Source organism: Streptococcus sp. HMSC10E12 (assembly GCF_001807855.1).
GTDB lineage: Bacteria > Bacillota > Bacilli > Lactobacillales > Streptococcaceae > Streptococcus > Streptococcus salivarius.
The window spans coordinates 63,691-121,361 of the sequence record NZ_KV791104.1; the positions used below are offsets into that span (position 1 = coordinate 63,691).

Here is a 57,671-nt window from a genome sequence, read left to right on the forward strand (position 1 = left end):
ATCTATCGTGATCTTGTCTTTGGAAACGAACATTTCTATGACTACTTCTTTGAAGCAAGCCCTATTAAAGAAGTGTCAAGCTTGAATATCGGTTCTCGTCCAGCAGCTCGTAAGACTATTACTGAGATTTCTGGTCTTCGTGCGATTCCTTGGGTATTCTCATGGTCACAAAACCGTATCATGTTCCCAGGTTGGTATGGTGTGGGTTCTGCCTTTAATCGCTTTATCCAAGCTGAAGAAGGCAACCTTGAGAAACTTCAACATATGTTTGAAACATGGCCATTCTTCCGTTCACTTTTGTCAAACGTGGACATGGTTCTTTCAAAATCAGACATGAATATCGCCTTCCACTATGCACAATTGGCAGAGAGTGAAGAAGTACGTAGTGTCTTCAATATTATTTTGGATGAGTGGCAGTTGACTAAGGATGTTATTCTTGCTATTGAAAAACATGATGGCTTCCTTGATGAAAGTCCATCGCTTAAAGCAAGTTTGGACTTCCGTTTACCATACTTCAATGTCTTGAACTACATCCAAATTGAATTGATTAAACGTCTTCGTAACAATGATTTGACCGATGACGAAATTAGCCTTATTCACATTACCATCAATGGTATTGCAACAGGTCTTCGTAACTCTGGTTAATAAAGTAAAGTTCATCACTTTGGTGGTGGGCTTTTTGTTATGGTGAAAAATCTGTTATAATAAAACCATGATTGCTATGGAAACGATTGAAAAGCTGTCCAAAGAAAAGCTCCCCATGATAACGGTCTTGGCGGGCGAGGATTTAGGGCAGTATAGTCAAGCAAAAGAAAAATTTTTAAAACAAATTGGTTTTGATCCCAGTGACTTAACCTATTCTTATTTTGATATGTCTGAGACTGATTATCAAGATGCTGAGCTCGATTTAGAAAGCATGCCTTTTTTTGCAGATGAGAAGGTGGTCATTTTTGACCATTTCACGGATATGACTACTGCTAAAAAATCGTATCTGGATGAGAAAGAGTTGAAGCGCCTTGAAAATTATTTTGAGTCTCCTGTTGAAACAACACGTCTTGTCTTAATGTCTGCAGGAAAGCTAGATGGAAAGCGTCGTTTAGTCAAACTACTCAAGCGTGATGCCATGGTGCTTGAAGCCAGTCCCTTAAAAGATGCAGAACTTAGAACCTATTTTCAAAAGCAGGCGCATCAAGAGGGGCTTACATTTGATACAGGAGTCTTTGAGGAACTTTTGATTAAGTCAAATTTTGACTTTTCAGATGTTCAAAAAAACTTAGCTTTTCTAAAGGGGTATAAAACGGAAGGAAATATCTCATCGCAAGATATTGCTGAGGCTATTCCGAAAAGTTTGCAAGATAACATTTTTGATATGACGCAACTTCTTTTGCGAGGACAGATTCAGAGTGTTCGTGAATTAGTGCATGATTTACGGCTTCAGGGTGAAGATGAGATTAAGTTGATTGCTGTGATGTTGGGACAATTTCGTACCTATTTACAGGTTAAACTCTTATCTGCTCAAGGCAAAAGTGAGCAGCAGATTGTTTCAAGTCTGTCAGATTATTTAGGGCGTAAAGTCAATCAATTTCAGGTTCGTTTTGCTCTGAGAGATAGTCGTCCCTTATCAGTAGCATTCTTAAAAAAGACGATTAAGATTTTAGTAGAGACAGATTACCAGATAAAGACAGGAACTTTAGATAAAGATTACTTGTTTGATTTAGCATTTTTAAAAATCGTATCAAACCGCTAGAGATTTGGAGTTTTCTTTGATTTTGTAAGCAAAATTTTTGAAAGCTCTACCACTTTATGGTAAATTGAAGAAAAAATGAAAAGAGGACCTTTACTATGGCAATTATCCTTCCAGACCTTCCTTACGCTTACGATGCTTTGGAACCATACATTGATGCTGAAACAATGACTCTTCACCACGATAAACACCACGCAACTTATGTAGCAAATGCTAATGCTGCTCTTGAAAAACACCCAGAAATTGGTGAAGATCTCGAAGCACTTTTGGCTGACGTGGAACAAATTCCAGCAGATATTCGTCAAGCACTTATTAACAATGGTGGTGGACACCTTAACCACGCACTTTTCTGGGAACTCTTGTCTCCTGAAAAACAAGAACCAACTGCAGAAGTAGCAGCTGCTATTAACGAAGCTCTCGGCTCATTTGAAGCCTTCCAAGAAGCTTTCACAGCAGCAGCAACAACTCGTTTTGGTTCAGGTTGGGCATGGCTTGTTGTTAACGCTGAAGGTAAGCTTGAAGTCGTTTCAACAGCTAACCAAGACACCCCTATCTCAGATGGTAAGAAACCAATCTTGGCACTTGATGTTTGGGAACATGCATATTACCTAAACTACCGTAACGTACGTCCAAACTACATCAAAGCTTTCTTTGAAATCATCAACTGGAATAAAGTTGCTGAGCTTTATTCAGCAGCTAAATAAGTTTAAAATTATCCTCACTATTGGGGATAATTTTTTTGTAATATGATTGTAAAATCTCCTTGCTTTTTAGTGAATTATAGCTTAAACTATTATTGTTATGAAAAAAAAGAAAAAACATTCAAGCAAAAAGTATAGTGGAAGCCGCCGAAAAACTAAAGATAAAAAGAAAGATTCGGTAAAACAAGACCTTCAAAAAGACGTCCAAAAAGACACTAAAGATACTAAAAAAGATGTCAAAAAAGGCGCCAAGAAAGACAAGAAAAAATCATCGAAAAAAGATGCTAAAAAGACTTCTAAAAAATCAGTAGAGAAGAAATCTGCTGAGGAATCAGTAGTACCAGTTGAGCACAAGGAAAATGAAGCAAAAACTGAAACCTTGGCACTTAGAAGTAAGCGCTCTAAGAAATCTAAAGCTAAATCAAAATCATCTCGTGATGATAAGAAAGCTTATATTATCTTAGCTTTCCTAGGTGTTTTGGTAATTCTTTTGTTTGTTGCCATGCTTGCTTTAGCAGGACGTGGTAAACAAGTTGGTCACACTGGTGGCCTTGGAAATATCTTCGGATCTAGTTCTAAAGTCACTAAAAAAGAAGACAAAGAAAAAGAGGAAAAGGTAACTCCAACAAATAAATCAGCCGAAGCTAAACAAGCAGTCATGGAAGCAGATGCAGATACTATGTATGGTAATGGCTTGTATTATGATTATGCTAACATGACATTGAACCAAGTAGTTGAAGCATTTATGGCTGACCAAGGTATTGAGTCAAGCCAAATTGCCTTTTCATATAAAAATACCAAGACAAATGAGCAATTCTCTATGAATGATACTCAGCCAATGACTGCAGGATCAACTTATAAATTGCCACTAAACATGCTCGTCATGGATGAGGTTAACAAGGGTAAACTTTCTTTAACTGAACGTTTTGATATTACTAATACTGAGTATGAATATCAGGCTGAGCACGATAGTTATGTTGCTGCTTTCGGTGGTTCGATGACTATTCCAGAGATGCAAGAGTATTCTCTTGTTTACTCTGAGAACACTCCTGCCTATGCTTTGGCGGAACGCCTTGGTGGTATGGAAAAATTCTATGGCATGCTCGATAAATACGGTAAATCAAAAGGTGAAGTGAAGACTATCCAAATGCATGGTAATAAGACGACAACGGATTATTATATCCAAGTTTTGGATTATCTTTGGAAACACCAAGAGGATTATAAAGACATTCTCAAATATTTAGGAGAGTCTTTCCCAGAATATTATTATAAAACATATAATCAAGGATTGACTATTTATCAGAAACCAGGTTATGTTCGTGAAGCACTTAACGTTGATGCTATTGTAATGGAAGATACACCGTATCTTATTGCAATTTATACACGTTACCTAGGAGGTTCTAACGAAGAAACTTCAGAGGTTAATAATGTGGGATTACAACAATTAGAGATGCTCTCTTATGTCATTAATGAGTGGCACCGTGTCAATATGAACTAACAAAGAAAAGCCGAGTTTATCGGCTTTTTTTCTATACAATTGAACAAAAAGTAAGAAGTACTATTCCTAGAAAAAGAAATGGGACAAATGCGATGCATTCTTTAAGATTTCTTCGTAGAAGGAAGTAAGCTAGTCCTAATAGGCAGGCAATTTCGATAATTAGTAGTATTTTTGAAAATGGGAAAATAAGTGAGGCACTTGCTAAGTAGAGAAAATCTCCTTCCCCAATATTTAGATGTTTCATATAAGAAAGGATAGCGAGGATTATACCTAAGGCAAATGTGATGTAGTAGTTGCCCATGAATAAGAGTGGGACTGTTCCAACTATCCAAATCAGAAGCGGATAGGATTTATGTTTCAAATCAAAAATCGACAGACAAAGGCTGAAGTAAAGAAAGTAGGTCACTTCAAGACTTAAAAAGTCATAGAAATATAGCAGGGATATTACTCCACAAAATAGTTCCATAAAGAGGTAACGAAAAGGGATAGGAGTCTGACATGAACGGCATCGAGATCTTAAGAAAAGTTGTGAGAGGATAGGGATCATCTCGAAAAAACGCAGCTGATGCTTGCAATGGCTACAGTGACTTCTAGGGAAAATAATCGACCTCTCAGGAAAACGATCACAAATTAGTCCGATGAATGAACCAAAAGAGGCTCCTAGAAAAAAATAAATAATACTTAACATACCTAATTATTCGAAAAAGAGTGAGAAAAAGCATTTTACTTGCATCTTATTTAGAAATATTCTAAAATAAAAGTATAAATAATAGTAATTCTAAATAAGGAGTATTAATATGGTAGATTCAATTAAAGAAACAATCAATGAAACAGTTAACCAACAAGCTGAAACACCTTCATATACAAAAACTAAAGCAGTTTTGAATCAAGCAGTCGCTGATTTGTCTGTAGCAGCTTCAATTGTTCACCAAGTTCATTGGTATATGCGTGGTCCTGGTTTCCTCTATCTTCATCCAAAAATGGATGAATTGATGGATAGTTTGAATGCTCACCTTGATGTTGTTAGTGAACGTTTGATTACTATTGGTGGGGAACCATACTCAACTTTGGTAGAATTTTCATCTAATTCAGGCTTGACTGAAACTACTGGTACATTTGATAAACCAATGTCTGATCAAATCCAATTATTGGTTGATACATACAAATATTTGTCAGTCTTGTTCCAAGTTGGTTTGGATATCACAGATGAAGAAGGAGATGCTCCTTCAAATGATATCTTCACTGCAGCTAAATCTGAAATTGATAAGACAATCTGGATGTTGACTGCAGAACTTGGACAAGCTCCAGGCTTGAGATAAGCATTTTTGAGTTAAGATGATTGTCAAGAGTTCCTCTAAAAGTGTATAATAGACATAAAATACTTTTAGACGAAGGGAGGCGGCGATATGTCTGAGCATCGACGTAGTCTAGGCGTTTATGAAGATGTCCTGAATCAGTTAAAAGCTAAAGGAATTCGGTTGACGGAATCTCGTAAAGCTGTTATTCGCTATTTGATGATGTCTGATCAACACCCTAGTGCAGATGTGATATATTATGACCTACTCCCTGACAATCCTGGGATGAGTTTGGCGACGGTCTATAACAACCTGAAGGTGTTGGTTGAAGAAGGGATTGTCTCTGAAATCAAGGTTAATAATGATAATACAACCTATTATGATTTTATGGGACATGACCACTTAAACATTGTTTGTGAAAAATGTGGTCACATTACTGACTTAGACTTACCGATTCCGTCTTTCAAGGAAGAGGTAGAATCACAAACTGGATTTCGCATTACTCGTGAACAGATGATTTTACATGGGATTTGCCCGAATTGTCAATAACCTGAGTCTAAATGACTTAGGTCTTTTTTGAAGTATACAATAATCTGTAAAGGTTTTCAAAACTATCTTGTCATGGCAGAAGCTTTTTGCTAAAATATTGCTATGAAAACTTTATATGACGTTCAACAGTTGTTGAAACAGTTTGGCATAGTGGTTTACCTAGGGAAAAGGCTCTATGATATCGAAATGATGAAGATTGAATTAGAAGCCCTCTACCAGAATGGTTTAGTGGACAAGGACAACTATCTTACTGCTGAAATGATTTTACGACGTGAACATCGCATTGAAATGGAGAAAGAAAATGGCAAAAAAACTCTTAGGAATTGACCTTGGTGGAACAACTGTTAAGTTTGGTATTTTGACTTCGGAAGGTGAAGTGCAAGAAAAATGGGCTATTGAGACAAATACGCTTGAAAATGGTCGCCACATCGTTCCTAACATTGTAGAATCTTTGAAACACCGTTTGGAAATGTATGGACTTACTGCTGAAGACTTCATTGGAATTGGTATGGGATCTCCAGGTGCAGTTGACCGTGAAAATAAAACAGTAACGGGTGCTTTTAACTTGAACTGGGCAGAAACTCAAGAAGTTGGCTCTGTCATTGAAAAAGAACTTGGTATTCCATTCGCTATTGATAATGATGCTAATGTGGCTGCACTGGGGGAACGTTGGGTTGGTGCTGGTGCTAACAATCCAGATGTTGTCTTTGTAACATTGGGTACAGGTGTTGGTGGCGGTGTTATCGCTGATGGTAATTTAATTCATGGTGTTGCCGGTGCTGGTGGTGAAATTGGTCACATTATTGTTGAACCTGAAACAGGATTTGAATGTACATGCGGAAACAAGGGGTGTTTGGAAACTGTAGCTTCAGCAACAGGTGTTGTACGTTTAGCACGTCATTTGGCAGAAGGATACGAAGGGAACTCTTCTATTAAAGCTGCTGTAGATAATGGTGAGCAAGTGACAAGTAAAGATATCTTCGTAGCTGCTGCTGAAGGTGATAAGTTTGCTAATAGCATTGTTGATAAAGTCTCTCAATACCTCGGACTTGCAACAGCAAACATTTCAAACATTCTTAACCCAGATTCAGTTGTAATCGGTGGTGGTGTTTCGGCAGCTGGTGAATTCTTGCGTAGCCGTGTTGAAGGATACTTTACACGTTATGCATTCCCACAAGTTCGCCGTACAACAAAAGTGAAATTAGCAGAGCTTGGAAATGATGCTGGTATTATTGGAGCTGCTAGTCTTGCACTTACAATTGATAACTAATGACAGAAGGTGTGTCTGACCAATTATAGGTGGACAGCACCTTTTTCTTGTTGAAAAACGTTTACAATCAGCTGAGCTCTGCCATTTTGTTGAAAATGTGGTATACTTTAAAAGTTGAAATAAAAATTAAAGAGGAAAAAATGACTAAACTTAGAGAAGATATCCGTAACGTAGCCATCATTGCCCACGTTGACCACGGTAAAACAACACTTGTTGATGAATTGTTGAAACAATCACACACTCTTGATGAGCGTAAAGAGCTTGATGAGCGTGCAATGGACTCAAACGATCTTGAAAAAGAACGTGGAATTACAATTCTTGCCAAAAATACAGCCGTTGCTTATAACGGTACACGTATCAACATCATGGATACACCAGGTCACGCGGACTTTGGTGGAGAAGTTGAACGTATCATGAAAATGGTTGATGGGGTTGTCCTTGTTGTCGATGCCTACGAAGGTACAATGCCTCAAACACGTTTTGTGCTGAAAAAAGCGCTTGAGCAAAACTTGACACCTATCGTTGTTGTTAACAAGATTGATAAACCATCAGCACGTCCTGAAGAAGTTGTTGATGAGGTTCTTGAACTCTTCATCGAGCTTGGTGCCGATGATGATCAGTTGGAATTCCCAGTTGTGTATGCGTCAGCGATTAACGGTACATCATCATTGTCAGATAACCCTGCTGATCAAGAGCACACTATGGCTCCAATCTTTGACACTATTATTGATCACATCCCAGCTCCTGTAGATAACTCAGATGAGCCTCTTCAATTCCAAGTGTCGCTTCTTGACTACAATGATTTCGTTGGTCGTATCGGTATTGGACGTATCTTCCGTGGAACTGTAAAAGTTGGTGACCAAGTTACCCTTTCAAAACTTGACGGAACAACAAAGAACTTCCGTGTTACTAAACTTTTCGGTTTCTTTGGTTTGGAACGTCGTGAAATTGAAGAAGCAAAAGCTGGTGATTTGATTGCCATCTCAGGTATGGAAGACATCTTCGTTGGTGAAACAATTACACCAACTGATGCTGTTGAACCATTGCCAGTTCTTCGTATTGACGAACCAACACTTCAAATGACTTTCTTGGCGAATAACTCACCATTTGCCGGCCGTGAAGGTAAACACGTGACATCACGTAAGGTTGAAGAGCGTCTTTTGGCAGAGTTGCAAACAGACGTTTCTCTTCGTGTTGATCCAACTGATTCTCCAGATAAATGGACTGTATCAGGTCGTGGTGAATTGCACTTGTCTATCCTTATTGAAACAATGCGTCGTGAAGGATACGAACTTCAAGTGTCTCGTCCAGAAGTTATCATCAAAGAAATTGATGGCGTGAAATGTGAGCCATTTGAACGTGTTCAAATTGATACTCCAGAAGAGTACCAAGGTTCTATCATCCAAGCCCTTTCAGAACGTAAAGGTGACATGCTTGATATGCAAATGGTTGGTAACGGTCAAACTCGCCTTATCTTCCTTGTACCAGCTCGTGGACTTATCGGATTCTCTACGGAATTCTTGTCTATGACACGTGGTTACGGTATCATGAACCATACCTTCGACCAATACTTGCCAGTTGTTGCTGGTGAAATTGGTGGACGTCACCGTGGTGCCCTCGTTTCTATCGATACAGGTAAAGCGACAACTTACTCAATTATGCGTATTGAAGAACGTGGTACAATCTTTGTTAACCCAGGTACTGAAGTTTATGAAGGTATGATTGTTGGTGAAAATGCTCGTGAAAATGACCTTGGTGTCAATATCACTACAGCAAAACAAATGACAAACGTGCGTTCAGCAACTAAGGATCAAACAGCTGTTATCAAGACTCCACGTATCTTGACTCTTGAAGAATCACTTGAATTCTTGGATGATGATGAATACATGGAAGTAACGCCTGAATCTATCCGCTTGCGTAAACAAATTTTGAATAAAGCAGAGCGTGATAAAGCCAATAAACGTAAGAAAAAAGCAGCAGAAGCTGAATAATATATAGAGAGGAGAAGAGATGTTTTATCTGATTGTTGCTGTATTGATTGCATCATTCTATTTCTTTATTGCACCAAAGTCGGTAAAAAACACCATGAATCTTCTCTTTGTCATGGCTACCTTAGCATTGCTCCTACTTTTAGCAGTGCTATCAATCATTAAATTCTTCAGCCTACCTGGTGAGTTCTTTGTTACAGTTGGAATGCTTGTATTGAGCTACTTCACCTTGAAAGATTTTTTCGCCATGTCGGAGCTTAATCATGAAAAAGCTGAGCATGAAGATAAATAAGTAGCATGAGATTAAAAGTCAGTCTGATAGATTGGCTTTTTCTTTTACCAAGAAGAGGTAACTCCTTGAAATAGCTTGGGATAAAGGGTAAAATGATTATGATACAATTTGAGAGAATGGACGAATTATGAAATCAGTAACACAATTTGAGAATAAAAAAGTTTTGGTCCTTGGCTTGGCTAAATCTGGTGAAGCAGCTGCCCGCCTATTGGCTAAGTTGGGTGCTATTGTCACAGTAAATGATGGTAAACCATTTGAGGAAAATCCATCGGCTCAAGCCCTTCTTGAAGAAGGCATTAAGGTTGTTTGCGGCGGACATCCTCTTGAACTTTTGGATGAAAATTTTGAATTAATGGTGAAAAATCCTGGAATTCGTTATGACAATCCAATGGTAGCTCGTGCTCTAGAAAAAGGTATTCCTGTTTGGACTGAAGTGGAATTGGCCTATCTAGTATCTGAAGCACCTATTATCGGTATTACAGGGTCAAATGGTAAGACAACAACGACAACTATGATTGCTGATGTCCTAAATCACGGTGGTAAATCAGGTGTCTTGTCTGGGAATATTGGTTTCCCTGCGTCAGAAGTTGCACAGTCAGTAACTAATCAAGATACCTTAGTTATGGAATTGTCTTCTTTCCAATTGATGGGGATTGACAGCTTCCATCCACATATTGCTGTGATTACTAACTTGATGCCGACACATATTGACTATCATGGTAGTTTTGAAGCATATGTGGCTGCCAAGTGGAATATTCAAAATCAAATGACTGTGGATGATTTTGTTATTTTGAACTTCAATCAAGATTTAGCTAAGGAATTAGCTACACAAACTAAGGCACGAGTAGTTCCATTCTCAACAGTGGAAAAAGTAGATGGTGCCTATCTTGAAAATGGTGGTCTCTACTTCAAAGGTGAATTAGTGATGCAAGCTGATGAAATTGGCGTTCCTGGTAGTCACAATGTTGAAAATGCCTTGGCAACTATAGCTGTAGCAAAATTGTCAGGTATTTCAAACCAAGCTATAAAGGAAACCCTCGCAAGTTTTGGTGGTGTTAAGCACCGTCTCCAATTCGTTGATACTATCGATGAAGTGAAATTCTATAATGATAGTAAGTCAACTAATATTTTAGCGACACAAAAAGCACTTTCTGGTTTTGATAATAGTAAAGTCATTTTGATTGCTGGTGGTTTGGACCGTGGTAATGAATTTGATGAACTCATTCCTGACATTACCGGTCTTAAGAAAATGGTGATTTTAGGGGGATCAGCTCCTCGTGTCAAGCGTGCTGCTGATAAAGCAGGAGTAACTTATCTTGATGCCAAAGATGTGGTAGATGCGACACGTATTGCTTTTGATCAAGCCAGTGCAGGAGATGTTGTCTTGTTGAGCCCTGCAAATGCAAGCTGGGATATGTACAAGAATTTCGAAGTGCGTGGTGACGAATTTATCACAACTGTTGAACAATTGAAGGGATAGGCTATGGCAAAAGCGAAAAAAATTGTTTTTACCGGTGGTGGAACTGTTGGACATGTGACTTTAAATCTTATCTTAATTCCAAAATTTCTAAAAGATGGATGGGAAGTGCACTATATTGGTGATAAGCACGGAATTGAACACGAGCAAATTGATAAATCTGGCTTGGATGTGACATTCCATAGTATTGCTACAGGTAAACTACGTCGTTATTTCTCATGGCAAAATATGTTGGATGTCTTTAAAGTTGGTTGGGGGATTCTACAGTCAATTGCAATTATTGCCAAGATTCGTCCTCAAGCACTCTTTTCAAAAGGTGGGTTTGTCTCAGTGCCACCGGTAATTGCTTCTAAGTTATTAGGCGTTCCTGTATATGTGCATGAGTCTGATCTTTCTATGGGCTTGGCCAATAAGATTGCCTATAAATTTGCGACTACTATGTTTACGACTTTTGAACAATCTAAAGGATTGGCGAAGACAAAACATATAGGTGCCATTACAAAGGTAGGGATGGCAACGTCCAATCAGTCTGATGCTCTGGATAAGATTAAAGTACAGTTTGATGACAAGTTAAAAACTGTCCTTTTCATAGGTGGATCAGCTGGTGCAAAGGTATTTAATGATTTTATTAGTAATACTCCACAACTGACTGAAAAATATAATGTCATTAATATTTCTGGGGACTCTTCATTGAATACCTTAGAACGTCATCTTTATAGAGTTGATTATGTGACAGATTTGTATCAACCTCTTATGGATACGGCAGATTTAGTTGTCACTCGTGGTGGTTCAAATACGATTTTTGAATTGTTAGCTATGAAAAAACTTCATTTAATTATTCCTTTAGGGAAAGAAGCTAGCCGAGGAGACCAACTTGAAAATGCTGCCTATTTTGAACGAAAAGGGTACGCACGTCAATTGCAGGAAGCAGAGTTAAGTTGGGAAACCTTAAATCATGAGCTTGAACAACTTGTTGAACATGCAGAGACTTACAAAGAAGCTATGGTTAAATCTGAGGAAATTACTTCTCCTGATGATTTTTATAACCTATTAGTGACTAGTATTTCAAAAAAATAAAGGAATTTCATGGCAAAAAAGGATCAAGAATCACAAGAAAAACAAGTTCTCACAGAGTGGCAGAAGAGAAACCTCGAATTTTTGAGAAAAAAAGAAACCGAAGGTTCTGAAGAATTTGCGAATGGAAAGGTCGTTCATTCAGAAGGAGCGACTTCAAATGAGAATCAACTACCAGTGAAAAAGAAGGTTAGAAAGAAAAAAAAGACCAAAAAGAAGAAACGAAAAAAAGGGAATACGAGCAGTAATATTCCAATTGCACAACAAAATCTTGCGGGATTAGTTATTTTTATCGCTGCACTCCTAATCGTATTTTCACTTTTCTTTATTTCACCTTGGTCAAAACAAAAGGTTCTCACTGTATCAGGAACAAAAAATGCTCTACCAGAAGATGTGAAAGTTGCAAGTGGAATTCTTGATACAGACTATATCACTCATGTCTTTTTCAACCAAGGAAAGGTTGCATCAACTGTTGAAAAAACCAATGTTTGGGTTAAAAAGGCTACAGTAACTTATAGTTTTCCAAATCAATTTAATATTGCAGTAAAAGAATACCCAATTGTTGCTTATCGTCAAACTACAAATGGTTATGTTTCTATTCTTGAAAGTGGTAAGACAGGAGGAACGGTTTCAACTAGCAATCTACCTGATAAATTCATCACTTTAAAGATGGATGACGAGAAGAAAATCGAAGATTTAGTAAAAGAATTAAATAAACTTGATTTAAAAATCAAGAATAATATTCAAATTATTAATCTTACGCCAACTAAAGCAACTTCAGATTTACTAACGATTGAGCTGTATGATGGCAATTCCATTCGTGTTCCTCTTTCTCAATTAACGGTTAAGCTCCCTTACTACGAGAAAATTAAGAGCCAACTTTCAGATGGAAGTATTGTTGATATGGAAGTTGGACTTTATACAACGACTCCTGAGGTTGAATCATCAAAAACTGATGGGGATAAAAAGAAAGACAAAGATAAGACTGATAAAAAGGAAGAAAATAAAACTTCTGAAGAAGATCAAGATACTACAACATCAACTGAACAGCATTCTGAGGAAGAGTCTAATTCTGAAAATCCGGGTATTCAAGGACAAGAAAATCCAACTGTTGGTCAAGAAACAACTCTTCGTCCTTCCCCTGCTCAAGGCTAATATTGAATAATAAAAAACGTAAAATGCTGACATTTTACGTTTTTTTATGGTACAATAGTATCCGAATAATTCTGTTTTTATACAGTTTACAAAGATATTGAATGGAAAGATTGAGAGGTCGAGTGAATGGCTAGAGATGGCTTTTTTACAGGATTAGATATAGGAACTAGCTCGATTAAGGTTCTTGTTGCTGAGTTTATTGATGGATCAATGAATGTCATCGGGGTAAGTAATGTTAAGAGTTCTGGTGTGAAAGATGGCATCATTGTTGACATTGACGCTGCAGCGAAAACAATCAAAACAGCTATTGAACAAGCAGAGGAAAAAGCTGGGATTGTTATTGAGCAAGTGAACGTTGGGCTTCCAGCTAATCTTCTTCAAATTGAGCCTACACAAGGTATGATTCCTGTAACAAGTGAATCAAAAGAAATCAAAGATGAAGATGTTGAAAGTGTTGTTCGCTCAGCCTTGACAAAGAGCATTACACCTGAGCGTGAGGTTATCTCACTAGTTCCTGAAGAGTTTATTGTTGATGGCTTCCAAGGAATTCGTGATCCTCGTGGAATGATGGGGATTCGTCTTGAAATGAGAGGTCTTATTTATACAGGACCAACGACAATTCTTCACAACCTTCGTAAGACAGTTGAACGTGCTGGTATTCAAGTAGAGAATATTATCATCTCTCCTCTTGCAATGACACGTGCTGTTCTGAATGAAGGTGAACGTGAGTTTGGTGCTACTGTTATTGATATGGGTGGCGGTCAAACAACTGTTGCAAGCATGCGTGCTCAAGAACTTCAATTTACCAATATTTATTCTGAAGGTGGCGAGTACATCACTAAGGATATTTCAAAAGTTTTGAAGACTTCAATGCAGATTGCTGAAGCGCTTAAATTCAATTTTGGTAATGCAGATATTGAAGAAGCAAGCGAAACAGAAACTGTCCAAGTAGAGGTTGTAGGTGAGAATTCACCTGTTGAAATTACAGAAAAATACCTTGCTGAGATTATCTCAGCTCGTGTGAAGCATATCCTTGATAGAGTTAAACAAGACTTGACTCGAGGACGTCTACTTGATTTGCCTGGTGGCATTGTCCTTGTAGGTGGAACAGCTATCATGCCAGGTGTGGTTGAAGTTGCTCAAGAGATTTTTGAAACAAATGTTAAACTTTACGTGCCAAACCAAGTTGGTATCCGTAATCCAATGTTTGCAAATGTGATTAGTCTTGTTGAGTATGTTGGTCTTCTTACAGAAGTTGATATCATCGCGCAACAAGCTGTGTCTGGTGAAGAGTATCTTCGTCGTAAACCAATCGACAATGAGGCTCCTGCCTTGAGTTTTGATAGAACTCCAGCTCCAGCACCTCGAGTGGCTCCTCAACCAAATCCTATTCCAGTTGAGAATACCATTGAGGTACCTCTGCCAGTTGAAGAAGAAAATCATGAACAAAAACAAAAACTTGGTGATCGTGTTCGTGGTATTTTCGGCAGTATGTTTGATTAATTGAATCTAGTAAAAGCGAGGAAATAAAATGAGTTTTTCATTTGATAGCGCATCAGTTCAAGGTGCGGTAATTAAAGTTATCGGTGTCGGTGGAGGTGGCGGAAACGCCATCAACCGAATGATTGAAGAAGGTCTTGCTGGTGTTGAATTTATTGCAGCTAATACTGATATTCAAGCACTCAGCTCTTCTAAAGCAGAAACAGTAATCCAATTGGGTCCTAAATTGACTCGTGGCCTTGGTGCCGGAGGTCAACCTGAAGTTGGTCGTAAGGCAGCTGAAGAAAGTGAAGAAACACTTACAGAAGCACTTACAGGAGCTGATATGGTCTTTATCACTGCTGGTATGGGTGGTGGCTCTGGTACAGGGGCAGCACCAGTTATTGCACGTATTGCGAAAAGCTTGGGTGCATTGACAGTTGCAGTTGTGACACGTCCATTTGGATTCGAAGGTAACAAACGTGGTGCCTTCGCTGTCGAAGGTATTCAAGAGTTGCGTGAGCAAGTTGATACCCTTCTTATTATCTCTAACAATAACCTTCTTGAAATCGTTGATAAGAAAACACCACTTCTTGAAGCTCTTAGTGAAGCAGATAATGTTCTTCGTCAAGGGGTCCAAGGTATTACGGACCTTATCACTAACCCAGGTTTGATCAACCTCGACTTTGCCGATGTGAAAACAGTTATGGCAAATAAAGGTAATGCACTTATGGGTATTGGTATTGGTTCAGGTGAAGAACGTATTGTTGAAGCTGCGCGCAAAGCAATCTATTCACCACTTCTTGAAACTACTATTGATGGTGCAGAAGATGTTATCGTTAACGTAACTGGTGGTCTTGATATGACGCTTACAGAAGCAGAAGAAGCATCTGAAATTGTTGGTCAAGCAGCTGGTAGCGGTGTTAACATTTGGCTTGGTACATCAATCGATGATACATTGAAAGATGAAATCCGTGTAACTGTTGTTGCAACTGGAGTTCGTCAAGATCGTGCTGAAAAAGTATCTGGTATGAAAGCTCAGCCACGTAAAGTGACTACAGCTCCTTCACAACCATCAGCTCCTGCTCAACAAGTTGTTCAAGAAGAGCAACGTCCAGTTTCTCAACCTTCATTTGAACGTCAACCAAATTTTGACTATAATGAAACACCTTCAATGCCTCAAGCAGGAGTTCGTCCTGCAGCGGCAGCTCCTCAACAAGAGCAGTCAGCTTTTGGTAATTGGGATTTGAGACGTGATAATATTTCTCGTCCTGAAACTGGTCAACTAGATAGTCAATTGACTATGTCTACATTCTCAAGTGATGTTGAAGATGATGATGAATTGGAGACACCACCATTCTTTAAAAATCGTTAATAATGACTATAGAAGAGAATAAAAATAATGTTTATCAAGCGGTAAAAAAAGCTTGTGATAAGGCTAATCGCTCTAGTGATGATGTCAATATTATTGCTGTAACCAAATATGTTTCAAGTGATGTCGCTGAAGAATTAGTTAAAACGGGAATCAAGCACATTGCTGAAAATCGCGTTGATAAATTCTTAGATAAGTATCAAGCTTTAAAAAATTATGATTTGACTTGGCACCTTATTGGTACCCTGCAACGTCGTAAAGTAAAGGATGTTATTAATTTAGTTGATTATTTTCATGCTTTGGATTCTGTTAAATTGGCAGAGGAAATTCAAAAGCGTGCCGACCACACCATTAATTGCTTCCTACAAGTTAACGTTTCAGGTGAAGAGTCAAAACATGGTTTTTCACCTGAAGAACTTGATACTGTTCTAAAACAAATTGAAAATCTTGATAAGATTTGTATAGTTGGACTCATGACTATGGCTCCAATTGATGCAGATGCTCAAGAACTTGATAAGATTTTTGCTGAGACAAATGAACTTAGACAATCAATTCAAGAGAAAAAACTAAAGAATGTTCCTTGTGATCAGTTAAGCATGGGGATGAGTCGAGACTATGACATGGCTATTCAGAATGGATCAACCTTTGTCAGAATAGGCAGTGCATTCTTTAAAGAGAACGGAGAATAACCTTATGGCATTAAAAGACGCAATTGATAAAATTGTTTCATATTTTGATACCGACGAAGTAACAGATTATGAAGATGCTGCTAAAGAAGAGGCTAAAGAACGTCCAGTGAAAGCACAGAAACCTGTGCAGACACCACCTCCTCGTCAGCAACGTCAACCTGAGCGTTCTCAGGCAACAGTCCCTCCTCGTCGCCAACATGTTCATTCAGACTTACAGGAAACTCAAGTCCTTCGTAGTTTACCTCTGAGTCGTTCACAAGCAAACCAGGGACCACAACAAATGAATACAACTAAAACAACAATTGCAATTAAATATCCTAAAAAGTATGAAGATGCTCAGGAAATTGTAGAACTATTGATTGAAAACGAATGTGTTTTAATCGATTTTCAATATATGTTGGAAGCGCAAGCTCGTCGTTGTCTTGACTTTATTGATGGTGCTAGCAAGGTACTTACAGGCAACTTGCAAAAAGTTGGCTCTTCAATGTATTTGCTTACGCCAATTAATGTCGTTGTTGACATCGAAGAGATTGGGTTGGCACATGGCAATCAAGAAGCTAATTTTGACTTCGACATGAAGAGACGTTAAGCGATGTCTGTATTACTTTATGTTATTTGGGCACGTGTTGTTAACGTGATAGAGATTCTTCTTGTAGTCTATGCGTTCTTATCCTGGTTTCCAGGAGCTTATGACACTAGCCTTGGAAGAATCATTAGACAAATTGTTCAACCGATTCTCGCACCATTTCGTCGCTTGAATTTAGCTTTTGCTGGTATTGATTTTTCAATATTGGTAATTGTACTTCTACTAAACTTTTCACTTAGAATTCTTAGATTTATTCTACTCTGATGTCAGATATTAAAAATATTGAACAGCATTACTCGTTAGATGAACGGCCTTTTCTAGAGAAGGTTAGGGGATTTTGTCAATTAGTTGATGATAGGTACAGTCCTTACTTAACTGATTTCTTGAATCCTCGTGAAATTCAGATTGTTGAAGAGTTAGCTCATTACTACAATTTAAAATTTTTTGTGAGTTCTACTCCTGAATCTGAAGAATATGGAAGAGTTATTCTTGCTCCCGAATATTACGAGCTTGATGACGAAGACTTTGAAATTAAACGCCTAGAAATCTCTTATGCGAGACAGTTCAATAAATTGACACACCCAAAAGTTTTGGGAGCACTGATTAATCAACTTGGTCTTGACCGTCAAGTATTTGGAGATATTATTCTTGATGAAGAAGGACGCGTTCAATTTTCCATTGCTTCTCATTTAGCAAGTTATGCGATAATGACTATTACTAAGATTGGTAATGTTTCGGTTACTCTAAAAGAAGTAAGTAAAGACGATTGGATTTCAAATCAAGAAAATTATTCACAATCTTTTGTTTTACTTTCCAGTATGCGTCTTGATAATGTGTTGGCGACGGTACTAAACCTATCCCGTTCTAACGCCTTAAAACTTATTGCTTCTGGAAAAGTTAAATTAAATTATAGACAAATTGAGAAGGCTAATCAGACGGTTATGATTGGTGATATGATTTCGGTTAGAGGTTATGGTCGATTTCGACTAGCTCAACGAGACGGATTTTCAAAGTCCGGGAAAGCTAAAATCGTTATTGAAAGTCTGTTAAGACGGAGAAAAAAGTAGTTATTTAATTTAAACCATCAGATATGGTAATGAAAAATAAAGGAGGCCTGTAATGGCTATTACAGCACTTGATATTAAAGATAAACAGTTTACAACTAAATTTCGTGGATATAATGAGCAAGAAGTTGATGAATTTCTTGATATTATTGTAGATGATTATGAAGATTTGGTTCGTGATAATCGTGAACTTGCTGCTCGTGTAAAAGAGCTTGAAGAAAAATTGGCTTATTTTGATGAAATGAAAGAATCATTGAGTCAATCAGTTATTTTGGCTCAAGAAACAGCTGAAAAAGTTAAAGCTTCAGCGGCTGATGAATCAGCTAACTTGATTAATAAGGCTAACTTCAATGCTACTCATTTGGTTGAAGAAGCTAAATCTAAGGCATCTGAAATTCTTCGTGATGCAACAGATGAAGCCAAACGAGTTGCCATCGAAACAGAAGAACTTAAGCGTCAAAGTCGTGTCTTCCACCAACGCCTATTGGCTGCAGTTGAAGGTCAACTTAGCTTAGCAAGTGCTCCAGAATGGGGTGAATTGTTGCAACCAACAGCTATTTATCTTCAAAATTCAGATGCTGCCTTTAAAGAAGTTGTTGAAAAAGTTTTGGATGAGCATGTACCTGATTCAAATGACGCAGCTTCATTTGATGCAACTCGTCAATTCACTCCTGATGAAATGGCTGAACTTCAACGTCGCGTTGCTGAAAGTAATAAGCAAGTTGAAGATTTCTCTAGTCCAGAAGTTGATGAAACAAACGAAGTTGTCTCAACTCCAGTTGATTTTGGTATTCCAGATACTTTCGAGAGTGAAGTGGCAGATTTCCCAACTTCAGCACCAGTAGATGAAGATTTTGATTTGCAACCTGAGTCAACAGGTGAAATTAATCTTAACGAAACACAAACGTTTAAATTGAATATTAGCGAATAAGAAAAATACAACTTACCAAGTATATTAACAGCGAGTGGGAGATGGTGTGAGTCCCACATTCCCTATTTGGATAGTTATCATTTTCAAGCATTCTAACTGAACTAAGTAAGTTAGAAGGATGGTCCTCCTTACGGACATATGAGGGAGCAAATGTTTTTTGCTCTGAATTAAGGTGGTACCACGAGCTTTCGTCCTTTTTGATGAAGGCTCTTTTTATTTAGTAAATTAATTTAAAGAGGAGATATAATGAAACTCAAAGAAACCTTAAATCTAGGTAAGACAGCTTTTCCAATGCGAGCTGGACTTCCTAACAAAGAACCAATCTGGCAAAAAGAGTGGGAAGATGCTAAGATGTATCAACGTCGTCAAGAGTTGAACCAAGGTAAACCTCACTTCACTCTTCATGATGGTCCTCCGTATGCCAATGGTAATATTCACGTTGGACATGCGATGAATAAAATTTCTAAGGATATCATTGTTCGTTCAAAATCAATGTCTGGTTTCTATGCTCCTTACGTTCCTGGTTGGGATACGCATGGTCTTCCAATTGAGCAAGTGTTGGCAAAACAAGGTGTGAAACGTAAAGAACTTGATCGTGCTGAATATCTTAAGATGTGTCGTGATTATGCACTTTCACAAGTTGACAAACAACGTGAAGATTTCAAACGTCTTGGTGTTTCGGCTGATTGGGATAATCCATATGTTACTTTGACACCAGACTATGAAGCTGCACAAATCCGTGTCTTTGGTGAGATGGCTAAAAAAGGTTACATCTATCAAGGTGCAAAACCAGTTTATTGGTCATGGTCATCAGAGTCAGCACTTGCTGAAGCAGAAATCGAGTACCATGATTTAGTTTCAACCTCACTTTACTATGCCAATAAGGTTAAGGATGGTAGAGGAGTACTAGACACAGATACATATATCGTAGTTTGGACAACAACACCATTTACAGTAACAGCTTCACGTGGTTTGACTGTTGGTGCTGATATTGAATACGTTCTCGTAAAACCTGCCGGAGAAAACCGAAAATTTGTCGTTGCTTCTGAATTACTTAATAGCCTTTCTGAGAAATTTGGTTGGACTGATGTGGAAGTACTTCAGTCATGCCGTGGTGAAGAATTGAATCAAATCGTCACTGAACACCCATGGGATACAGAAGTTGATGAGCTTGTTATCCTTGGTGATCACGTTACTACTGATTCAGGTACAGGTATCGTCCATACGGCTCCTGGTTTTGGTGAGGATGACTATAACGTAGGTATCGCTAATGGCCTTGAAGTTGCCGTAACCGTTAATGAGCGTGGTATCATGATGGAAAATGCTGGTCCTGATTTTGAAGGTCAGTTCTACGATAAAGTGGCGCCAATCGTTATGGAAAAACTCGGTGATTTGCTCCTTGCTAAAGAAGAAATCTCACACTCATACCCATTTGACTGGCGTACGAAGAAACCAATCATCTGGCGTGCTGTGCCACAATGGTTTGCCTCTGTTTCTAAATTCCGTCAAGAGATTTTGGATGAGATTGAAAAAGTTAAATTCCATTCTGAGTGGGGGAAAGTTCGTCTCTACAACATGATTCGTGACCGTGGTGACTGGGTAATCTCTCGTCAGCGTGCTTGGGGTGTGCCTCTCCCAATCTTCTATGCTGAAGATAAAACACCAATCATGACTGAAGAAACAATCGAACATGTGGCTAAACTTTTCGAAGAGCACGGTTCAGTTATCTGGTGGGAACGTGATGCCAAAGATCTTCTTCCAGAAGGCTTTACACATCCGGGTTCACCAAATGGTGAGTTTACTAAAGAAACTGACATTATGGACGTATGGTTTGACTCAGGTTCATCATGGAATGGTGTCGTTGTTAACCGTCCTGAGTTGACTTATCCAGCTGACCTTTATCTTGAAGGTTCAGACCAATATCGTGGATGGTTTAACTCATCACTTATCACATCTGTTGCTAATAATGGTGTTGCACCATACAAACAACTCTTGTCTCAAGGTTTTGCGCTTGATGGTAAGGGTGAAAAGATGTCTAAATCCCTCGGTAATACTATTGCTCCTAGTGATGTTGAGAAACAATTTGGTGCTGAAATTCTGCGTCTTTGGGTAACAAGTGTTGATACAACTAATGACGTTCGTATCTCAATGGATATCCTTAGCCAAGTATCAGAATCTTATCGTAAGATTCGTAACACACTTCGTTTCTTGATTGCTAATACATCTGACTTCAATCCAACAACTGATGCAGTAGCCTTTGAAGACTTGCGTTCTGTAGATCAGTACATGACTATTCGATTTAACCAATTAGTTAAGACTATTCGTGATGCCTATGCAAACTTTGAATTCTTAACTATCTACAAAGCCTTGGTTAACTTTATTAACGTTGAGTTGTCTGCTTTCTATCTTGATTTTGCCAAAGATGTGGTTTATATTGAGAGTGCAGAATCACTTGAACGTCGTCAAATGCAAACAGTCTTCTACGATGTTCTTGTTAAGATTACAAAACTATTGACTCCAATTCTTCCTCACACTGCAGAAGAAATTTGGTCATATCTTGAATTTGAAACAGAAGACTATGTTCAATTGTCAGAGTTGCCAGAAGCAGAAGATTTCGCTGGTCAAGATGCACTTCTTGAAAAATGGAATGCCTTCATGGATTTCCGTGGCCAAGCTCAAAAAGCTTTGGAAGAAGCGCGTAACGAAAAAGTTATCGGTAAATCACTTGAAGCTCATTTGACAATCTATCCTAATGCTGAAGTCAAAGAACTTCTTGAAGGTTTGAACACTAACCTTGCTCAACTTTTGATTGTTTCAGCATTGACTATTGCTGAAGGAGATGCTCCTGAATCTGCTGTAAGCTTTGAAGGTGTAGCATTCACAGTAGAACGTGCTGAAGGTGATGTCTGTGATCGTTGCCGTCGTATCGATCCAAGTACCAAAGAACGTAGCTACAATGCGACTATCTGTGATCACTGTGCTAGCATTGTTGAAGAAAACTTTGCTGAAGGTGTAGCAGAAGGTTTTGAAGTAAAAGCAAAATAAAATAAAAAGAGTTCAATTTGAACTCTTTTTCTATTTGTTTTTCGAATATAGTATTGAACACAATAAAAAAAAACTAGCTCAGCTAGTTTTTTCTTATAGTCCGTAGTTATAATCATCATCTTGCATGGCTTCAACAGTACCTAGAAGGTAACCATTACCAACTTGAGAGAAGAAGTCGTGGTTAGATGTTCCTGTAGAAATACCATTCATAACGATTGGGTTAACATCGTTCGCACTATCTGGGAAGAGTGGATCTTGTCCTAGGTTCATGAGAGCCTTGTTGGCGTTATAACGTAGGAAAGTCATGACTTCCTCAGTCCATCCAACACCATCATAAAGAGATTCAGTGTAGAGCTCTTCATTTTCATACAATTGGTAGAGAAGATCATACATCCATTCACGGAAACTTTCTTGCTCTTCTTCAGGTAATTCGTTGAACCCTAGTTGGAATTTATAGCCAATATAGGTTCCGTGAACAGATTCGTCACGGATAATGAGCTTGATGATTTCAGCGACGTTAGCCAGCTTGTTATTACCAAGATAATAGAGTGGAGTAAAGAACCCTGAATAGAAAAGGAATGTTTCAAGATATGTTGAAGCAACCTTTTTCTGAAGAGGTGTTCCATTTTCATAGATATCGTTAATGATTTTCGCCTTGGTTTGTAGGTATTCGTTACTGTTAGTCCACTCGAAAATTTCTTCAATTTCAGATTTAGTATTCAAAGTTGAGAAGATTGAAGAGTAAGATTTCGCGTGAACAGATTCCATGAACTGAATGTTGTTCAATACAGCTTCTTCATGAGGTGTACGGACGTCTGCACGAATGGCTTCAACACCAGTTTGAGATTGCATGGTATCTAGCAAGGTTAAACCACCGAAAACTTTTCCAACCAAATCCTTTTCTTCAGCTGAAAGTTTACGCCAGTCATCAAGGTCATTTGAAAGTGGGATACGTGTATCTAGCCAAAATTGTTCGGTCAATTTTTCCCAAGTAGATTTATCAATCGCATCTTCGATTTCATTCCAGTTAATGGCTTTGTAGTAAGTTTCCATTAGAAACCTCTTTCTTTATTGATATCGTTACTATTTTATCATAATTCAAAATCATGATATAGTTTTTTGAGTTGATCTATTAAAAAAGTCGGCGAACCGACCTTTTAATGCATTTTGTAAATAAGACTAGTGAAGGTGTTACCGTTAAATCACTATCTTAGATGACACAGCTTTCACATTGGTTAGAACCAACCTCTTCACCGTCATCTGTATAAGTACGGATGTAGTAGATTGATTTAATTCCCTTGTTAAAGGCGTAGTTACGAAGGATAGAAAGGTCACGAGTCGTTTGTTTATTTTCTGTTTTCCATTCGTAAATTTCTTTTGGTAACTCACTACGCAAGAACAGGGTTAATGACAAACCTTGATCAACGTGTTCAGTCGCAGCGGCATAAACGTCGATAACTTTACGCATGTCCATGTCGTAGGCTGAAGTGTAGAAAGGAATTGTGTCTGTTGAAAGACCGTTGGCTGGATAATAGATTTTTCCGATTTTCTTTTCTTGACGTTCTTCAATACGTTGTGTGATTGGATGGATAGAAGCCGAACAGTCGTTAATGTAAGAGATTGATCCATTTGGCGCAACAGCCAAACGGTTTTGATGGTAGAGTCCATCTTTCTTAACGAGTTCACGGAGTTCTTCCCAATCTTTGGCTTGTGGGATGAAGTGGCCATCGAAAAGTTCTTTTATACGATCAGATTTAGGAACGTATTGGCCTGTAACGTATTTGTCAAAGTAAGAACCATCAGCATATTTTGATTTTTCAAAACCGACAAAGGTTTCTTGACGTTCACGGGCAATGTTGTTAGATTCAACTAAAGTCCAGTAGTTCATAAGCATGAAGTAGATATTAGTGAATTCAACAGATTCAGGGCTACCATACTCGATATGGTGTTTAGCGAGGTAAGAGTGAAGCCCCATAGCTCCCAAACCAAAGGTATGAGCTTGTTGGTTACCATTTTTGATAGATGGTACAGCGTCAATACTTGAGCTATCTGTAACAAAGGTAAGCGCACGTGTCATTGCTCTAATCGAACGACCAAAGTCAGGTGAAGTCATCATGTTAAGGATATTAGTTGATCCAAGGTTACATGAAATGTCTGTACCGAGTTTAACAAACTCTTGTGCATCGTTAAGTTCACTTGGTGTTTGAACTTGAAGAATTTCAGAACAGAGGTTGGACATGATAATCTTACCATCGATTGGATTGTGTCGATTGGCTGTATCAACATTGACGATATATGGATAACCTGATTCTTGTTGGAGTTTAGAAATTTCAGTTTCTAGCTCACGGGCATTAATCTTGGTTTTTGTGATATTTGGATTGGCAACCAACTCATCGTACATAGCTGTAATATCAATGTAGTTATATGGTTTACCGTACTCTTTTTCGACTGAGTAAGGACTGAAGAGGTACATATCTTCATTATTACGTGCCAACTCGTAGAATTTATCTGGAACTGTAACACCAAGTGACAGTGTCTTAACACGCACCTTCTCATCAGCATTCTCTTTCTTAGTAGAAAGGAAGGCAAGGATGTCTGGGTGGAAAACATCCAAATAAACAACACCAGCACCTTGACGTTGGCCAAGTTGGTTTGAGTAAGAGAAGCTATCTTCGAAAAGCTTCATAACAGGCACGACACCAGAGGCTGCCCCAGCATATCCTTTGATAGGAGCACCAGCTTCACGAAGGTTAGACAAGCTAATACCTACCCCACCACCAATACGTGATAACTGGAGGGCAGAGTTGATAGAACGTCCGATAGAATTCATGTCATCCGTTACTTGAATAAGGAAACATGACACGAGCTCACCACGACGGCTACGTCCAGCATTTAGAAATGAAGGAGTAGCAGGTTGGTAACGTTGGTGAATCATTTCGTTGGCAAGGTCACTAGCTAGGTTTTCATCACCATCAGCAAAGTAAAGGGCGTTGAATAGAACACGATCTTCAATACTTTCGAGGTAAGACTCGCCATCGTTTGTTTTGAGGGCATATTGTTGGTAGAACTTGTAGGCTGCCATGAAAGATTGGAAGCGGAATTTTTGAGAATGAATTTCTGCAGACAATTTTTCGATGAAAGCAGGTTCGTATTTACCGATGAATTCAGACTCAATATAATCGTTCTCAATCAAATAATTAATTTTATCTGTGATGCTGTTGAATGCCATTGAATTTGGCTTAACGTTTTCAAGGAAGAAGGCACGAAGTGCTTCTTTGTCCTTATGCAAAGGAATTTGACCGTTAACAGGACGGTTAATTTCGTTGTTGAGGCGGAAGTATGAGACATCGCCAAGATTTTTTAAAGACATAATACAGATACCAGGCTCAGTTTAATAGTATATTAAGGTTAAAATATTAAACTAAGCAAACAAGTTCCTTTCTATTTAAAAACTTGATAATTAAAGGATTTCTTTAAGTTTAGTCGGTTGAAAACCTGAAAAGACGATATCGCCTGCTTCAATAACTGGAGCAGCAGTGAAACCAAGACTTTTTACGTAATCGATTTTTTCTGGTTGTTCATCAATGTTGATTTCTTCGAAATCAGCACCTTCCTTTTCCAAGAATTTTTTAGTCATTTTACACTGCATGCAGTTGTTTTTAGAAAATAATGTAATCTTTGCCATTGCAAATACTCCTTTATAAAAAGATTTTAAGTGGCCAAGAGAGCCACTTTTTAACTTTAATAGAATACCCAAAATATTGGGAAAAATCAAGAGGTTGAACCGACAAAATACAATATTTTGTGTTTAGTATTGAAACACAACCCTATATCTTGTGTTTCAAAGGCTTTTTTAGGTTCTCTAAATTAAATAGAATTTGTTTATGAAAATGGCTAAAAAAGAAATATCTCACCACGTATGTTATATAATATAACATCAAAATGCCAATTCTATTTGTTTTTTCAAAAAAAACAGTGTAGAATAAAGAAAATTTTTAACTAATGGAGGTTCAAGTATGCAAGAATACTGTTCAAATCTAACTGTAAATGGTAAGACATTCTCTTTCTATGATCTTGAAAAAGCAGCAAAATCTCATGATGTTAAGGTTGGAGAACTACCTTATACCATTCGAATACTACTTGAAAGTCTCCTCCGAAAAAAAGATGGCGTCGATGTTAAGGAATCTCACATTTCTGATCTAATGAAATTTCCGAATTTTCCAACAATTTCTGAAGTGCCTTTTAAACCAAGTCGTGTTATCTTACAAGATTTTACAGGAGTTCCTGTTGTTGTTGATTTAGCTTCAATGCGTGATGCTATAGTGGCTAATGGTGGTAAAGCCGAATTTATTAATCCCGAGATTCCAGTAGATTTGGTCATCGACCACTCTGTCCAAGTGGATTCATACGGATGTGATACTGCTCTTGAAGATAATATCAATCTAGAGTTTAAACGTAATAACGAGCGCTATGAATTTCTTAAGTGGGCTGAAAAGTCTTTTGAAAATTATCGTGCGGTTCCACCAGCTACAGGTATTATTCACCAGGTTAATATTGAATTTTTGAGTGATGTCATTATTGAAAATGATGGGCTCCTATATCCTGACTCTATGTTTGGTACAGATAGTCACACGACTATGATTAATGGTATTGGCGTCCTTGGTTGGGGCGTTGGCGGAATTGAAGCTGAAGCAGCGATGCTCGGTGAAGCATCTTATTTTCCAATTCCAGAGGTTATTGGTGTACATTTGACAGGAGAGTTGCCTAAAATTGCAACGGCAACAGATTTGGCTCTCAAGATTACTCAGGTGCTTCGTTCTGAAAATGTGGTTGGTAAATTTGTTGAGTACTTTGGACCTGGCTTGAAGAGTTTGTCTCTAGCTGACCGTGCCACAGTCGCTAATATGGCACCAGAATATGGTGCGACCTGTGGTTATTTTCCTATTGATGACGAGACTCTTAACTACATGCGTTTAACTAACCGTGATGAGGATCATATCCAAGTCACTGAAGCCTATACAAAAGCCAATCATCTTTTCTATGATCCAAGTAAAGAAGCCAAGTATACTAAGATTGTTGAAATCGATTTGTCATCTATTAAACCTTCTATCTCAGGTCCTAAACGTCCACAAGATTTGATTCTCTTATCAGATGCTAAGCAAGAATTCCAGGATGCAGTGGTACGAGAAGCAGGTGTCCGTGGTTTCGGTTTGGATAAGGAAGAGTTAGTAAAAACTGCAAACGTTGACTTTGAGGATCATTCAGAAACAATTCAAACAGGTCATGTGGCCATTGCAGCTATCACATCATGTACCAATACTTCAAATCCTTACGTTCTTATGGCAGCCGGTCTTTTAGCTAAAAAAGCGGTTGAGAAAGGATTAAAAGTCTCTCCAACAGTGAAGACATCTTTGGCACCCGGTTCTAAGGTTGTTACTGGTTATCTCAAAGCTTCAGGCTTACAAACCTATCTAGATAAGCTTGGCTTTAACTTGGTAGGTTACGGTTGTACAACCTGTATTGGGAACTCAGGAGACTTACGTCCTGAGGTGGCTAAGGCTATTGTAGAAACTGATTTATTAGCGAGTGCCGTTTTGTCAGGAAATCGTAATTTTGAAGGGCGTATTAATCCACTTGTTAAAGCAAATTTCTTGGCTAGCCCACCATTGGTTGTTGCTTATGCCTTGGCAGGTAACACGAATATTGATTTGACAACTGAACCTTTAGGCTTTGATGATAATGGTCAAGCTGTTTATTTAGAGGAAATTATGCCATCTCGTGAAGAAATTGAGACTTATGTTGATAAATACGTCACCCGTCAACTCTTCCAAGATGAATATGCCAGTGTCTTTTCTGATAGTGAGAAGTGGAATGCTATTCCTACTGAACAAAGTCAAAATTATAAATGGAATCAAAACTCTACCTATATTCAAAACCCACCTTACTTTGATGCTTTAGGAGATGATTTGAGCGTTAAACCATTGAAAGATTTGAAGGTTTTGGCTAAATTCGGAGATACGGTAACAACAGACCATATTTCTCCAGCGGGAAATATTGCCAGAAATAGTCCAGCAGCTCGTTATTTGACTGAGAATGGTGTTGATTATCAAGAATTCAATTCTTATGGTAGCCGTCGTGGTAATCATGAAGTCATGATGCGAGGAACCTTTGCTAATATTCGTATCAAGAATGAGCTAGCAGATGGAAAAATTGGTGGATATACTAAATATGATGGTGACATTCTACCTATATATGATGCTGCTATGAAATATAAAGAAGCTAATCAAGATACGATTGTAATTGCCGGTAAGGATTATGGTATGGGCTCAAGTCGTGACTGGGCGGCTAAAGGTGCTAATCTTCTTGGTGTAAAAGTAGTGCTTGCTGAGAGTTTTGAGCGTATTCACCGTTCAAATCTCGTTATGATGGGGATTTTACCAGTCCAATTTATGGAAGGAGAAAATGCTGAAAGTCTTGGATTGACAGGACAGGAGACCTTTAGCTTTGACCTTTCAGAAAATCCAGGTGTCCATGATGTTATCACTGTTACAGCTTCAACACCTGAACAAACCAAAACCTTTAAAGCCTTGGTACGCTTTGATGCAGATGCTGATATTCGCTACTATAAAAATGGTGGTATCTTGCCAATGGTTGTAAGAAAAAAATTGAAGGGAGCCTAATATGACAACAGTTGAAATTAATGGACTTAAGGATATGATTGCCTGTAATACTAGGATTTCATCTATTATCGATGATCATTTATCGTATTCGGGATATGATATTTCCGAGTTTATGGAAAATAAAGCGTCTTTTGAGGAAGTGATTTATCTCTTGTGGAATGGTCATCTTCCTACGCAAATGGAACTTAAGTACTTTGAAGCTGAGTTGCGTAAGAACTATGATATTTCTGATGCTGTAGAGCAATGCATTCTTATCCAATCTCGTCCACATTTGCACCCAATGAGTGTTTTACGTTCAACAGTCTCCCTTCTTGGGGTTTACAATGTGGACGCCGAGGAAAGATCCATGGAGGCAATTTATCAGCAAAGTATTGAATTGATGGCTAAATTGCCAACAATTATTACGACTTTTGCACGCTTACGCACTGGTAAAATGCCCCTCAAACCAAGAGAAGATTTAGGTTTTGCTGCTAATTTTCTTTACATGCTGAATGGTGTTGAACCTTCTGAAATTGAAGTTGAGGCTATGAATAAGGCCTTAATTCTACATGCTGATCATGAGTTGAATGCTTCAACTTTTGCAGCGCGTGTTTGTGCTTCGACTCTGACAGATATTTATTCTTGTGTTACAACAGCTATTGGTGCTCTAAAAGGCCCTCTGCATGGTGGGGCTAATGAACGCGTCTTTGATATGCTTAAAGAAATCCGCGAATCAGGTGATGTTTATGCTTACTTGCAGGAAAAACTTGACTCTAAAGAGAAAATCATGGGATTTGGGCACCGTGTATACAAGAAACAGGATCCTCGTGAAATTTTCTTAAGAGATATGGCTAAAAAGTTGACAGAGGGTACCGAGAATGAAGAATTCTTTAATATGTCTCAAGAAATTGAAGAGTTCATGAAAGATAAGAAGGGATTAATTCCCAATGTAGACTTCTATTCAGCCACCGTATACCATACTCTAGGAATTGACAGCGATATCTTCACACTTATCTTTGCAATGAGTCGTGTTGCCGGCTGGATTGCTCATATTCAAGAGCAGCAAAAAAATAATAAATTGATTCGTCCACGCTCGCAGTACATCGGACAAGAAAATATGACGTATATTCCTTTAGAAAAACGCTAGGGAGGAAAGCTATATGGCAGAAAAAATCGTAATGAAAAATGGACAGCTTCAAGTTTCTGATCGTCCAATTATCCCTTTTATTGAAGGGGATGGTGTTGGACATGATATCTGGAAGAATGCCCAAGCAATCTTTGACAAAGCAGTAGAAGTAGCCTATGAAGGAAAGCGTCATATTGAGTGGCAAGAGCTTCTAGCCGGTAAAAAGGCTTATGACAAAACTGGTGAATGGTTGCCGAAAGAGACTTTGGAGGCTATTCGAGAAAGTTTAGTAGCTATTAAGGGACCGCTTGAGACGCCAGTAGGTGGTGGTATTCGTTCTTTAAATGTAGCTTTACGTCAAGAACTTGATCTCTACGCTTGTGTTAGACCTGTTCGTTACTTTGACGGAGTAGCAAGTCCACTTAAGGAACCAGAAAAAACAAATATTACTATCTTCCGTGAAAATACCGAAGATATTTATGCGGGGATTGAATGGGAAGCAGGAACGGCAGATGTCAAGCGCGTGATAGAGTTTCTCCAGACAGAAATGAATGTTAATAAAATTCGCTTCCCAGAATCAAGTAGTATCGGAATCAAGCCAATTTCAATAGAAGGAAGTAAACGTCTCATTCGCTCTGCTATCGACTATGCTCTCAAGAACAATCTAAAGAAAGTGACATTGGTTCATAAAGGAAATATTCAAAAATTCACAGAAGGTGGCTTCCGTAAATGGGGTTATGAAGTGGCTCAGGAAGACTATAAAGAAGAATTGCTGGATGGTCGTTTAGAGATTAATGATATAATCGCGGATAACTTTTTACAACAGATTCTTTTAAATCCAGAAAAATTTGATGTTGTTGCCTTAACCAACTTGAATGGTGATTATGCCAGTGATGCCTTGGCTGCACAAGTTGGTGGTATCGGCATCTCCCCTGGAGCCAACATTAACTATCAAACAGGTCATGCAATTTTTGAAGCAACACATGGAACAGCTCCGGATATCGCGGATCAAGATAAAGCTAATCCTTGCTCAGTTTTATTATCTGGCTGCATGCTTCTAGATTATATTGGTTGGACTGAGGCAGCTCAACTGATTACAAGTGCTATTGAGAAGACATTTAAAGCTGATATCTTTACATCTGACTTAGCATTTGGGAAACAAGCTTATTCAACGAGTGCCTTTAGCAATCAAATTCTTTCAATTATGTGATTGTTTTTGCTCGAAAATGAAAATTAACGATTGAAAACACCGTGAAAGAAATTTTCTGAAAATGTTGTAAATAACTAGAGACTAGTATTTGCTTATGTTTTGAAAAATGAAAATGACCAGTAAAATGAGAGACAAGCTTTCGAAAAACTTGTAGAAAGTACGTTTTAACCTTGCTAATCTCAATTAGCTATGTTATAATTCTAAATTGTAAGGGTTATCATTGATAACTCAAATATTCCAAATGAAGAAGGAGAATCCATTATGGCTTCTAAAGATTTCCACATTGTTGCAGAAACAGGTATCCACGCACGTCCAGCTACTTTGCTTGTTCAAACAGCTAGCAAATTTGCTTCAGATATCACTCTTGACTACAAAGGTAAAGCAGTTAACCTTAAATCTATCATGGGTGTTATGAGCCTTGGTGTTGGTCAAGGTGCTGACGTAACTATCTCTGCAGAAGGTGCTGATGCTGATGACGCAATCGCAGCAATCGCAGAAACAATGACAAAAGAAGGATTGGCATAAGAATATGACAGAAATGCTTAAAGGAATCGCAGCATCTGATGGTGTTGCAGTTGCTAAGGCATATCTGCTTGTTCAACCGGACTTGTCATTTGAAACTGTAACAGTTGAAGATACAAGTGCAGAAGAGGCTCGTCTAGATGCTGCTCTAGCGGCGTCACAAGACGAGCTTTCTGTTATCCGTGAAAAAGCAGTTGAAAGCCTTGGTGAAGAAGCGGCAGCCGTTTTTGATGCTCACTTGATGGTTCTTGCTGACCCAGAAATGACTGGTCAAATTAAAGAAACTATCCGTGCTAAACAAGTTAATGCTGAAGCTGCTTTGACAGAAGTAACAGACATGTTTATCGCTATTTTTGAAGGTATGGAAGACAACCCATACATGCAAGAACGTGCAGCGGATATTCGTGACGTTACAAAACGTGTGCTTGCTAACTTGCTTGGTAAAAAATTGCCTAACCCAGCAACAATCAACGAAGAATCAATCGTTGTTGCTCATGACTTGACACCATCTGATACAGCTCAGTTGAACAAAAAGTACGTAAAAGCTTTTGTTACTAATATCGGTGGACGTACAAGTCACTCTGCAATCATGGCTCGTACACTTGAAATCGCAGCCGTTCTTGGTACAAATAACATCACAGAACTTGTCAAAGATGGCGACATTTTGGCGGTTTCAGGTATTACTGGTGAAGTTGTTATCAACCCAACTGAAGAGCAAATTGCTGAGTTTAAAGCAGCTGGTGAAGCTTACGCTAAACAAAAAGCTGAATGGGCTCTCCTTAAAGATGCTCAAACAGTTACTGCTGATGGAAAACATTTCGAATTGGCTGCTAACATCGGTACACCTAAAGACGTTGAAGGTGTAAATGATAACGGTGCAGAAGCAGTTGGTCTTTATCGTACGGAATTCTTGTATATGGATTCTCAAGACTTCCCAACTGAAGATGACCAATATGAAGCATACAAAGCAGTTCTTGAAGGTATGAACGGTAAACCTGTTGTCGTTCGTACAATGGATATCGGTGGGGATAAAGAACTTCCTTACTTCGACCTTCCTAAAGAAATGAACCCATTCTTAGGTTTCCGTGCTTTGCGTATTTCTATCTCTGAAACTGGTAAACAAATGTTCCGTACACAATTACGTGCATTGCTTCGTGCATCTGTTCACGGTAAATTGCGTATCATGTTCCCAATGGTTGCTTTGTTGACTGAGTTCCGTACTGCTAAAGGTATTCTTGAAGAAGAAAAAGCTAAATTGGTTGCTGAGGGTGTTGCCGTTGCAGATGATATCGAAGTAGGTATCATGATTGAAATCCCTGCTGCAGCTATGCTTGCTGACCAATTTGCTAAAGAAGTTGATTTCTTCTCAATTGGTACAAACGACCTTATCCAATACACTATGGCTGCTGACCGTATGAACGAACAAGTTTCATACCTTTACCAACCATATAACCCATCAATCCTTCGTTTGATTAACAATGTTATCAAAGCGGCTCATGCTGAAGGTAAATGGGCTGGTATGTGTGGTGAAATGGCCGGTGACCAAACTGCTGTTCCACTTCTTGTCGGAATGGGCTTGGATGAGTTCTCAATGTCAGCGACATCTGTTCTTCGTACACGTAGCTTGATGAAGAAACTTGACACAGCTAAAATGGAAGAATACGCTAACCGTGCGCTTACTGAATGTTCAACAATGGAAGAAGTTCTTGAACTTTCAAAAGAATACGTTAACGTAGACTAATCATAAAAAGTGGAGGCTTAGGCTTTCACTTTTTTTATAGCTAAACAGAGACAAAATAATTGACTCATTCTTTGGTTAGGAGTAGAATACGGCTAACCTAGGTTAATAATTAAAACTATTTTTTGTCAAAATTTTCTGAATAATTCTCGTTTAAATCTTGGATTATTTCTAAAAAAATGATAAAATAGGACTTATAATAGATAAAAGGAGTTACTATCTTGGCTAAACAATACAAAAACTATGTCAATGGTGAGTGGAAAACATCTGAAAACGAAATTACTATCTACGCACCTGCAAACGGTGAGGAACTTGGATCAGTTCCAGCGATGAGCCAAGCTGAAGTAGACGAAGTCTACGCAGCAGCTAAAGCAGCACTTCCAGCATGGCGCGCGCTTTCATATGCTGAACGTGCAGCTTACCTTCATAAAGCAGCAGATATCTTGGAACGTGATGCAGAAAAAATCGGTCAAGTTCTTTCTAAAGAAATCTCTAAAGGTTTGAAATCTGCAATCGGTGAAGTTGTTCGTACTGCTGAAATCATCCACTATGCAGCTGAAGAAGGTTTGCGTTTGGAAGGTGAAGTACTTGAAGGTGGTGCATTTGACGCTGGTAGCAAGAAAAAAATCGCTGTTGTTCGTCGCGAACCAGTTGGTCTTGTCCTCGCTATCTCACCATTTAACTACCCAGTAAACTTGGCTGGTTCTAAAATTGCTCCTGCCTTGATTGCTGGTGACGTTGTTGCCTTCAAACCACCAACACAAGGTTCTATCTCAGGTCTTCTTTTGGTTGAAGCATTTGTTGAAGCTGGTATCCCTGCTGGTGTCTTGAACTCTATTACAGGTCGTGGTTCAGTTATCGGTGACTACATTGTTGAACACAAAGCTGTTGACTTTATCAACTTTACAGGTTCAACACCAGTCGGTGAAAATATCGGTCGTTTGGCTGGTATGCGCCCAATCATGCTTGAACTTGGTGGTAAAGATGCCGCTATCGTTCTTGAAGATGCTGACCTTGATTTGACTGCTAAAAATATCGTAGCTGGTGCCTTTGACTACTCAGGTCAACGTTGTACAGCTATCAAACGTGTTCTTGTAATGGACAGTGTTGCTGATGAATTGGTAGAAAAAGTAACTGCTTTGGTAGGTAATATTACTGTTGGTATGCCTGAAGAAAGCGCAAGCGTTACACCACTTATCGATACAAAAGCAGCTGACTTCGTTCAAGGTTTGATTGATGATGCTGTTGAGCAAGGTGCGACTGCTAAGACTGAATTGAAACGTGAAGGAAACCTTATCTACCCAGCAGTCTTTGACCATGTAACAACTGACATGCGTCTTGCTTGGGAAGAACCATTTGGTCCAGTATTGCCATTCATCCGTGTATCTTCAGTTGAAGAAGCAATCAAGATTTCTAACGAATCTGAATTCGGACTTCAAGGTGCTGTCTTCACACAAGACTACCCACGTGCATTTGCAATTGCTGAACAACTTGAAGTTGGTACAGTTCACATCAACAACAAAACACAACGTGGTACAGATAACTTCCCATTCCTTGGTGTTAAAGGATCTGGTGCCGGAACTCAAGGTGTGAAATACTCTATCGAAGCTATGACTCGTGTGAAATCAACAGTATTTGATATCGCGAACTACTAAGCGTTGAATTGATTTATAACTAAAAAAGTGTAAAGGGTCCTGATAATAGGGCTCTTTTTCTTTTAAAATATGGTATAATAGAATCATATTTTGAATATAGAGAGTTTTCTGACAATGAATAAATCTTACTTTTATCTGGTAATGAAGACACATGAATTAGAGGTACCTTATACTGGTAAACTTCGTCGAGTACGTGTGCTTCTACCTAAGAATTACGAAACGGATACAGATCGTTCTTATCCAGTTGTTTATTTCCATGATGGCCAGAATGTTCTTTATAGTAAGGAATCTTTTTCTGGTTATTCTTGGAAAATTATCCCAACAATCAAACGTAATCCTGATATTTCACGTATGATTGTTGTTGCTATTGATAATGATGGTCCAGGACGTATGAATGAATATTCTGCCTGGAAATACCAAGAGTCTAATTTACCTGGTGTTCAATTTGGAGGCAAGGGTGTAGAGTATGCGGAGTTTGTCATGGATGTGGTTAAACCCTTTATTGACAAGGAGTACCGTACCCTCTCAGACCGTCAACACACAGCCATGATTGGATCTTCCCTTGGTGGGAATATTACTCAGTTTATGGGGCTTGATTATAAGGAACAGATTGGTTGTCTAGGGGTCTTTTCTTCAGCCAACTGGTTACACCAAGATGCCTTTGATCGTTACATGTCACGTCAAAAATTGGATGATGACCAACGTGTTTACATTTATGTAGGGACTGAGGAAGCTGATGATACTGACAAGACACTGATGGCTGGTAATATTAAGCAGGCTTATATAGACTCTTCCTTGAGCTATTACCATGATTTGATAGCTCGTGGGGTTGATTTGGAGAATATCAAGATTCACATTCAATCTGGTGCTGAGCATAATGAAGAGGCTTGGGCTGAGAATTTACCAGACTGTCTTCGCTTTTTCGCTGAGAAGTGGGACTAGTCTATATTAACAAAGCTATTAAAAAAATAATTTAGGAAAAGGAATAAAAATATGAATATCGAACATCTTAGCCACTGGAGTGGTCAACTTAACCGTGAAATGTATGTTAACCGTTACGGGCACGCTGGTATCCCTGTTGTGGTTTTTGCTTCATCAGGTGGTAGCCATAATGAATATTATGATTTTGGTATGATTGATGCTTGTGCACGTTTTATTGAAGAAGGACGCGTACAATTCTTTACGCTTTCAAGTGTGGATAGTGAAAGCTGGCTCTGTGATTGGAAAAATCCACACGACCGTGCTGAAATGCATCGAGCTTATGAACGTTATGTTATTGAAGAAGCTATTCCATTTATCAAACACAAAACTGGTTGGTTTGATCCAATGATGACAACAGGATGTTCAATGGGTGCTTACCATGCGCTTAATTTCTTCTTGCAACACCCTGATGTTTTCAATAAAGTAGTAGCCCTTAGTGGTGTCTACGATGCTCGTTTCTTTGTGGGTGAGTTTGGAGGGGATGAAGCTATTTACCAAAATTCCCCATCAGATTATATCTGGAACCAAAATGATGGTTGGTTTATCGACCGCTACCGTCAAGCTGAAATCATCGTATGTACAGGTCTTGGGGCTTGGGAACAAGATGGTCTTCCATCTTACTATAAACTTAAGGAAGCCTTTGAACAAAAGAATATTCCAGCTTGGTTCTCTGAGTGGGGCCATGATGTCGCTCACGATTGGGAATGGTGGCGTAAACAAATGCCTTATTTCCTTGACAATATGAACCTATAATTTCTTTGTCTATCCTATCTAAATAACTATAAAAGAGGAATTACTAATGAATTATCTTGTTATTTCACCATACTATCCACAAAACTTCCAACAGTTTACAGTTGAACTTGCTAATAAGGGAATCACTGTTCTTGGTATTGGTCAAGAGCCTTATGAGCAGTTAGATCAACCCTTGAAAGATGCTTTGACTGAGTATTTCCGTGTCGATAATTTAGAAAACTTGGATGAAGTTAAGCGTGCAGTAGCCTTTCTTTTCTACAAACATGGTCCAATCGATCGTATCGAATCTCACAATGAATACTGGTTGGAATTGGATGCAGCACTTCGTGAACAGTTCAATGTTTTTGGTGCTAAGCCAGAAGACCTTAAGAAGACTAAATTCAAGTCTGAAATGAAGAAACTCTTCCAAAAAGCTGGTGTTCCAGTTGTGCCGGGTGCTGTCATTAAAACTGACGAAGATGTGGATAAAGCTGTGAAAGAAATCGGTCTTCCAATGATTGCTAAGCCAGATAATGGGGTTGGTGCAGCTGCAACCTTCAAACTTGAAACAGAAGATGATATCAATCATTTCAAGGCTGAGTGGGATCATGAAACAGTTTATTTCTTTGAAAAATTTGTAACTTCAAGTGAAATCTGTACTTTCGATGGTTTGATTGATCATGATGGTAATATTGTCTTCTCAACAACTTTCGATTATGCCCACACTCCACTTGACTTGATGATTTACAAGATGGACAATTCTTACTACGTTCTTAAGGATATGGATCCTAAGTTACGTAAGTATGGTGAGGCAATTGTCAAAGAATTTGGTATGAAGGAACGTTTCTTCCATATTGAGTTCTTCCGTGATGGTGACGATTATATTGCTATTGAATATAACAACCGTCCAGCAGGTGGTTTCACAATCGACGTCTATAACTATGCTCATTCGTTTGATTTGTACAAGGGTTATGCGGATATCGTTGCTGGTGAACCATTCCCAGCTTCTCAGTTTGAGCCACTTTACTGTTTGGCTACTTCACGTCGTGCAAGCTCACACTATGCTTACTCAGAAGAAGAACTTTTTGATAAGTATCGTGAACAACTTAAAGTTAAGAAAATCATGCCTGCAGCCTTTGCAGAGTTGCAAGGTGACTTCCTTTATATGTTGACAACTCCAAGTCGTGAGGAAATGGAACAAATGATTGAGGATTTTGGTAAAAAAGCCTAATCTGTATATGTTAAAAGCACTTCAGAGTAAACTGAAGTGCTTTTGTAATGGCTTATTTTTCGTGAAGCTCTTGGTTTTTAAGAACCAGTTCTGATACTTTAGCGAATTTTTTAAGTTTTTTGAGGTCTTCTGGATGAGTTACCAAGCTAATGACGCTACCTTCATTTCCCATACGGCCGGTACGACCTGCACGGTGAGTGTAGGCTTCACGGTCTCGAGGGATATCGAAGTTGATGACCACTTCCAGATTTTCAATATCGATGCCTCGTGCCAAGAGGTCAGTACCTAGTAAGAGTGAAATCTCATGGTTCTTGAATTTTTCCAAGATAACCTTACGGAATTTGACGTTGATGTCACTAGCCAATGATACTGCTGAAGCTCCGTTAAATTGGAGGCGCTCTTCAGTAGCACCAAGGTCAGAAAGACTGTTGAAAAAGACAAGGCCACGGAAGTCAGGAATATTGGAGAACTTACGGAGAAGTTCGACACGGTTACGTTTATCAACACTAATATAATAATGTTTAATGGTGTCTAATTCCTGATTAGACAGGTCATAAACGATAGTATTTTCGACAAGATCTTGATCGTCAATTTTGTTGGTTGCTGAAATATAGATCATTTGATGATCACGAGGAACATGGTGGCTGATTTTTGTCACAAAGTGGTATTGGCTATCACTGAGAAGCTCATCAAATTCATCGAGGACGATAGTATTGACGTTCATCATCTTGATTTTTTTGAGTTTAATCAGCTCAAAGACACGGCCAGGGGTTCCGATGAGAATTTCCGGTCCTTTCTTCAGGCGTTCAATTTGTCGCTTTTGACTAGAGCCAGAAAGGAAGAGTTGGGCAGTGAGTCCTAGTGGCTCAGCCCACTGTTTGGTTACGTCGAAAATCTGTCCAGCAAGTTCAGAATTAGGTGCTAGGATAAGCAATTGCTGAGCTTTTTTTGGTTTGAGTGTGAGGAGCAGTGGGAGAAGGTAGGCAAGGGTCTTACCTGTTCCTGTAGGACTGATACCTAGGACATTATCTCCTTCAGTGATTGGTGCAAAGAGTTCTTTTTGAATGGCAGTCTCTGTAGTGATTCCTTTTTCTTTAAGGAGGTCTTGCCATTGTTCAGGAAAGTTTTTAAACATAAAAGTCTCATTTTCTATATGGATTTGCTTTTATTATATCATGATTTAGTGTAGAATAGATAAGAAAGACTATATTAGATAGGAATTTACCATGCCTAAAAAACCGATTATTATTGGGGTTACGGGTGGCTCTGGTGGCGGTAAGACCAGTGTTTCTCGTGCCATTCTATCAAATTTTCCAGATGAGAAAATTGCTATGATTGAGCATGATTCTTATTATAAGGATCAGTCACATTTGACTTTTGAAGAGCGTGTGTCAACGAACTACGACCATCCCTTTGCCTTCGATACAGATCTTATGATTGAACATATCAATGAGCTGATTGCTGGGCGTCCAGTGGATATTCCCATTTATGACTACACCCAACACACACGCAGTGAAAAGACTTATCGTCAAGAGCCACAGGATGTTTTCATTGTTGAAGGGATTTTGGTACTTGAGGATAAACGTTTGCGTGATTTGATGGATATCAAGCTTTTTGTAGATACTGATGATGACATTCGTATTATCCGTCGTATCAAGCGTGATATGGAAGAGCGTGGCCGTAGCTTGGATAGTATCATTGAGCAATATATCAGTGTGGTTAAACCTATGTACCACCAGTTTATCGAACCTACGAAACGCTACGCAGATGTGGTGATTCCTGAAGGTGTCACAAATACTGTTGCTATCGACTTGATTAATACTAAGGTAGCAAGCATTTTGAAAGAAAGTCAGAAAGCCTAAGCAGGAGCTTGGCTTTTTTGGTATAATTGAAACGTTATGATTATTTTACAAGGAAACAAGATTGAGCGCTCTTTCTCAGGAGATGTGCTCTTTGATAATATTAATATTCAGGTAGATGAACGCGATTGTATTGCCTTGGTTGGCCGTAACGGTGCTGGAAAATCAACCTTATTGAAAATCTTGGTTGGAGAGGAAGCGCCGACGAGTGGTGAAATCAACACAAAACGTGATTTGAATTTGTCTTACTTGGCTCAGGATAGTCGCTTTGAGTCTAGCAATACCATCTATGCGGAAATGTTAAATGTCTTTGCAGACCTACGTGCAGATGAAAAACGTCTACGTGACATGGAAATGAAGATGGCCGAGTTGACTGGGGCTGATTTGGACAAGTTAATGACTGACTACGATCGACTTTCCGAGGATTTCAGACAGCGAGGTGGATTTACCTATGAATCTGATATCAGAGCTATTCTCAATGGTTTTAAGTTTGATGAAAGCATGTGGGAGATGCCTATTTCAGATCTTTCTGGAGGGCAAAACACGCGCCTGGCTTTGGCGAAAATGCTGCTTGAGAAGCCTGAGCTCTTGGTACTGGACGAACCGACCAACCACTTGGATATCGAGACCATTGCCTGGTTGGAAAATTACTTGGTCAATTATCAGGGAGCTCTAATCATTGTCAGTCACGACCGTTATTTTTTGGACAAGGTGGCGACAGTGACCCTGGATTTGACCAAACATAGTTTAGATCGTTATGTCGGAAACTATTCAAAATTCATGGATCTCAAGGCTGAAAAATTGGCTACTGAAGCAAAGAACTTCGAAAAGCAACAAAAGGAAATTGCTAAGCTGGAGGATTTTGTTAATCGTAATATTGTCCGTGCCTCTACAACTAAGCGTGCTCAAGCCCGTCGTAAACAGCTAGAGAAAATGGAACGTCTGGATAAGCCAACAGAAGGTCAAAAGTCAGCTAATATGACTTTCCATGCGGATAAGGTCTCTGGAAATGTAGTTTTGACTGTTAGGGATGCTGCTATTGGTTATGACGATGAGATTCTCTCAGAGCCTATTTCTCTCGATGTTAAGAAGATGGATGCCATTGCCATTGTGGGACCTAATGGTATCGGAAAAACAACCTTTATCAAGTCGGTAGTAGGTAAACTGCCATTTATCAAGGGAACATCAACTTATGGTGCCAATGTTGAAGTGGGTTACTATGACCAAACCCAATCTGCCTTGACACCGTCAAACACTGTTCTTGATGAGTTGTGGAATGATTTTGCGACAACTCCTGAAGTTGAGATTCGTAACCGTCTGGGAGCCTTTCTCTTCTCAGGTGATGATGTCAAAAAGTCGGTTTCCATGCTTTCGGGTGGTGAGAAGGCTCGCTTGCTCCTAGCTAAATTATCAATGGAAAACAACAACTTCCTCATCCTAGATGAGCCGACCAACCACTTGGACATTGATAGTAAGGAAGTCTTGGAAAATGCCCTCATCGACTTTGATGGAACGCTTCTTTTTGTCAGCCACGACCGTTACTTTATCAACCGAGTGGCAACCAAAGTGATGGAAATTTCTGAGGATGGAGCGACCATTTATCTTGGAGACTACGATTACTACCTTGAAAAGAAGGCGGAGCTTGAAGAGTTAGCACGTCTTGAGGCAGAGGAAAATCAAGTATCAGAGGAAGTCCAAGTAGCTTCAGCGGGAGCTAGTGATTATCAAGCTCAAAAAGCCAATCAAAAAGAGATGCGTAAACTAAGTCGACGCATTGAGCAAATTGAAAATGAGCTAGAGACGATTGAGGAACGCTTGGAGGAAATCTCTGCTGCCATGCTTGAAACAAATGATGTGGCAGAATTGTCTGACTTGCAAAAAGAGCTCGATGACTTATCAGTTTCTCAAGAAGCTCTGATGGAAGAGTGGAGTGACTTATCAGAACAATTGGAAGGTTAAGAGATGATGAGAACCTTTTCATGTTTTGAGTTGTGAAAGGCTTACATTGTTGGTATAATGGTCTTAGTATATAAAAGGAGACTAACTTTATGAACAAAGTAAAGAAAAAAGTGTATCGTAACACAACATCTTTCAACATGATGGCATGGGGATCATTTGCCTTCTTCGTAATCTTGATGTTGGTAGGCCTCTATACCCTTAAAGAGCCTTTGATGGTTAAGGGTTACTACCTCATGGGATGTGTTGGCTTGATTTCATCTTCCTTTACAGTATCTAAGGTTGTCCGTGATAATCAAGAAGATGAAGAAAACTATAACAAACTCATCGCACAACAAACTTTCGAACAATAAGAAGAGAAGCCTGAAAAGGCTTTTTCTTTTTGCCAAACTTTAATTTATTATTTGATGAATACTTTACTCAAATAACTCAAAAGTCTCTTAAGTAAGTATAATATTAAAATTAAATAAAAAATTAAAAAATCGTTGACACCTTATTTCTTTTAAAATATACTGATGATATCAAATTAATTTGGAGTTTAATATAATGAAATTACGTAGTATGACTTTTCTATCATTACTTATAATTTTTTCGATAGGAGTGGCGCATGTCAATGCAGATTCAAAAGTTGAAAATGAGGTAAAGACTCCTATATCTTCTAAAAATTTAGATGAAGAATATTATGATGATTTAGTGACTGATTTTAAAAAAGCCGGATTTACAGATGTTGTAGTTAAGAAAGATGAAGATCTTATTTTTGGATTTGTACATTTCGATGGAGAAGTAGAGGAAATTCAAATAGGAAAAACTACGAACTTTAAAAAAGGAGCATCTTTTTCAAAGAATGACAAAGTTACAATAACTTATCATACATATTCAAATAGTGATCAGAAAGTTCTAAAATTGGAACTTAATAGAGAGTTTACAGCTGATGAAAATGGCAATGTTGAAGTTAGTGGTATTACAGAAAAGGGAACACAAATATCGTCTTCAGATGAACAGAGTACAGATGCAAAAGAAGATGGTAAGTTCAGCATGTCATTTAAACTAAAAGGTAAGGATGATTCTAGAATTAGACTTGATTTGAAAAATGGAAAAAAGAATCGAGTTAAATATATAACATTGCATCAGAATAAAAAGGTAATTGAAAAAATTGAATCATCAGAAGAAGCTAGTGCATCATCAAGTATAGCTGCATCAGAAAATGCAGCCAGAGAAAAACAGAAGATAGATGATTATAATAAAAACCATATTGCGTATAAAATTGATTTTTATGATTATAAAAAGTTTTATATTCTAGATACTCAAAATCATCAAATTTTTGAGATAACAAAATATGATAATGAAGAAAATGCCGTAGTCACTACCGCTTCTTATGTAGGAGATATGAATACAGCAATTGATTTTACGTTTGATTTTGGTGAAGGTGGTAGCTACTCAATGCATGCATATAATAAGTACAATGGTTTACCCAAATCTGGTGCAATTTTTACAGGTGTAAATGATGGAATTAGTAATAAAGCTAGCTATTTAGAAGATTCTTATGGAATTGCTAAAAAATACTTAGGTGTTGAGTGATGTACAATTCTCATACTAGATAAAAAGTATAATTTAGCATTAAGTTATTTATAAATTGTTTTAATAAATACAAATAAACTCTTCATGAAGCAATTAAATAAAGCTAGATGAGACTTTCCATTGTGAAAAAAGTGGCTGAATCATTTTAGAACCAGCCACTCGGAATTTTTGAGACTTTAGGCTCAAAAATTAGTCATGGAACTTCGAAGAAGGTCGCTGACGTCCGTACTCACTTAAAGGAAGTCTGAAAAAGATTATATTTAAAGAAGCCTGAAAAGGCTTTTTCTTTTTGCAGAAAATGCACAAATATTCTGACTCTTTCCTAGTGGAAGTGTTATAATGGAGTGAAGAGGGTTAGATGGTTTTGGAATGAGATAAGTCCAATTCATCAGCCTCAATGCCTTATAAGACTAATTATCGTATAAGAATGCGTTAGTGAAAAGGTAGGTAATATTATGGAATTCAAAGTGAAAGATGGTCAAATCATCTATTATCGTGATCTCGGTAAAGGCTTTCCAATTGTTTTTTTGCATGGCAATAATTTGTCAGGAAATTACTTTGGTAAGCAAGGAATTCTGTATCGAGACTATCGTTTAATTTTCATTGATAGTCGTAATCACGGCAGGTCCAGTCGTCATAGTGTTAAGATGACCTTTGAACAGATGGCTGCCGATTTGGAGGAAATTTTGCAATATTTGAATATCAAGAAGGCCTTATTTGTCGGTCATAGTGATGGTGCCAATTTGGCTATGGTTTATGCTAGTCGTTATCCTGACCGGATTGCAGGGCTTTTGCTTAATGCGGGAAATATGACCTTTAATGGGTTGACGAGACGCTCAAGATTCGCGGTCTATCTACAATATCTTTGCTTAAAAGCCTTGTCACCATTTTCATCTAAAATGGATATCATGGCTCAGGTAACGGGGCTTATGCTTCATGACTTGCCACTAGATAGGGAACGTCTACATCAGGCTGCCTATCCTGTTTGGGTAGTTATGGGGCAAAGGGATGTTATCAGTATCAGGCATTCTAGGGAGATTTCAGAACTCTTTCCGATTCATAAGCTCTATGTCCAACGTCGTGAAGGGCATCGTCTAGCTCAACGTAAATATAAGATTTTCAATCAAATGATTCGTGAGCTTGTGAGAATTAGTCGAAAAGAGGTGGTGGCATGAAGCGTCTTTTAGAGAGACTTCAACCTTTAAAAGCGGCCGTTAAATCTATCTTCTTTATCTCGATTACGGTTCTTGTCGTCATAGAATTGGTTCGCCTCAAACGGACCATCACTTTAGAGTCACTTGAGTCAGCTCTGGCCGGTTTGTCTATTTGGCATCTTGTTTTGATGGCTATCATCGGACTAGTCGCTGTCTCCCCTATGCTCTTTTATGACATCATACTGAATAAGGAGCTAGAAACGGATTATTCCAAATCCTATATCTTAGAAACAAGTTGGGCTGTTAACACCATCAATAATTTAGCTGGTTTTGCTGGTTTGGTCGATGTGGGTCTGAGATATTCCTTTTATTCTGAGGATGGGCAGGAAAAGACGGGTGTTAAGGCACTTTCTCGTTTATTGCCTTACTTTATGTCTGGCCTATCCCTTTTAAGTGGTTTGGTATTCGCTGTCTTTTGGTTCTTCCCTCTAAGTCCAGATTTAAGAAAGTATTGGTTACTGTTATTGGGTATTTTCCTTTATCTGCCTTTTATTTTCTTTGTTTCTAGTCGTGAAAAATTAGCCTATTTTGGTCAAGTACCATTGAAAACGAGGCTAAGTCTTCTTTTAGCTTCGACAGCTGAATGGGGAACGGCCCTTGGAAGCTTTGTAAGTGTAGCTTATTTAATGGGCTTGCATGTTCCTCTTTATAATCTGATTCCTCTTTATTTCCTAGCGGTTATTATTGGTATCTTCTCTATGATTCCGGGCGGGATTGGTAGTTTCGATTTGATTGTGATTACCGGTCTGACCTCTATGGGGGTTAGTAATGCTCTTGCGGTTAGTCTGCTCTTGCTCTTTCGTTTAACTTACTACGTTATTCCCTTCTTGTTAGGTGTTGTCTTCTTTTTCAAACACATGGGAGGGCGTATCAACGAGAAATACTTCAAACTTTCTTCACGAGTATTTGGTGGAACTCTCCACCGTTTTCTCGTGTATTTGCTGCGTTTTTTAGGGATTTTCTTGATTTTGTCAGCCTTAATCCCTGAACGCTTGGCAAATGTCTACTTTATTAGCAGTTTTGATCCTATTCAGGAACAGTTGATTTGGCAATTCCCAAGTATCCTATTTGGAACCCTATTCATTTTCATGGCTCGTCTCATCAGACGCCGGGTTAAGGGAGCTTTCATTGCCTCCTTAATAACCTTTGTCTTGACCTTGATTTATGTCAATCTCAATGGTATTTCTTGGGCTATGTCTTTCCTAATTGTACTCTCTTTGGTGCTTATGTTGATCATCAGAAAGAGGTTGTATCATCGTTACTTTGTTTATAGTTGGGAAGACAAAACAAAGGATTTCCTTTTCCTAGCCTTTACTATTCTGGTTCTTCTTGTTCTGGGTGGCAGCGGTTTTTGGTCTCATTTATTGCCACCTAAGAACCGGGATGTTCTTGGACATTTTGTTCATATTTGGTTTGATATTTTACTGGCATCAGTTATCATTGCAACTATTGTTTGGGGAGTCTTGAGAATTTTGGCACCCCGCAGGCCTTTTGGTCAAAGCATGGATGACGAACGTTTCACAGCTCTCCTTGAGAAATACGGAGGTGCATCAGAAAGTGCCTTGGCTTATTTACATGATAAACGCCTCTTTTGGTATCGTGTTGATGGACAAGACCAGGTAGTTTTCCAATTTGCACAAACCAGCAATAAGTGTGTGGTTATGGGAAATCCAATTGGTAATGAAAACTATTATCGTCCAGCTTGGGAATCTTTCTTGAAGACACTATCAGATTGGAATTTACAAGCCTTGTTTTATGAGGCAGACGAGAGTATTACCCTGATGCTTCATGATTATGGCTTTGATTTTATGAAATTTGGGGAAAACGCCATGGTTGATTTGACGACATTCTCTGTCGATGGTAAGCATGGTAAGAAGTTCCGTAAACCAACCAATCGTGTTGAAAAAGCAGGTTTCCAGTTTAAGTTGCTTGATCCTCCATTTTCAGAGACTCAGATGCAAGAAATGAAGGCTGTCTCAGATATTTGGCTTAATGGCCGTAAGGAGAAGGGCTTCTCACTTGGCTTCTTTGATGAAACCTATCTGCAGCAGGCACCGATTGCTATTGTTGAGAGTGAGGAAGGAGAAATTGTAGCCTTTGCTAATATCATGCCAACCAAAAACAAACGGGTGGCGACAATTGACCTTATGCGTTATGACTTTGAAAAGGCACCTGAAGGCATCATGGATTACCTCTTTGTCAAACTCTTCCAGTACTTCCAAGCAGAAGGAAAGCAATACTTTGATATGGGGATGGCTCCACTCGCGAATGTGGGTACTGAAGAAGATAGCTTCTTGGAAGAAAAGGTCGCCAATTTGGTCTATGTCTTTGCCCAGCGTTTTTACTCTTTTAGTGGACTCCAACGTTATAAGGAGAAGTTCTCTCCAATATGGTCTCCAAAATACATTGTTTATCCTAAACGAACTTGGCTCTTGTTTGATATGATTGCCATTTTAAGGATTGATAATCGTAAAATTGAAGATAGATTGAAGAAAAGACGTCTTTGGAAATAGATATGAAAAAATAGCGAAACCCTAGGGTTTCGCTATTTTGCTATGTCATAGAATTATTTCTCAAATTCTGCTTTTGATTTAGTATCTGCGTATTCTTCTGCAATCTCACTTGAGAGAATGTCATCGTAACTTGGCAATTTAATGTCTTGGCCATATTTGTTACGAAGGGCAGTTGTGACCAAACGGTAGGCGAGGTTGGCGTTACGAGAAAGAATTGGTCCATGGAAGTAGCTACCATAAACATTTTTATAGTGGACACCTTCAGTACCATCTTCCTTGTTATTACCATTACCGTAGACCACTTTTCCAAGTGGTTTTTCATCCTCAGAAAGGAAGGTGCGTCCTTGGTGATTTTCAAAACCATAGTAAGTTTCATCAAACTCTTCGTTATGGATTTTGATATCACCGATGTAACGGTTATTTTCTTGATTAAGGGTGTAGTGGCCCATGACGCCGATACCATCAATACGGACACCGTTAGCCTGGATATAATATTGTCCAAGAAGTTGGAAACCACCACAGATGGCTAGGATTACTTTATTATCTTGGATAAATTGACCAATGGCATCACGTTTAGATGGGAGATCTTTGGCAACGATGGATTGTTCGTAGTCTTGACCACCTCCAAAGAAGACCATGTCGTAGTGGTCCTTGTCAAAGTCATCTCCAACTGAAACGATGTCGAAGGTCATCTTAGCACCAAGTTTCTCCCCCACGTATTTGATCATAAGGACATTACCGTTGTCACCGTAGGTATTGAGCAGATTACCATAAAGGTGGGCAACAATTAGATCATAGGTATAGTCACGATTTTCTGGAGATTTGAGTGAAGTATAGGTCATTAGTTCATCTCCTTTCCGACAGCATGACGTTGAGCAAGAATATCACGGAATTCAAGCATGGCAGTATAGGTCGCCAAGATATAGGCATGGTCGCAATCTTGTTTTTCAATCAAAGCCATAATATCTTCAAGTTTTTCTGCTTGCGTAATCTTATCCTCTGGATAGCCAGTCACACGAAGGCGGCGGGCAATTTCAGAATGGCGAACACCACCAGCATTAATCTCAGGGATATCCATCTCGAGAATGCTTTCAAAGTTGGCATCCCAAATCCAGCTGGTGTCAATACCATCAGCATAGTTAGCATTAAGAAGGACTGACAAGCTAAATGGATAATCTGCAAGTTTAATCATGTCAAGAGCTTGGCTGGCTCCTACGGGATTCTTAATTAGTACGAGGGTACATGATTTGTCACCAATCTTAAAAGTTTCTTGGCGTCCAAAGACAGCACGGCTCTTATCAAAACCAGCTTTGATTTGCTCTGGAGCTACTCCGAAGAATTCAGCGACAGAAACAGCAGCAAGGGCATTGTAGATGTTATAAAGACCACCGACATTAATCTTGTAATCTTGTCCATCAATAACAAATTCAGAAGTAGTGTTGGTGATTTTAGTCAACTCTGTCAGCTTATAATCTAATTCTGGACGGTGGAAGTCGCAGTTAAGGCACACATAGTCTCCCAAGTTAGCGTATGTATTAAGGCGATACTGGAGGATACTCTCACATTTAGGGCAGACAATGCCTTCAGTATTATAATGTGCCAGCTCTGGATCATGCTTTTTAGTGTCAAAACCGTAGAAACGCACGGGATTGACTACCTCTTTAGAATTGAAAAGAGGACTGTCTCCATTAGCCAAAATAGCAGCCTTAGGCGCCTTAGCAGCACCATCTAAAATCATCTGATAAGTGGTATAGATTTCACCATAGCGGTCCATTTGGTCACGGAAAATATTTGTGAAGACAAAAAGACTTGGAGTGATGTATTCAGTGATTTTTGGAAGGCTGGCCTCGTCAATTTCCAAGACAGCGATTTTCTTACCAGACTTGGCTTTTTTAGCTGTTAGGAAAGTAGAAGTGATCCCTGTGATCATGTTGGCTCCGCTAGGATTGGTCACAATCTCACCAAAAGCTTCTCTAAGAATACCTACTGTTAAAGCTGTTGTCAGAGTCTTACCGTTGGTTCCAGTGACAACGACAATCTCGTAGTCCTTGGCTAAAGTGTCTAAAATATCTTTGTCAAATTTAAGGGCAATTTTTCCAGGCAGGGTTGAACCACGTCCCAATTTTGAAAGGACGAAATGGCTAGCTTTACCCGCCAGAATTCCCATGGTAGTTTTCATAGTCATGAATTTATTTTATCACAAAAAGTAGTGATTGTAGTCTCAAAATAGTTAGAATTCGTGGTATAATAGAAACTGTTTAAAAATTAAAAGAAAGTGTGATATGTATGGGAATACTTTCGTCCATTGATATTGATTTTTGGCGGTCACTCTTTGATAGTCCGCTGAAAGTTATCGTCAATAGTTTGGACATATTGATTGTTGCTTTTTTAATTTATCGCTTTATTAGGGCCTTACGAGGAACAAAAATTATGACCCTTGTTCAAGGGGTTGTCTTATTTATTTTAGTCAAACTGATTTCTGATTTTATAGGCTTCACGACGATTTCTTATTTGATGAATCAGGTCATCAACTATGGAGCCATTGCGGCGGTTGTGATCTTTGCGCCAGAGCTTCGTTCTGCTCTTGAAACCTTTGGACGTACGCCTCAGCATTTTTTGCAAAATAAAGAGGTTAGTTCAGATGAGAAGTTGGTTCAAGCCTACGTTAAAGCTGTTAAGTACATGAGTCCTCGTAAGATTGGGGCCTTGGTTTCTATTGAACAGACTCAGACCTTACAAGAGCAGATTGCGACTGGAATTCCACTTGATGCGGTGGTGACTGGGGAACTTTTAATTAATATTTTCATTCCAAATACACCGCTTCATGATGGGGCAGTTATCATCAGAGATAACAAGGTTGCGACGGCTTGTTCTTATCTGCCATTGACGGAATCTAATAAGATTTCCAAAGAATTTGGAACTAGGCATAGGGCTGCCATTGGTCTTTCAGAACAAACAGATGCGCTTACCTTTGTTGTGTCAGAGGAGACTGGTGCGATTTCCATTGCTTACAAGGGAAATTTCATCCATGATCTTTCTATTCAAGAATTTGAAGAAGAGTTGAGTCTTATCTTGTTGAAAGAACAAGAACCACGTCAGTCATTCTTCCAACGTTGGATTGGAGGTAGCAAAAAATGAAGCGTTTGGTAAATTTCTTTAAAAACGATCGTTTATGGCAGATACTAGTTGCACTCTTCTTTGCTGTGGTACTCTTTTTCACAGCCTGGTCGGGGAACTCGCAAAATAAAAGCAATAGTTCAAGTGCATCTAATACCTTTACACAAACCGTTGAGTCGGTCCCTGTGGATATTAAATATGATAGTGATAAGTACTTTATCAGTGGTTATTCCTATGATGCCGAAGTCTATTTGACAGCGACAACACAACTGGCGTTAACGACTGAGACAAGTAGTGATACACGTCACTTTAAATTAGTTGCTGATTTGTCAAATTTAGGCCAAGGAACCAGTCGAGTACCTATTCAGGTTAAGGATCTTCCAGCCGGAATGTCTGCGCAAGTGTCACCATCAACCTTGACAGCAACTATTGGTAAAAAAGCCAGCAAGACCTTTGACGTAGTAGCTAACATCACTTCTGATAAGTTGGCAAATGGCTATGAGGTTAAAAAGGTTAGCCTGGATAACACCAAGGTAGAAGTGACCTCGAGTGAAGATATCATTAATCAGATTGACCATGTTCAAGCAGTATTGGAAGGTGATTCCAACCTGTCTGAAGATTATGATGGTAACTTGGTTCTTCAAGCAGTTTCGACAAATGGTACAGTCCTAGCAAGCTCTATCTCACCAGCTAAGGTACATGCAAAGATTAGTTTGAGAAAATTAAGCAAATCTGTCCCTGTCAAGGTCGAACTGACTGGAGATAAGGCTAGCAATGTGTCTAGTATCAGCTACAGTTTTGATCGTGGGCATGTGACTATCGTTGGTAGCCAAGAAGCTATGGATAAGATTGATAGCATCACAGTCCCAGTAGACATTAGTCAAGTGACTAAGGACACTTCAAAAACCATAGACCTTAAGGCAGAAGGTGTTACGGTTCAGCCTGGCACTGTTAAGGTTAACTTAAAAGTCACGCAAAAATAGGGGGAGTTACATTTTCTCCCAAATTCATGTATAATGGATGGGATTGAGAGGGACTAATCTCACAAAAATGTAACCAATTAAAAATGTTTAAAATCAAGGGTTGAAAATATTGGCGAAATCTTATAAAGTTAGATTATCTAGATAGATTTCACTAGATTGACTCTTGCTAAACAGCATCACAGTTTAAGGAGGATTTAGTGCTCAAGCACTAATAATAAAATTATGGGTAAATATTTTGGAACAGACGGTGTTCGTGGAGAAGCAAACGTTGAACTTACGCCTGAATTGGCCTTTAAATTAGGTCGTTTTGGTGGTTATGTGCTTAGCCAACATGAGACTGGCCGTCCTAAAGTTTTTGTGGCACGTGATACACGTATCTCTGGTGAGATGTTGGAATCTGCCTTAGTAGCAGGTTTGCTCTCAGTGGGTATTGAAGTCTACAAACTTGGAGTACTTGCAACACCTGGCGTCTCATACTTGGTTCGTACAGAAAATGCAAGTGCCGGTGTTATGATTTCAGCCAGCCATAATCCAGCTCTTGATAATGGTATCAAGTTCTTTGGTGGCGATGGCTTTAAATTGGATGATGCGCGTGAAGCGGAAATTGAAGCCCTTCTCGATGCTGCAGAAGATACGCTTCCACGCCCTTCAGCTGAAGGACTTGGAACACTTGTTGATTATCCAGAGGGTCTTCGTAAATACGAAAAATTCTTGGTAGCTACAGGTGTTGACCTTGGTGGCATGAAAGTTGCTTTGGATGCGGCTAATGGTGCGGCTGCGGTATCTGCACGTAATATTTTCCTTGACTTGAACGCAGAAATCGCTGTCATTGGTGACCAACCTGATGGCCTTAACATCAATGCTGGTGTTGGTTCGACACACCCAGAGCAGTTGCAAGCCTTGGTTAAAGAAACTGGCTCAGCAATTGGTCTTGCCTTTGATGGAGACAGTGACCGTCTCATCGCTGTTGATGAAAATGGTGATATTGTTGATGGTGACAAGGTGATGTACATCATCGGTAAACATTTGTCACAAAAAGGCGAGTTGGCTAAAAATACCATTGTAACGACAGTTATGTCAAACCTTGGTTTCCACAAGGCACTTGACCGTGAAGGCATTAACAAGGCAGTGACTGCTGTTGGTGACCGTTACGTTGTTGAAGAAATGCGTAAAAACGGGTACAACCTTGGTGGTGAACAATCTGGACACGTTATTATCATGGATTACAACACAACTGGTGATGGCCAATTGACAGCAATCCAATTGACTAAAGTCATGGTTGAAACAGGTAAGAGCTTGTCTGAATTGGCTTCAGAAGTGACTATCTATCCACAAAAATTGGTTAATATTCGTGTGGAAAATAGCATGAAAGATAAGGCTATGGAAGTTCCTGCCATTGCCGCGATCATTGAAAAAATGGAAGCTGAGATGGCTGGAAATGGCCGTATCTTGGTTCGTCCAAGTGGTACCGAACCTCTCCTTCGTGTTATGGCAGAAGCACCAACAGATGATGAAGTAAACTATTACGTTGATACGATTGCTGATGTTGTTCGTGCAGAAATTGGATTGGACTAAGTATGATAGCTAAACTGAGAGCCTTCATGGCTACCGAAGTTTTCAAGTACCTTTTCTTTGGTGTCTTGGCAACTTTGGTCTATATGGTTAGTCGTACTTTGATTTTCCAGTTTACCCAACAAGGAACACTTTCAGCAGTCTTAGCAAATGCGATTGCCATTATCTTTGCCTTTTTTACAAATGACATGTTTGTCTTTAATCAGGAAAAGACAGGTATGGTCACGCGCTTTGTTAAGTTCGTGGGAGCCCGCCTCTTGACCTTGGTTTTAGATTTGGCTCTGGCCTATTTCTTGGTCGATACCTATCCAGAAATTATTGGTCAATTTGTTGGGCATAGTCATGCTTGGGTAAACGGTATCGAGAGCCTTTTCTCTCAGGTCCTTATCATTGTATTGAACTACATTATTTCTAAATTTTTCGTCTTTACAGGCGAGAAAGTATAAACAAAAAGGAAGTTGTTAGGAAATGTGTTAAAACCATTTCTTACCAACCTCCTTTTTTGATATAATTGAAGAGACTTAAAAAAATAGAAAGATGAAACATGTACGTACAATTATCTCAACGCCTCAAGGACGTAGCAACCTACGTTCCGAAAGGCGCAAAACTCTTGGATGTAGGCAGTGATCATGCCTATCTTCCGATTTATTTACTTGAAAAAGGTTTGATTACTTCAGCTATTGCTGGTGAAGTGGTAAAAGGCCCTTATGAATCTGCTCTTGCTAATGTCTCAGCTTCTGGTTTCCAAGATAAAATAGATGTGCGCTTGGCTAATGGCTTGGCTGCCTTCGAACCTGCTGATGAGGTAACAACTATCACGATTTGTGGCATGGGAGGACGTCTTATTGCGGATATCCTAGATGCTGGAAAGGACAAACTAACAGGCGTAGACCGTCTGATTTTACAACCAAATAATCGTGAAGATGATCTCCGTATTTGGTTGATGGAAAATGGTTTTGAGATTATTGCCGAATCCATCATGACTGAAAATGGCAAATATTACGAAATCATGGTGGCAGAAGCTGGACATATGAGCCTTTCAGACAAGGAAGTGCGTTTTGGTCCTCATCTCATGAAAGACCAATCTCAGGTTTTCCAGCTCAAATGGCAGAGAGAAATCAATAAACTAGAGATTGCTTTAGGCTCCATTCCTCTTGCCAATCAGACTGACCGTGCAGCTATTGAAGATAAAATTCAAACCATTAAGGAGGTTTTGAACCATGTTAGCTAGTGAACTTATCAAGACTTATGAGGAATTTTGTCCACAGGAGCTTTCCATGGAGGGTGATGTGGTTGGTTTGCAGATTGGCAGTCTGGACAAGGAGATTCAGAAGGTAATGGTTACCTTGGATGTTCGTGAAAATACAGTAGCTGAAGCTATTGAAAAAGGTGTGGACCTCATTATTGCTAAACATGCTCCAATTTTCCGTCCAGTTAAGGATTTGGTCTCTTCGCCTGACCGAGATATTTTGCTTGACCTGGTTAAGCATGATATTGCAGTCTATGTGAGTCATACTAATATTGATGTTGTTAATGATGGCCTTAATGATTGGTTCTGTGACTTACTTGACATTAAAGACACCACATATTTAACGCAGACTTCTGAAAATCATGGAATTGGTCGAGTGGGTGATATCGTGCCACAGACCATTGAAGAACTTGCTCTTAAAGTAAAAGCAGTTTTTGGTTTGGACAGTGTTCGCTTGGTTCGTTATGACCATGATAATCCTCTTGTTAGCCGTGTGGCTATTTGTGGGGGTAGTGGTCAAGGATTTTACAAGGATGCTTTGAAAAAGGGCGCACAAGTCTTTATCACTGGTGATGTATACTACCATACAGGACAAGAAATGATTACTAATGGTCTCTTGGCTATTGACCCTGGGCACCATATTGAAGCCCTCTTTATCTCAAAGATCGCTGAGAAACTTGAGACTTGGAAACGTGAGCATGATTGGAATGTGACCATACTTGAGAGTCAGTCCTCAACTAATCCTTTTGACCATTTGTAGGAGGATGTGTCTGTGACTGGGCTTTTACATCAAAATGTGGTCTTTTTGGCCTTGCTTGCTGGTCTTTTTACTTGGGGCTGTACCATTGTCGGATCGGCCATTGTTTTCTTCTTCAAGAATATTAGTCGTAAATTATTAGATATCATGATGGGCTTTGCGGCTGGTGTCATGATTGCGGCCTCTTTTTGGTCACTTTTGGATCCCTCTTTAACTTATGCGACTCAAAATGGCTATGGGAAATGGTCCTGGTTCCCTGCGGCAGCTGGCTTCTTGCTTGGTGGTGTGGCCCTTCGTTTGATTGATGCCGTTGTTCCTCATTTGCATTTGGGAAATGACATCTCAAAAGCAGAAGGGATTCAACCTCGTAAGAAAAAGTTGTCCAAGACAGCCCTGCTCTTTTTGGCTATCACGATTCATAATTTTCCAGAGGGATTAGCGGTTGGTGTTACCTTTGGTGCCCTAGCTGGTGGGAATATGACAGTTGCTGGTCTTATGGGAGCCATTGGCCTAGCTATCGGTATTGGTTTGCAGAATGTCCCTGAAGGTGCAGCCCTCTCAGTTCCTATTCGAGCAGATGGAAAATCTCGTATCAAGGCCTTTTATTGGGGATCTATGTCAGCCATCGTGGAGCCTATAGGGGCTGTTATGGGAGCTGCCCTTGTCATGTTGATGATGGCAATCATTCCTTATGCTTTGGCCTTTGCGGCTGGTGCCATGATTTTTGTGGTAACGGAGGAATTGATTCCTGAATCACAAACCAATGGTAATACTGACGTAGCAACATTGGGACTCATGGTTGGCTTTGTCGTCATGATGGTCATGGACGTGGCCTTGGGGTAAAAGAATAATAAAAAGCTGTGCCTATTGATATAGGACTCAGCTCTTTTCAAATAGATGGAGTAAAAAATGAAAATTGCAATCGTTGGTGCAGGTATCGTCGGTTCAACGGCTGCCTACTACTTATCAAAAGAAAAAGGCGTAGAAGTTACAGTATTTGATCATGGTCTTGGACAAGCAACCAAGGCAGCAGCAGGGATTATCAGCCCCTGGTTTTCCAAGCGTCGTAATAAGGCTTGGTATCGCATGGCCCGTTTGGGAGCCGATTTTTACCAAGATTTAGTTTCAGATCTTGAAAAGGATGGTTATGACACGAGCTTCTATGATCAGTCTGGTGTAGCCCTTCTCAAGAAAGACGATAGTAAATTGGACGCTTTGTACCAGCATGCAGAAACGAGACTAGAAGAATCACCCATTATTGGTGAACTCTCTATAAAAAATGCTGAGGATCTCCCTGAATTCACTGGATTTGACCATTATCTCTATGCTTCTGGAGGAGCCAGAGTCGAGGGGGCAGAATTGACAGCTACTTTGATTGAGGCCTCTGGTTTTGAAAAGGTGGAGGGACCAGTTACACTCTCTCCTCTTGACAATGGCACTTACGAGATTAATGCTCAAACTTTTGATAAGGTCATTCTCGCTTGTGGTGCCTGGCTAGGTCAAACGCTTGAACCCCTTGGTTTTGAAGTAGATGTTCGCCCCCAAAAAGGTCAATTACGTGACTATTTCTTTGAGGGGTTAGATACTGGTAAGTTGCCTGTTTTGATGCCAGAGGGCGAACTAGATGTCATCCCCTTTGCTGGTGGAAAGATTTCGGTAGGAGCCAGCCACGAAAATGACCAAGGCTTTGATTTGACAGTTGATGAGACTGTACTTGCAAGTCTGGAGGAAGAGGCTAAGACCTATTTCCCTGACTTAAGTACGGCTAAGTCCTTCTCAGAACGTGTGGGAACGAGAGCCTACACGAGTGATTTCTCTCCTTTCTTTGGAGAAGTTCCAGAGCTTGAGAGTGTCTTTGTTGCTTCTGGTTTAGGATCTTCAGGGCTCACGACAGGGCCACTGATTGGAAAAAATCTGGTTGATTTGGTCATGAATCGACCTGGTAGCTTGGATAGTGCGGACTATCCAGTGGCTCAGTACATTAAGAAAAAAGACTAATAGTATTAAAGTTCTTCTAGATATTTAGACTCAAGAATCAGCTGGCTATTTCTCGCTATTGAGGGATGTTGGCTGATTCTTTTTTTATTAGAGTTATTTACATCTATTTCTTATTTGATTAGAAAATGATAAAATAGTAACTGTTCATCAATTGTAGGTGAATACTAATAAAAAATGGGGAGGGACTATGTTCCAAAAAGTTAAAGTATATGTGACAGTCTTTGTTTCCTTGTTAGCCATAAGTTTAGGCTTGTCTGTCAAAGCAGGGGCAGCAGAAGACTTGGCTGTGACAAAGACAAGAATTGTCCTAGAGAGTTATGAGTTTGGTCCTGCTGTAACCAAAGTCATTTTTGAATTTAATCAGAAGGTCACACCAGAGGTTGTCCACAGCTCAACCCAGGTTACAACAGCAGGAGTTAGTCGTCAGGTGACGAATTCTTATGTGTCCGACGATCAGGGGCATGTGGTCTATTATGATAACAGCAAGTACGTGACGCTTGAATTGAGCCTACCTTCTTATAATCGCTACAACATGGGTGGAAATGCTGAACCTATGTATTTTAACCTTTCTACTTGGACTAACCAATGGCTGGAAAGTTATATGGTATCAATGAAAGATTTGTCAGTAGTGGCAGAAGGTAGTAGTCAGTCGCAAATGGTGTCTTCTGAGCAAGATGCCATCAATAATCGTTTGATGCCAACGACGGAGGTTTTCGACGAGCGAGGACAGGTAGGTAACATGCAGTATGCGGCTTATAGTGCTCAGACTGGTACGGGGAATAGCACCAAACCATTGATAGTCTGGTTACACG

52 protein-coding genes (2 of these 52 only partly in view) are annotated in these 57,671 nt (G+C 39.1%); 45 read left to right on the forward strand and 7 right to left on the reverse strand.

The window, feature by feature from the left end; genetic code table 11:
- From ppc to HMPREF3112_RS07110, 4 genes are all read left to right on the forward strand, one after another.
- Nucleotides 1–645: the 3' end of a phosphoenolpyruvate carboxylase gene (gene ppc, locus HMPREF3112_RS07095; protein WP_070438916.1), read on the forward strand. 2,178 nt of this gene lie to the left of the window's left edge; only the last 645 of its 2,823 coding nucleotides appear in the window; its start codon lies beyond the left edge, outside the window; its stop codon occupies nt 643–645.
- Nucleotides 646–712: 67 nt separating this feature from the next.
- The gene (gene holA / locus HMPREF3112_RS07100; protein WP_002884017.1) at nt 713–1,747 is read left to right on the forward strand and encodes a DNA polymerase III subunit delta; all 1,035 of its coding nucleotides are present in this window, start codon (nt 713–715) and stop codon (nt 1,745–1,747) included.
- 95 nt (nt 1,748–1,842) lie between these two features.
- Nucleotides 1,843–2,448, forward strand: coding sequence for a superoxide dismutase SodA (gene sodA, locus HMPREF3112_RS07105; RefSeq protein WP_070438919.1), 606 nt, complete (start codon nt 1,843–1,845; stop codon nt 2,446–2,448).
- A gap of 97 nt (nt 2,449–2,545) precedes the next feature.
- Entirely contained in the window at nt 2,546–3,943 is a 1,398-nt protein-coding gene (locus HMPREF3112_RS07110) for a serine hydrolase (protein ID WP_080702553.1), read from the forward strand.
- Between the two features lie 31 nt (nt 3,944–3,974).
- Here HMPREF3112_RS07110 and HMPREF3112_RS11065 read toward each other — a convergent pair whose 3' ends face one another.
- Nucleotides 3,975–4,631: a prepilin peptidase gene (locus HMPREF3112_RS11065; RefSeq protein ID WP_080702554.1), complete on the reverse strand. Its 657-nt coding sequence runs from the start codon at nt 4,629–4,631 to the stop codon at nt 3,975–3,977.
- A 109-nt stretch (nt 4,632–4,740) separates the two neighbouring features.
- On the opposite strand from HMPREF3112_RS11065, the gene HMPREF3112_RS07115 reads away from it, so the two are divergent.
- From HMPREF3112_RS07115 to ileS, 17 genes are all read left to right on the forward strand, one after another.
- Nucleotides 4,741–5,262: a Dps family protein gene (locus tag HMPREF3112_RS07115; protein ID WP_014634248.1), complete on the forward strand. Its 522-nt coding sequence runs from the start codon at nt 4,741–4,743 to the stop codon at nt 5,260–5,262.
- A gap of 87 nt (nt 5,263–5,349) precedes the next feature.
- Nucleotides 5,350–5,787 carry a Fur family transcriptional regulator gene (locus HMPREF3112_RS07120; protein WP_002884117.1) on the forward strand — a complete coding sequence of 146 codons (438 nt, stop codon included), beginning with the start codon at nt 5,350–5,352 and terminating at the stop codon, nt 5,785–5,787.
- A 102-nt stretch (nt 5,788–5,889) separates the two neighbouring features.
- Complete coding sequence (locus HMPREF3112_RS07125) at nt 5,890–6,114, forward strand: YqgQ family protein (protein ID WP_037600461.1); 225 nt, start codon at nt 5,890–5,892, stop codon at nt 6,112–6,114.
- A complete protein-coding gene (locus HMPREF3112_RS07130; protein ID WP_037600464.1) occupies nt 6,089–7,057 on the forward strand; it encodes an ROK family glucokinase in 969 nt (322 codons plus the stop codon). Before HMPREF3112_RS07125 ends, HMPREF3112_RS07130 begins: the two co-directional genes overlap by 26 nt.
- A gap of 140 nt (nt 7,058–7,197) precedes the next feature.
- Nucleotides 7,198–9,048, forward strand: a complete 1,851-nt coding sequence (gene typA, locus HMPREF3112_RS07135) for a translational GTPase TypA (protein ID WP_002884130.1) — start codon at nt 7,198–7,200, stop codon at nt 9,046–9,048.
- Nucleotides 9,049–9,067: 19 nt separating this feature from the next.
- Nucleotides 9,068–9,337 carry a DUF3165 family protein gene (locus tag HMPREF3112_RS07140; RefSeq protein ID WP_002890660.1) on the forward strand — a complete coding sequence of 90 codons (270 nt, stop codon included), beginning with the start codon at nt 9,068–9,070 and terminating at the stop codon, nt 9,335–9,337.
- A 127-nt stretch (nt 9,338–9,464) separates the two neighbouring features.
- On the forward strand, nt 9,465–10,817 hold the full coding sequence (gene murD / locus HMPREF3112_RS07145) for a UDP-N-acetylmuramoyl-L-alanine--D-glutamate ligase (RefSeq protein ID WP_070438922.1): 1,353 nt from the start codon (nt 9,465–9,467) through the stop codon (nt 10,815–10,817).
- 3 nt (nt 10,818–10,820) lie between these two features.
- Nucleotides 10,821–11,891 (forward strand): UDP-N-acetylglucosamine--N-acetylmuramyl-(pentapeptide) pyrophosphoryl-undecaprenol N-acetylglucosamine transferase, encoded by a 1,071-nt coding sequence (locus HMPREF3112_RS07150; RefSeq protein WP_070438925.1) that lies wholly within the window; start codon nt 10,821–10,823, stop codon nt 11,889–11,891.
- A gap of 9 nt (nt 11,892–11,900) precedes the next feature.
- Nucleotides 11,901–13,043, forward strand: a complete 1,143-nt coding sequence (locus HMPREF3112_RS07155; RefSeq protein WP_070438928.1) for a cell division protein FtsQ/DivIB — start codon at nt 11,901–11,903, stop codon at nt 13,041–13,043.
- A 126-nt stretch (nt 13,044–13,169) separates the two neighbouring features.
- Nucleotides 13,170–14,546, forward strand: coding sequence for a cell division protein FtsA (gene ftsA / locus HMPREF3112_RS07160; protein WP_070438931.1), 1,377 nt, complete (start codon nt 13,170–13,172; stop codon nt 14,544–14,546).
- Nucleotides 14,547–14,574: 28 nt separating this feature from the next.
- Complete coding sequence (gene ftsZ, locus HMPREF3112_RS07165; protein WP_002884133.1) at nt 14,575–15,897, forward strand: cell division protein FtsZ; 1,323 nt, start codon at nt 14,575–14,577, stop codon at nt 15,895–15,897.
- A gap of 2 nt (nt 15,898–15,899) precedes the next feature.
- Nucleotides 15,900–16,583, forward strand: a complete 684-nt coding sequence (locus HMPREF3112_RS07170; protein WP_048674456.1) for a YggS family pyridoxal phosphate-dependent enzyme — start codon at nt 15,900–15,902, stop codon at nt 16,581–16,583.
- Nucleotides 16,584–16,587: 4 nt separating this feature from the next.
- Entirely contained in the window at nt 16,588–17,172 is a 585-nt protein-coding gene (locus tag HMPREF3112_RS07175; RefSeq protein WP_038675734.1) for a cell division protein SepF, read from the forward strand.
- 3 nt (nt 17,173–17,175) lie between these two features.
- Nucleotides 17,176–17,433: a YggT family protein gene (locus HMPREF3112_RS07180; RefSeq protein WP_004182719.1), complete on the forward strand. Its 258-nt coding sequence runs from the start codon at nt 17,176–17,178 to the stop codon at nt 17,431–17,433.
- Nucleotides 17,433–18,236, forward strand: a complete 804-nt coding sequence (locus HMPREF3112_RS07185; RefSeq protein WP_002883997.1) for a YlmH family RNA-binding protein — start codon at nt 17,433–17,435, stop codon at nt 18,234–18,236. The genes HMPREF3112_RS07180 and HMPREF3112_RS07185 overlap by 1 nt, the downstream gene beginning before the upstream one ends.
- Before the next feature lie 52 nt (nt 18,237–18,288).
- Nucleotides 18,289–19,164: a DivIVA domain-containing protein gene (locus HMPREF3112_RS07190; RefSeq protein WP_002884119.1), complete on the forward strand. Its 876-nt coding sequence runs from the start codon at nt 18,289–18,291 to the stop codon at nt 19,162–19,164.
- Nucleotides 19,165–19,410: 246 nt separating this feature from the next.
- Nucleotides 19,411–22,209, forward strand: coding sequence for an isoleucine--tRNA ligase (gene ileS / locus HMPREF3112_RS07195; RefSeq protein WP_070438934.1), 2,799 nt, complete (start codon nt 19,411–19,413; stop codon nt 22,207–22,209).
- A 93-nt stretch (nt 22,210–22,302) separates the two neighbouring features.
- Here the strand turns inward: ileS and nrdF are convergent, their stop codons facing one another.
- From nrdF to nrdH, 3 genes are all read right to left on the reverse strand, one after another.
- On the reverse strand, nt 22,303–23,262 hold the full coding sequence (nrdF, locus tag HMPREF3112_RS07200; RefSeq protein ID WP_070438937.1) for a class 1b ribonucleoside-diphosphate reductase subunit beta: 960 nt from the start codon (nt 23,260–23,262) through the stop codon (nt 22,303–22,305).
- 157 nt (nt 23,263–23,419) lie between these two features.
- Nucleotides 23,420–25,579 carry a class 1b ribonucleoside-diphosphate reductase subunit alpha gene (nrdE, locus tag HMPREF3112_RS07205; protein WP_013990782.1) on the reverse strand — a complete coding sequence of 720 codons (2,160 nt, stop codon included), beginning with the start codon at nt 25,577–25,579 and terminating at the stop codon, nt 23,420–23,422.
- A gap of 90 nt (nt 25,580–25,669) precedes the next feature.
- Complete coding sequence (nrdH, locus tag HMPREF3112_RS07210; protein WP_004182714.1) at nt 25,670–25,894, reverse strand: glutaredoxin-like protein NrdH; 225 nt, start codon at nt 25,892–25,894, stop codon at nt 25,670–25,672.
- A gap of 331 nt (nt 25,895–26,225) precedes the next feature.
- On the opposite strand from nrdH, the gene acnA reads away from it, so the two are divergent.
- From acnA to HMPREF3112_RS07255, 9 genes are all read left to right on the forward strand, one after another.
- Entirely contained in the window at nt 26,226–28,889 is a 2,664-nt protein-coding gene (gene acnA, locus HMPREF3112_RS07215; RefSeq protein WP_070438940.1) for an aconitate hydratase AcnA, read from the forward strand.
- A 1-nt stretch (nt 28,890) separates the two neighbouring features.
- A complete protein-coding gene (locus HMPREF3112_RS07220) occupies nt 28,891–30,015 on the forward strand; it encodes a citrate synthase (protein WP_064524704.1) in 1,125 nt (374 codons plus the stop codon).
- 13 nt (nt 30,016–30,028) lie between these two features.
- Complete coding sequence (icd, locus tag HMPREF3112_RS07225) at nt 30,029–31,204, forward strand: NADP-dependent isocitrate dehydrogenase (protein ID WP_070438943.1); 1,176 nt, start codon at nt 30,029–30,031, stop codon at nt 31,202–31,204.
- 261 nt (nt 31,205–31,465) lie between these two features.
- Nucleotides 31,466–31,729 (forward strand): phosphocarrier protein HPr, encoded by a 264-nt coding sequence (locus HMPREF3112_RS07230; protein ID WP_002884015.1) that lies wholly within the window; start codon nt 31,466–31,468, stop codon nt 31,727–31,729.
- 4 nt (nt 31,730–31,733) lie between these two features.
- Entirely contained in the window at nt 31,734–33,467 is a 1,734-nt protein-coding gene (ptsP, locus tag HMPREF3112_RS07235) for a phosphoenolpyruvate--protein phosphotransferase (RefSeq protein ID WP_070438946.1), read from the forward strand.
- Between the two features lie 218 nt (nt 33,468–33,685).
- A complete protein-coding gene (locus HMPREF3112_RS07240) occupies nt 33,686–35,119 on the forward strand; it encodes an NADP-dependent glyceraldehyde-3-phosphate dehydrogenase (RefSeq protein WP_070438949.1) in 1,434 nt (477 codons plus the stop codon).
- 114 nt (nt 35,120–35,233) lie between these two features.
- Entirely contained in the window at nt 35,234–36,061 is an 828-nt protein-coding gene (locus HMPREF3112_RS07245) for an alpha/beta hydrolase (RefSeq protein ID WP_070438952.1), read from the forward strand.
- A gap of 51 nt (nt 36,062–36,112) precedes the next feature.
- The gene (locus HMPREF3112_RS07250; RefSeq protein ID WP_002884014.1) at nt 36,113–36,853 is read left to right on the forward strand and encodes an esterase family protein; all 741 of its coding nucleotides are present in this window, start codon (nt 36,113–36,115) and stop codon (nt 36,851–36,853) included.
- Between the two features lie 46 nt (nt 36,854–36,899).
- Nucleotides 36,900–38,063 carry an ATP-grasp domain-containing protein gene (locus HMPREF3112_RS07255; protein WP_022495748.1) on the forward strand — a complete coding sequence of 388 codons (1,164 nt, stop codon included), beginning with the start codon at nt 36,900–36,902 and terminating at the stop codon, nt 38,061–38,063.
- Between the two features lie 52 nt (nt 38,064–38,115).
- Here the strand turns inward: HMPREF3112_RS07255 and HMPREF3112_RS07260 are convergent, their stop codons facing one another.
- Entirely contained in the window at nt 38,116–39,198 is a 1,083-nt protein-coding gene (locus HMPREF3112_RS07260; RefSeq protein WP_070438955.1) for a DEAD/DEAH box helicase, read from the reverse strand.
- A 91-nt stretch (nt 39,199–39,289) separates the two neighbouring features.
- Here HMPREF3112_RS07260 and udk point away from each other — a divergent pair, with 91 nt between their 5' ends.
- The 6 genes from udk (at nt 39,290) to mprF (ending at nt 47,183) form a co-directional block, all read left to right on the forward strand.
- Nucleotides 39,290–39,925: a uridine kinase gene (udk, locus tag HMPREF3112_RS07265; protein ID WP_002890688.1), complete on the forward strand. Its 636-nt coding sequence runs from the start codon at nt 39,290–39,292 to the stop codon at nt 39,923–39,925.
- Between the two features lie 36 nt (nt 39,926–39,961).
- Nucleotides 39,962–41,881 (forward strand): ABC-F family ATP-binding cassette domain-containing protein, encoded by a 1,920-nt coding sequence (locus HMPREF3112_RS07270; protein ID WP_070438958.1) that lies wholly within the window; start codon nt 39,962–39,964, stop codon nt 41,879–41,881.
- An 89-nt stretch (nt 41,882–41,970) separates the two neighbouring features.
- Nucleotides 41,971–42,231: a YiaA/YiaB family inner membrane protein gene (locus HMPREF3112_RS07275; protein WP_002883990.1), complete on the forward strand. Its 261-nt coding sequence runs from the start codon at nt 41,971–41,973 to the stop codon at nt 42,229–42,231.
- Between the two features lie 193 nt (nt 42,232–42,424).
- Entirely contained in the window at nt 42,425–43,456 is a 1,032-nt protein-coding gene (locus HMPREF3112_RS07280) for a hypothetical protein (protein WP_070438961.1), read from the forward strand.
- Nucleotides 43,457–43,911: 455 nt separating this feature from the next.
- On the forward strand, nt 43,912–44,631 hold the full coding sequence (locus HMPREF3112_RS07285) for an alpha/beta fold hydrolase (RefSeq protein ID WP_002884019.1): 720 nt from the start codon (nt 43,912–43,914) through the stop codon (nt 44,629–44,631).
- Nucleotides 44,628–47,183, forward strand: a complete 2,556-nt coding sequence (gene mprF, locus HMPREF3112_RS07290; protein WP_070438963.1) for a bifunctional lysylphosphatidylglycerol flippase/synthetase MprF — start codon at nt 44,628–44,630, stop codon at nt 47,181–47,183. Before HMPREF3112_RS07285 ends, mprF begins: the two co-directional genes overlap by 4 nt.
- 53 nt (nt 47,184–47,236) lie before the next feature.
- On the opposite strand, the gene gatD is transcribed toward mprF, so the two are convergent.
- On the reverse strand, nt 47,237–48,025 hold the full coding sequence (gatD, locus tag HMPREF3112_RS07295) for a lipid II isoglutaminyl synthase subunit GatD (RefSeq protein WP_070438966.1): 789 nt from the start codon (nt 48,023–48,025) through the stop codon (nt 47,237–47,239).
- Complete coding sequence (gene murT, locus HMPREF3112_RS07300; RefSeq protein WP_070438969.1) at nt 48,025–49,368, reverse strand: lipid II isoglutaminyl synthase subunit MurT; 1,344 nt, start codon at nt 49,366–49,368, stop codon at nt 48,025–48,027. The genes gatD and murT overlap by 1 nt, the downstream gene beginning before the upstream one ends.
- Nucleotides 49,369–49,469: 101 nt before the next feature.
- On the opposite strand from murT, the gene cdaA reads away from it, so the two are divergent.
- The 9 genes from cdaA to HMPREF3112_RS07345 all read left to right on the forward strand — a co-directional run.
- Nucleotides 49,470–50,321 carry a diadenylate cyclase CdaA gene (gene cdaA / locus HMPREF3112_RS07305; RefSeq protein ID WP_070438972.1) on the forward strand — a complete coding sequence of 284 codons (852 nt, stop codon included), beginning with the start codon at nt 49,470–49,472 and terminating at the stop codon, nt 50,319–50,321.
- Complete coding sequence (locus tag HMPREF3112_RS07310; RefSeq protein WP_064520533.1) at nt 50,318–51,283, forward strand: CdaR family protein; 966 nt, start codon at nt 50,318–50,320, stop codon at nt 51,281–51,283. Before cdaA ends, HMPREF3112_RS07310 begins: the two co-directional genes overlap by 4 nt.
- A gap of 222 nt (nt 51,284–51,505) precedes the next feature.
- Nucleotides 51,506–52,858 carry a phosphoglucosamine mutase gene (gene glmM, locus HMPREF3112_RS07315; protein WP_013990769.1) on the forward strand — a complete coding sequence of 451 codons (1,353 nt, stop codon included), beginning with the start codon at nt 51,506–51,508 and terminating at the stop codon, nt 52,856–52,858.
- A 2-nt stretch (nt 52,859–52,860) separates the two neighbouring features.
- On the forward strand, nt 52,861–53,301 hold the full coding sequence (locus HMPREF3112_RS07320; protein ID WP_013990768.1) for a GtrA family protein: 441 nt from the start codon (nt 52,861–52,863) through the stop codon (nt 53,299–53,301).
- Between the two features lie 98 nt (nt 53,302–53,399).
- The gene (locus HMPREF3112_RS07325; protein ID WP_070438974.1) at nt 53,400–54,086 is read left to right on the forward strand and encodes a tRNA (adenine(22)-N(1))-methyltransferase; all 687 of its coding nucleotides are present in this window, start codon (nt 53,400–53,402) and stop codon (nt 54,084–54,086) included.
- Entirely contained in the window at nt 54,076–54,864 is a 789-nt protein-coding gene (locus HMPREF3112_RS07330) for a Nif3-like dinuclear metal center hexameric protein (protein ID WP_002884028.1), read from the forward strand. Before HMPREF3112_RS07325 ends, HMPREF3112_RS07330 begins: the two co-directional genes overlap by 11 nt.
- Before the next feature lie 12 nt (nt 54,865–54,876).
- Nucleotides 54,877–55,704, forward strand: coding sequence for a ZIP family metal transporter (locus HMPREF3112_RS07335; RefSeq protein WP_070438977.1), 828 nt, complete (start codon nt 54,877–54,879; stop codon nt 55,702–55,704).
- Nucleotides 55,705–55,770: 66 nt separating this feature from the next.
- Nucleotides 55,771–56,859: an NAD(P)/FAD-dependent oxidoreductase gene (locus tag HMPREF3112_RS07340; RefSeq protein WP_070438979.1), complete on the forward strand. Its 1,089-nt coding sequence runs from the start codon at nt 55,771–55,773 to the stop codon at nt 56,857–56,859.
- Between the two features lie 187 nt (nt 56,860–57,046).
- Nucleotides 57,047–57,671 carry the beginning of an acyl-CoA thioester hydrolase/BAAT C-terminal domain-containing protein gene (locus HMPREF3112_RS07345; RefSeq protein ID WP_070438982.1) on the forward strand. The gene runs 722 nt beyond the window's last position, so the window shows 625 of its 1,347 coding nt (coding positions 1–625); the start codon lies at nt 57,047–57,049; its stop codon lies beyond the right edge, outside the window.

Bases quoted from the DNA above. Each gene is read 5' to 3' on its own strand.
- HMPREF3112_RS07150 (WP_070438925.1), top strand. From the start codon at position 10,821: ATGGCAAAAGCGAAAAAAATTGTTTTTACCGGTGGTGGAACTGTTGGA.
- HMPREF3112_RS07185 (WP_002883997.1), top strand. From the start codon at position 17,433: ATGTCAGATATTAAAAATATTGAACAGCATTACTCGTTAGATGAACGG.
- HMPREF3112_RS07325 (WP_070438974.1), top strand. From the start codon at position 53,400: ATGTACGTACAATTATCTCAACGCCTCAAGGACGTAGCAACCTACGTT.
- nrdE (WP_013990782.1), bottom strand. From the start codon at position 25,579: ATGTCTTTAAAAAATCTTGGCGATGTCTCATACTTCCGCCTCAACAAC.
- HMPREF3112_RS07180 (WP_004182719.1), top strand. From the start codon at position 17,176: ATGTCTGTATTACTTTATGTTATTTGGGCACGTGTTGTTAACGTGATA.
- sodA (WP_070438919.1), top strand. From the start codon at position 1,843: ATGGCAATTATCCTTCCAGACCTTCCTTACGCTTACGATGCTTTGGAA.
- HMPREF3112_RS07320 (WP_013990768.1), top strand. From the start codon at position 52,861: ATGATAGCTAAACTGAGAGCCTTCATGGCTACCGAAGTTTTCAAGTAC.
- HMPREF3112_RS07130 (WP_037600464.1), top strand. From the start codon at position 6,089: ATGGCAAAAAAACTCTTAGGAATTGACCTTGGTGGAACAACTGTTAAG.
- HMPREF3112_RS07125 (WP_037600461.1), top strand. From the start codon at position 5,890: ATGAAAACTTTATATGACGTTCAACAGTTGTTGAAACAGTTTGGCATA.
- HMPREF3112_RS07190 (WP_002884119.1), top strand. From the start codon at position 18,289: ATGGCTATTACAGCACTTGATATTAAAGATAAACAGTTTACAACTAAA.
- HMPREF3112_RS07230 (WP_002884015.1), top strand. From the start codon at position 31,466: ATGGCTTCTAAAGATTTCCACATTGTTGCAGAAACAGGTATCCACGCA.
- nrdF (WP_070438937.1), bottom strand. From the start codon at position 23,262: ATGGAAACTTACTACAAAGCCATTAACTGGAATGAAATCGAAGATGCG.
- HMPREF3112_RS07115 (WP_014634248.1), top strand. From the start codon at position 4,741: ATGGTAGATTCAATTAAAGAAACAATCAATGAAACAGTTAACCAACAA.
- typA (WP_002884130.1), top strand. From the start codon at position 7,198: ATGACTAAACTTAGAGAAGATATCCGTAACGTAGCCATCATTGCCCAC.
- HMPREF3112_RS07140 (WP_002890660.1), top strand. From the start codon at position 9,068: ATGTTTTATCTGATTGTTGCTGTATTGATTGCATCATTCTATTTCTTT.
- udk (WP_002890688.1), top strand. From the start codon at position 39,290: ATGCCTAAAAAACCGATTATTATTGGGGTTACGGGTGGCTCTGGTGGC.
- ptsP (WP_070438946.1), top strand. From the start codon at position 31,734: ATGACAGAAATGCTTAAAGGAATCGCAGCATCTGATGGTGTTGCAGTT.
- murT (WP_070438969.1), bottom strand. From the start codon at position 49,368: ATGACTATGAAAACTACCATGGGAATTCTGGCGGGTAAAGCTAGCCAT.
- holA (WP_002884017.1), top strand. From the start codon at position 713: ATGATTGCTATGGAAACGATTGAAAAGCTGTCCAAAGAAAAGCTCCCC.
- HMPREF3112_RS07110 (WP_080702553.1), top strand. From the start codon at position 2,546: ATGAAAAAAAAGAAAAAACATTCAAGCAAAAAGTATAGTGGAAGCCGC.
- HMPREF3112_RS07285 (WP_002884019.1), top strand. From the start codon at position 43,912: ATGGAATTCAAAGTGAAAGATGGTCAAATCATCTATTATCGTGATCTC.
- HMPREF3112_RS07340 (WP_070438979.1), top strand. From the start codon at position 55,771: ATGAAAATTGCAATCGTTGGTGCAGGTATCGTCGGTTCAACGGCTGCC.
- nrdH (WP_004182714.1), bottom strand. From the start codon at position 25,894: ATGGCAAAGATTACATTATTTTCTAAAAACAACTGCATGCAGTGTAAA.
- HMPREF3112_RS07260 (WP_070438955.1), bottom strand. From the start codon at position 39,198: ATGTTTAAAAACTTTCCTGAACAATGGCAAGACCTCCTTAAAGAAAAA.
- HMPREF3112_RS07275 (WP_002883990.1), top strand. From the start codon at position 41,971: ATGAACAAAGTAAAGAAAAAAGTGTATCGTAACACAACATCTTTCAAC.
- ileS (WP_070438934.1), top strand. From the start codon at position 19,411: ATGAAACTCAAAGAAACCTTAAATCTAGGTAAGACAGCTTTTCCAATG.
- HMPREF3112_RS07175 (WP_038675734.1), top strand. From the start codon at position 16,588: ATGGCATTAAAAGACGCAATTGATAAAATTGTTTCATATTTTGATACC.
- HMPREF3112_RS07250 (WP_002884014.1), top strand. From the start codon at position 36,113: ATGAATATCGAACATCTTAGCCACTGGAGTGGTCAACTTAACCGTGAA.
- HMPREF3112_RS07270 (WP_070438958.1), top strand. From the start codon at position 39,962: ATGATTATTTTACAAGGAAACAAGATTGAGCGCTCTTTCTCAGGAGAT.
- cdaA (WP_070438972.1), top strand. From the start codon at position 49,470: ATGGGAATACTTTCGTCCATTGATATTGATTTTTGGCGGTCACTCTTT.
- HMPREF3112_RS07310 (WP_064520533.1), top strand. From the start codon at position 50,318: ATGAAGCGTTTGGTAAATTTCTTTAAAAACGATCGTTTATGGCAGATA.
- gatD (WP_070438966.1), bottom strand. From the start codon at position 48,025: ATGACCTATACTTCACTCAAATCTCCAGAAAATCGTGACTATACCTAT.
- HMPREF3112_RS07120 (WP_002884117.1), top strand. From the start codon at position 5,350: ATGTCTGAGCATCGACGTAGTCTAGGCGTTTATGAAGATGTCCTGAAT.
- HMPREF3112_RS07280 (WP_070438961.1), top strand. From the start codon at position 42,425: ATGAAATTACGTAGTATGACTTTTCTATCATTACTTATAATTTTTTCG.
- HMPREF3112_RS07155 (WP_070438928.1), top strand. From the start codon at position 11,901: ATGGCAAAAAAGGATCAAGAATCACAAGAAAAACAAGTTCTCACAGAG.
- HMPREF3112_RS07330 (WP_002884028.1), top strand. From the start codon at position 54,076: ATGTTAGCTAGTGAACTTATCAAGACTTATGAGGAATTTTGTCCACAG.
- acnA (WP_070438940.1), top strand. From the start codon at position 26,226: ATGCAAGAATACTGTTCAAATCTAACTGTAAATGGTAAGACATTCTCT.
- HMPREF3112_RS07245 (WP_070438952.1), top strand. From the start codon at position 35,234: ATGAATAAATCTTACTTTTATCTGGTAATGAAGACACATGAATTAGAG.
- HMPREF3112_RS07220 (WP_064524704.1), top strand. From the start codon at position 28,891: ATGACAACAGTTGAAATTAATGGACTTAAGGATATGATTGCCTGTAAT.
- mprF (WP_070438963.1), top strand. From the start codon at position 44,628: ATGAAGCGTCTTTTAGAGAGACTTCAACCTTTAAAAGCGGCCGTTAAA.
- HMPREF3112_RS11065 (WP_080702554.1), bottom strand. From the start codon at position 4,631: ATGTTAAGTATTATTTATTTTTTTCTAGGAGCCTCTTTTGGTTCATTC.
- glmM (WP_013990769.1), top strand. From the start codon at position 51,506: ATGGGTAAATATTTTGGAACAGACGGTGTTCGTGGAGAAGCAAACGTT.
- ftsA (WP_070438931.1), top strand. From the start codon at position 13,170: ATGGCTAGAGATGGCTTTTTTACAGGATTAGATATAGGAACTAGCTCG.
- murD (WP_070438922.1), top strand. From the start codon at position 9,465: ATGAAATCAGTAACACAATTTGAGAATAAAAAAGTTTTGGTCCTTGGC.
- HMPREF3112_RS07255 (WP_022495748.1), top strand. From the start codon at position 36,900: ATGAATTATCTTGTTATTTCACCATACTATCCACAAAACTTCCAACAG.
- icd (WP_070438943.1), top strand. From the start codon at position 30,029: ATGGCAGAAAAAATCGTAATGAAAAATGGACAGCTTCAAGTTTCTGAT.
- ftsZ (WP_002884133.1), top strand. From the start codon at position 14,575: ATGAGTTTTTCATTTGATAGCGCATCAGTTCAAGGTGCGGTAATTAAA.
- HMPREF3112_RS07170 (WP_048674456.1), top strand. From the start codon at position 15,900: ATGACTATAGAAGAGAATAAAAATAATGTTTATCAAGCGGTAAAAAAA.